Annotated in this window: 52 protein-coding genes, 1 tRNA gene and 1 other RNA gene; 13 read left to right on the top strand and 41 right to left on the bottom strand. The window is 55.6% G+C overall.

The window, feature by feature from the left end; translation table 11 throughout:
• The 16 genes from ssrA to rpoE form a co-directional block, all read right to left on the bottom strand.
• Positions 1–96: a transfer-messenger RNA gene (gene ssrA, locus AC2VLR_RS01495) on the bottom strand; the annotation flags it as partial.
• Positions 97–220: 124 nt separating this feature from the next.
• A complete protein-coding gene (gene hslO / locus AC2VLR_RS01490) occupies positions 221–1063 on the bottom strand; it encodes an Hsp33 family molecular chaperone HslO (RefSeq protein WP_486880547.1) in 843 nt (280 codons plus the stop codon).
• Positions 1056–1847 carry a PP-loop family protein gene (locus AC2VLR_RS01485; protein ID WP_486880546.1) on the bottom strand — a complete coding sequence of 264 codons (792 nt, stop codon included), beginning with the start codon at positions 1845–1847 and terminating at the stop codon, positions 1056–1058. The genes hslO and AC2VLR_RS01485 overlap by 8 nt, the downstream gene beginning before the upstream one ends.
• Positions 1844–2785, bottom strand: a complete 942-nt coding sequence (gene rfaE1 / locus AC2VLR_RS01480) for a D-glycero-beta-D-manno-heptose-7-phosphate kinase (protein WP_486880545.1) — start codon at positions 2783–2785, stop codon at positions 1844–1846. Before rfaE1 ends, AC2VLR_RS01485 begins: the two co-directional genes overlap by 4 nt.
• Positions 2785–4107, bottom strand: a complete 1323-nt coding sequence (locus tag AC2VLR_RS01475) for a UDP-glucose dehydrogenase family protein (protein ID WP_486880544.1) — start codon at positions 4105–4107, stop codon at positions 2785–2787. The genes rfaE1 and AC2VLR_RS01475 overlap by 1 nt, the downstream gene beginning before the upstream one ends.
• A gap of 3 nt (positions 4108–4110) precedes the next feature.
• A complete protein-coding gene (acpS, locus tag AC2VLR_RS01470) occupies positions 4111–4500 on the bottom strand; it encodes a holo-ACP synthase (protein ID WP_486880543.1) in 390 nt (129 codons plus the stop codon).
• Positions 4497–5222 carry a pyridoxine 5'-phosphate synthase gene (pdxJ, locus tag AC2VLR_RS01465; RefSeq protein WP_486880542.1) on the bottom strand — a complete coding sequence of 242 codons (726 nt, stop codon included), beginning with the start codon at positions 5220–5222 and terminating at the stop codon, positions 4497–4499. Before pdxJ ends, acpS begins: the two co-directional genes overlap by 4 nt.
• Before the next feature lie 17 nt (positions 5223–5239).
• Entirely contained in the window at positions 5240–5980 is a 741-nt protein-coding gene (gene recO, locus AC2VLR_RS01460; protein ID WP_486880541.1) for a DNA repair protein RecO, read from the bottom strand.
• Positions 5970–6884, bottom strand: a complete 915-nt coding sequence (era, locus tag AC2VLR_RS01455) for a GTPase Era (RefSeq protein ID WP_215842176.1) — start codon at positions 6882–6884, stop codon at positions 5970–5972. Before era ends, recO begins: the two co-directional genes overlap by 11 nt.
• Positions 6877–7557 carry a ribonuclease III gene (gene rnc, locus AC2VLR_RS01450; RefSeq protein ID WP_486880540.1) on the bottom strand — a complete coding sequence of 227 codons (681 nt, stop codon included), beginning with the start codon at positions 7555–7557 and terminating at the stop codon, positions 6877–6879. Before rnc ends, era begins: the two co-directional genes overlap by 8 nt.
• A gap of 158 nt (positions 7558–7715) precedes the next feature.
• Positions 7716–8144: a DUF4845 domain-containing protein gene (locus tag AC2VLR_RS01445; RefSeq protein ID WP_486880539.1), complete on the bottom strand. Its 429-nt coding sequence runs from the start codon at positions 8142–8144 to the stop codon at positions 7716–7718.
• Between the two features lie 81 nt (positions 8145–8225).
• A complete protein-coding gene (gene lepB / locus AC2VLR_RS01440) occupies positions 8226–9017 on the bottom strand; it encodes a signal peptidase I (RefSeq protein ID WP_486880538.1) in 792 nt (263 codons plus the stop codon).
• A gap of 19 nt (positions 9018–9036) precedes the next feature.
• On the bottom strand, positions 9037–10839 hold the full coding sequence (lepA, locus tag AC2VLR_RS01435) for a translation elongation factor 4 (RefSeq protein ID WP_486880537.1): 1803 nt from the start codon (positions 10837–10839) through the stop codon (positions 9037–9039).
• Positions 10840–10942: 103 nt separating this feature from the next.
• The gene (locus tag AC2VLR_RS01430; protein ID WP_486880548.1) at positions 10943–12355 is read right to left on the bottom strand and encodes a DegQ family serine endoprotease; all 1413 of its coding nucleotides are present in this window, start codon (positions 12353–12355) and stop codon (positions 10943–10945) included.
• A 162-nt stretch (positions 12356–12517) separates the two neighbouring features.
• Positions 12518–13183 carry a sigma-E factor negative regulatory protein gene (locus AC2VLR_RS01425; RefSeq protein ID WP_486880536.1) on the bottom strand — a complete coding sequence of 222 codons (666 nt, stop codon included), beginning with the start codon at positions 13181–13183 and terminating at the stop codon, positions 12518–12520.
• A complete protein-coding gene (gene rpoE, locus AC2VLR_RS01420) occupies positions 13180–13806 on the bottom strand; it encodes an RNA polymerase sigma factor RpoE (RefSeq protein ID WP_486880535.1) in 627 nt (208 codons plus the stop codon). Before rpoE ends, AC2VLR_RS01425 begins: the two co-directional genes overlap by 4 nt.
• Before the next feature lie 113 nt (positions 13807–13919).
• Here rpoE and nadB point away from each other — a divergent pair, with 113 nt between their 5' ends.
• A complete protein-coding gene (gene nadB, locus AC2VLR_RS01415) occupies positions 13920–15551 on the top strand; it encodes an L-aspartate oxidase (RefSeq protein ID WP_486880534.1) in 1632 nt (543 codons plus the stop codon).
• Here the strand turns inward: nadB and AC2VLR_RS01410 are convergent.
• Positions 15466–15930, bottom strand: a complete 465-nt coding sequence (locus tag AC2VLR_RS01410) for a hypothetical protein (RefSeq protein ID WP_486880533.1) — start codon at positions 15928–15930, stop codon at positions 15466–15468. The two genes, nadB and AC2VLR_RS01410, sit on opposite strands and share 86 nt — an antisense overlap.
• 47 nt (positions 15931–15977) lie before the next feature.
• Between AC2VLR_RS01410 and ygfZ the strand changes: the two genes are divergently transcribed.
• On the top strand, positions 15978–16946 hold the full coding sequence (gene ygfZ / locus AC2VLR_RS01405; RefSeq protein WP_486880532.1) for a CAF17-like 4Fe-4S cluster assembly/insertion protein YgfZ: 969 nt from the start codon (positions 15978–15980) through the stop codon (positions 16944–16946).
• A gap of 2 nt (positions 16947–16948) precedes the next feature.
• Positions 16949–17299 carry a hypothetical protein gene (locus AC2VLR_RS01400; protein ID WP_486880531.1) on the top strand — a complete coding sequence of 117 codons (351 nt, stop codon included), beginning with the start codon at positions 16949–16951 and terminating at the stop codon, positions 17297–17299.
• 110 nt (positions 17300–17409) lie between these two features.
• Here the strand turns inward: AC2VLR_RS01400 and cydC are convergent, their stop codons facing one another.
• The 12 genes from cydC to AC2VLR_RS01340 all read right to left on the bottom strand — a co-directional run bounded on the left by cydC (position 17410) and on the right by AC2VLR_RS01340 (position 27563).
• A complete protein-coding gene (cydC, locus tag AC2VLR_RS01395) occupies positions 17410–19173 on the bottom strand; it encodes a thiol reductant ABC exporter subunit CydC (protein ID WP_486880530.1) in 1764 nt (587 codons plus the stop codon).
• Complete coding sequence (gene cydD / locus AC2VLR_RS01390) at positions 19166–20920, bottom strand: thiol reductant ABC exporter subunit CydD (protein WP_486880529.1); 1755 nt, start codon at positions 20918–20920, stop codon at positions 19166–19168. The genes cydC and cydD overlap by 8 nt, the downstream gene beginning before the upstream one ends.
• Before the next feature lie 75 nt (positions 20921–20995).
• The gene (locus tag AC2VLR_RS01385) at positions 20996–22123 is read right to left on the bottom strand and encodes an FIST signal transduction protein (RefSeq protein WP_486880528.1); all 1128 of its coding nucleotides are present in this window, start codon (positions 22121–22123) and stop codon (positions 20996–20998) included.
• Between the two features lie 76 nt (positions 22124–22199).
• A tRNA-Ala gene (locus AC2VLR_RS01380) sits at positions 22200–22275 on the bottom strand.
• Between the two features lie 46 nt (positions 22276–22321).
• Complete coding sequence (locus AC2VLR_RS01375; RefSeq protein WP_486880527.1) at positions 22322–22942, bottom strand: MBL fold metallo-hydrolase; 621 nt, start codon at positions 22940–22942, stop codon at positions 22322–22324.
• Positions 22933–23079: a hypothetical protein gene (locus tag AC2VLR_RS01370; protein WP_486880526.1), complete on the bottom strand. Its 147-nt coding sequence runs from the start codon at positions 23077–23079 to the stop codon at positions 22933–22935. Before AC2VLR_RS01370 ends, AC2VLR_RS01375 begins: the two co-directional genes overlap by 10 nt.
• A complete protein-coding gene (locus tag AC2VLR_RS01365; RefSeq protein WP_215842162.1) occupies positions 23076–23849 on the bottom strand; it encodes a TatD family hydrolase in 774 nt (257 codons plus the stop codon). Before AC2VLR_RS01365 ends, AC2VLR_RS01370 begins: the two co-directional genes overlap by 4 nt.
• A 12-nt stretch (positions 23850–23861) precedes the next feature.
• Positions 23862–24638 (bottom strand): 23S rRNA (guanosine(2251)-2'-O)-methyltransferase RlmB, encoded by a 777-nt coding sequence (gene rlmB, locus AC2VLR_RS01360; protein WP_486880525.1) that lies wholly within the window; start codon positions 24636–24638, stop codon positions 23862–23864.
• The gene (locus tag AC2VLR_RS01355) at positions 24631–25101 is read right to left on the bottom strand and encodes a hypothetical protein (RefSeq protein ID WP_486880524.1); all 471 of its coding nucleotides are present in this window, start codon (positions 25099–25101) and stop codon (positions 24631–24633) included. The genes rlmB and AC2VLR_RS01355 overlap by 8 nt, the downstream gene beginning before the upstream one ends.
• Before the next feature lie 7 nt (positions 25102–25108).
• Entirely contained in the window at positions 25109–25540 is a 432-nt protein-coding gene (locus AC2VLR_RS01350) for a hypothetical protein (RefSeq protein ID WP_215842160.1), read from the bottom strand.
• A 91-nt stretch (positions 25541–25631) separates the two neighbouring features.
• On the bottom strand, positions 25632–26669 hold the full coding sequence (locus tag AC2VLR_RS01345) for an AI-2E family transporter (RefSeq protein ID WP_486880523.1): 1038 nt from the start codon (positions 26667–26669) through the stop codon (positions 25632–25634).
• A gap of 36 nt (positions 26670–26705) precedes the next feature.
• Positions 26706–27563 carry a PHP domain-containing protein gene (locus AC2VLR_RS01340; protein ID WP_486880522.1) on the bottom strand — a complete coding sequence of 286 codons (858 nt, stop codon included), beginning with the start codon at positions 27561–27563 and terminating at the stop codon, positions 26706–26708.
• A 103-nt stretch (positions 27564–27666) separates the two neighbouring features.
• On the opposite strand from AC2VLR_RS01340, the gene AC2VLR_RS01335 reads away from it, so the two are divergent.
• Positions 27667–28392, top strand: a complete 726-nt coding sequence (locus AC2VLR_RS01335; RefSeq protein ID WP_486880521.1) for a hypothetical protein — start codon at positions 27667–27669, stop codon at positions 28390–28392.
• Positions 28393–28459: 67 nt separating this feature from the next.
• Here the strand turns inward: AC2VLR_RS01335 and AC2VLR_RS01330 are convergent, their stop codons facing one another.
• Positions 28460–29062 carry a peroxiredoxin gene (locus AC2VLR_RS01330; protein WP_215842156.1) on the bottom strand — a complete coding sequence of 201 codons (603 nt, stop codon included), beginning with the start codon at positions 29060–29062 and terminating at the stop codon, positions 28460–28462.
• A 252-nt stretch (positions 29063–29314) separates the two neighbouring features.
• Here AC2VLR_RS01330 and fdxA point away from each other — a divergent pair, with 252 nt between their 5' ends.
• Together fdxA and AC2VLR_RS01320 are read left to right on the top strand one after the other, a co-directional pair.
• Entirely contained in the window at positions 29315–29638 is a 324-nt protein-coding gene (gene fdxA, locus AC2VLR_RS01325; protein WP_101538505.1) for a ferredoxin FdxA, read from the top strand.
• A complete protein-coding gene (locus AC2VLR_RS01320; RefSeq protein ID WP_486880520.1) occupies positions 29635–31302 on the top strand; it encodes an ABC transporter ATP-binding protein in 1668 nt (555 codons plus the stop codon). The genes fdxA and AC2VLR_RS01320 overlap by 4 nt, the downstream gene beginning before the upstream one ends.
• Before the next feature lie 28 nt (positions 31303–31330).
• Here the strand turns inward: AC2VLR_RS01320 and AC2VLR_RS01315 are convergent, their stop codons facing one another.
• Genes AC2VLR_RS01315 through AC2VLR_RS01270 form a run of 10 tightly spaced genes read right to left on the bottom strand, consistent with a single transcriptional unit; the run spans position 31331 to position 40993 of the window.
• A complete protein-coding gene (locus AC2VLR_RS01315; RefSeq protein ID WP_486880519.1) occupies positions 31331–33424 on the bottom strand; it encodes a transglutaminase TgpA family protein in 2094 nt (697 codons plus the stop codon).
• A complete protein-coding gene (locus AC2VLR_RS01310; protein WP_486880518.1) occupies positions 33382–34386 on the bottom strand; it encodes a hypothetical protein in 1005 nt (334 codons plus the stop codon). Before AC2VLR_RS01310 ends, AC2VLR_RS01315 begins: the two co-directional genes overlap by 43 nt.
• A 35-nt stretch (positions 34387–34421) precedes the next feature.
• On the bottom strand, positions 34422–35414 hold the full coding sequence (locus tag AC2VLR_RS01305; protein ID WP_486880517.1) for an AAA family ATPase: 993 nt from the start codon (positions 35412–35414) through the stop codon (positions 34422–34424).
• The gene (gene gcvPB, locus AC2VLR_RS01300) at positions 35411–36880 is read right to left on the bottom strand and encodes an aminomethyl-transferring glycine dehydrogenase subunit GcvPB (protein ID WP_486880516.1); all 1470 of its coding nucleotides are present in this window, start codon (positions 36878–36880) and stop codon (positions 35411–35413) included. The genes AC2VLR_RS01305 and gcvPB overlap by 4 nt, the downstream gene beginning before the upstream one ends.
• Positions 36877–38220 (bottom strand): aminomethyl-transferring glycine dehydrogenase subunit GcvPA, encoded by a 1344-nt coding sequence (gene gcvPA, locus AC2VLR_RS01295; protein WP_486880515.1) that lies wholly within the window; start codon positions 38218–38220, stop codon positions 36877–36879. The genes gcvPB and gcvPA overlap by 4 nt, the downstream gene beginning before the upstream one ends.
• 5 nt (positions 38221–38225) lie before the next feature.
• Entirely contained in the window at positions 38226–38609 is a 384-nt protein-coding gene (gcvH, locus tag AC2VLR_RS01290) for a glycine cleavage system protein GcvH (protein WP_215842150.1), read from the bottom strand.
• A 4-nt stretch (positions 38610–38613) separates the two neighbouring features.
• Positions 38614–39723: a glycine cleavage system aminomethyltransferase GcvT gene (gcvT, locus tag AC2VLR_RS01285; RefSeq protein ID WP_486880514.1), complete on the bottom strand. Its 1110-nt coding sequence runs from the start codon at positions 39721–39723 to the stop codon at positions 38614–38616.
• A gap of 12 nt (positions 39724–39735) precedes the next feature.
• On the bottom strand, positions 39736–40221 hold the full coding sequence (locus AC2VLR_RS01280; protein WP_486880513.1) for a YajQ family cyclic di-GMP-binding protein: 486 nt from the start codon (positions 40219–40221) through the stop codon (positions 39736–39738).
• Between the two features lie 38 nt (positions 40222–40259).
• Positions 40260–40748, bottom strand: coding sequence for a molybdenum cofactor biosynthesis protein MoaE (locus AC2VLR_RS01275; RefSeq protein ID WP_486880512.1), 489 nt, complete (start codon positions 40746–40748; stop codon positions 40260–40262).
• Between the two features lie 2 nt (positions 40749–40750).
• Positions 40751–40993, bottom strand: a complete 243-nt coding sequence (locus AC2VLR_RS01270) for a MoaD/ThiS family protein (RefSeq protein WP_486880511.1) — start codon at positions 40991–40993, stop codon at positions 40751–40753.
• Between the two features lie 72 nt (positions 40994–41065).
• Between AC2VLR_RS01270 and sohB the strand changes: the two genes are divergently transcribed.
• The 7 genes from sohB (at position 41066) to AC2VLR_RS01235 (ending at position 53288) form a co-directional block, all read left to right on the top strand.
• Positions 41066–42136, top strand: coding sequence for a protease SohB (gene sohB / locus AC2VLR_RS01265; protein WP_486880510.1), 1071 nt, complete (start codon positions 41066–41068; stop codon positions 42134–42136).
• A gap of 111 nt (positions 42137–42247) precedes the next feature.
• Entirely contained in the window at positions 42248–44359 is a 2112-nt protein-coding gene (locus AC2VLR_RS01260) for a putative bifunctional diguanylate cyclase/phosphodiesterase (protein ID WP_486880509.1), read from the top strand.
• Positions 44356–48075: a bifunctional diguanylate cyclase/phosphodiesterase gene (locus AC2VLR_RS01255; protein ID WP_486880508.1), complete on the top strand. Its 3720-nt coding sequence runs from the start codon at positions 44356–44358 to the stop codon at positions 48073–48075. Before AC2VLR_RS01260 ends, AC2VLR_RS01255 begins: the two co-directional genes overlap by 4 nt.
• Before the next feature lie 189 nt (positions 48076–48264).
• A complete protein-coding gene (locus tag AC2VLR_RS01250) occupies positions 48265–49533 on the top strand; it encodes a paraquat-inducible protein A (protein ID WP_486880507.1) in 1269 nt (422 codons plus the stop codon).
• Positions 49526–51187: a PqiB family protein gene (locus tag AC2VLR_RS01245; RefSeq protein WP_486880506.1), complete on the top strand. Its 1662-nt coding sequence runs from the start codon at positions 49526–49528 to the stop codon at positions 51185–51187. The genes AC2VLR_RS01250 and AC2VLR_RS01245 overlap by 8 nt, the downstream gene beginning before the upstream one ends.
• Complete coding sequence (locus AC2VLR_RS01240; RefSeq protein ID WP_486880505.1) at positions 51184–51762, top strand: PqiC family protein; 579 nt, start codon at positions 51184–51186, stop codon at positions 51760–51762. Before AC2VLR_RS01245 ends, AC2VLR_RS01240 begins: the two co-directional genes overlap by 4 nt.
• Positions 51759–53288, top strand: coding sequence for an MFS transporter (locus AC2VLR_RS01235; RefSeq protein WP_486880504.1), 1530 nt, complete (start codon positions 51759–51761; stop codon positions 53286–53288). The genes AC2VLR_RS01240 and AC2VLR_RS01235 overlap by 4 nt, the downstream gene beginning before the upstream one ends.
• A 100-nt stretch (positions 53289–53388) precedes the next feature.
• Here the strand turns inward: AC2VLR_RS01235 and rnr are convergent, their stop codons facing one another.
• Positions 53389–55632 carry a ribonuclease R gene (rnr, locus tag AC2VLR_RS01230; RefSeq protein WP_486880503.1) on the bottom strand — a complete coding sequence of 748 codons (2244 nt, stop codon included), beginning with the start codon at positions 55630–55632 and terminating at the stop codon, positions 53389–53391.
• Between the last annotated feature and the right edge of the window lie 74 nt (positions 55633–55706).

The raw sequence follows: 55706 nt of genomic DNA, 5'->3' as shown, positions 1-55706 counted from the left end.
CGTTGGCAATTATGAATCTGCGACCAGTTTTAAGAGCAAACCGCAGCTCTGCATGCACCGAAGGCTTCGCGACCTGCGTCGAAGCCGGTCGCCCCCTTTTACTGAAGGTTAGACTATGCAGCCTCAAAAAAGTTGCTGAAACTGACCAGTCGTCAACCTAAGCCGGTATCATAGCCTAGAAGCCGTATTCACGCCACAGTGCTTTTGATCCACATCAAAATCAATGCAAAGCATGTTCCGGGGCAAAGAGCAGCGCTATATCCGCTTCGTCAAAGCGATACACTTCCTGACAATACTCGCAGGTGACCACAATGGCTCCCTCACTGCGCAGAGTGTCCTCTGCTTCTGCTGACCCCAGGGAAATCAGCATGCGTTCTACCTTTTCACGGGAACAGGAACAGGCAAAACCCAGCGCCTGGGGCTCATGCAAACGTACTGCGGAATCGGGAAAAATTTCCGGCAGGAACTGCTGAGGATGCGCCTTGAGTAAAGATTGATCTGAACCAACGGCGATGAATTGCGTGGCCAATTCCCAATCTTCCTCCGCCAGCACGCCGGGCAGGCGTTGCAGAAAGTATCCTCCGGCTTGCTGTAGCGACGGGTCTGCTACTAACCGAAAATAAGCTGGCGACTGAACCGATTCCGCAAAATACGCATTCAGGGAAAGAGTCAGACTCTCACGGAGTTCCACCAACCCCTGATATCGTTCTCGATCCATGCCCATATCGATCGTAATAGCCAACAGGGCATCGGGTAATTGCGATAAATCGACCGATACGCCCTCTTCCCAGCTTCCATAAGCGCGCATCCCGCCTGCAGCAGTCATTTCCGCCACCAGCAGTTTCAATGGACCCTTACTCTGCGCCTGAATAATCAAGCGTTCATAATTTTTCTGGGTAGTGGCCAGTAAGGCCAGCCCAACCAGGACTTCACCCAGCAACTGGGCGACTTCGGCCTGACCCTGAAAATCCCGCAATACCCGCGCATAAATAGCATCCAGACGACAGCGCGCGCCCCGCAAGGGCAGGGTTTCCCAATAAAAGCTCTGCGAAAAATCAGTCATGGTCATGGTCATCCTCAAAATCCAAATCTTCCAGGCCCTTGCGCATTAACGGCAGCATGGCCCGCTGCAACTGCTTGAACAAACGCGGATCACGGGTTTCCTGTTGGGCCAGCAATTCTTTCATGTGCTGGCGTTCCGTGGGTTTACCAAAGCAGGCGGGGCAGTTTTCATAAATTACCGGGAGCTGCTGCTCTTCGGCATGTTGGCGCATCTGCCGTTCGCGACAATACACCAGGGGCCGAATCACCCGTAAGTCGCCTTCACGTACCCGATAATGAGCTTTCATGGTCCGCATTTCCCCATTGTAAAACATGGACATGAAGAAACTTTCGGCAAAGTCGTCGAGATGTTGGCCCAGCGCCAGCACATTGTAACCCTCACGCCGGGCACAACGATACAGCACTCCTCTGCGCATCCGCGCACAAAAACTGCAATAAGAGGGACGCAGCAGATGTTTCTTGGCCCGTTCATAAATATCCTGACGTTCCAGGAAATAGGGAATTTCCAAAGACGCCATGTAGGGCACCAGTACTTGTGGGTCGTAATCCGGACTCATGGGATCCACCGTCGCCACACCCAATTCAAAAGGTACCGAAAATTGACGCTGCATGGCCCGCAGCATATGCAATAAGGTGAGGGAATCCTTACCCCCGGATAAAGCCAGCAAGATACGATCACCGGGGTGGATCATGCGAAAATCTGCCACGGCCCGGCCAATGCGTCGCTGCAGGAGCTTGGGTACGGGCAGACGCGGCGCCACTGCAGGCTGCAAATCCGGACTCATCCCGCACTCGGGGTGACAAGTTCCTCAGGGCTGACCACTGCAGCGCCCAGCTTACCCACCACAATACCTGCCGCGCGGTTGGCCAGTTCTACGGCCTGATCCATCGGCCACCCCGCTGCCAGGGCAGTAGCCAGGGTAGCAATGACCGTATCTCCGGCACCGGTCACATCAAATACCTCACGGGCCCGGGCAGGGTGATGATGAATAGCGTTCTCGGTGAACAGGGTCATCCCCTCTTCGCCCCGGGTCACCAACAGGGCCTGCAGCTGCAATTTTTGCCGCCATTCCTTGCCCAGGTCGAGGAATGCTGTTTCACTGCTCCAGGTACCGGCCACCGCCTGAAATTCACCGAGGTTGGGGGTGATGATGGTAGCTCCGCTATAAGGACGGTAATCCCGCCCCTTGGGATCAATCAACACCGGCAAATCTGCTGCCCTCCCGGCGGCAATGAGGCTTTCCACCTCGCCCAAGGCACCCTTCCCGTAGTCAGAGAGTAACAGGGCGCCCGCACCATCCAGCACCGCATGCAGGTCGGCGCGCATGGCAGCCCCATGCTCAGGACTGGGCTGTGATTCAAAATCCATGCGCAGCAACTGCTGTTGATGGCCGATGACCCGCAGTTTGACAGTGGTAGGATAAGCGGCATCCGCAATCAACCGGGTCTGCACTCCGGCCTTTTCCAGCAGGACAGAAAGTTGAGTACCAGCCGCATCCTGACCGACTGGAGCCAGCAAATGGGCTTTCGCCCCTAAAGACACCACATTGAGTGCCACATTGGCCGCCCCACCCGGCCGTTCTTCTTCCCGCCGGACCTGGACCACTGGTACAGGCGCTTCAGGAGAAATCCGCTCTACTTTGCCGAACCAGTAACGGTCCAGCATCACGTCACCGATGATGGCGACATGGGCCTGATCGAGATTACGGAGAGAGTCTGGCATTACGGGCGTCCAATGGCGGAGTAACGGAATCCTTCCGCCCGCAAGGTGGCAGGTTCATAAATATTGCGGCCATCGACAATGATGGGCTGACGCAACAAGCGGCGCATTTTGGCAAAATCCGGGCTGCGGAACTCCTGCCATTCAGTGCAAATGACCAGGGCATCAGCCCCCTCACAGGCGGCATAAGGATCTTCACAGAGGACCAGCGCTGCCTGACCGCCATAAAGGCGCCTTAGCTCATCCATCGCCACCGGATCATAGGCCTGCACAGTGCCGCCTCTCTGCCAGATGCCCGCCATCAACGCCCGGCTGGGTGCTTCGCGCAGATCATCGGTATTGGGTTTGAACGCCAGTCCCCAGATGGCAATATGTTTGCCGGTGAGATTTTCACCCAGAGCCGCGACCAGTTTCTTCTCGAGAATCTGCTTCTGCCGATTATTGACGGCTTCTACGGCGGTCAGCAGCGGCGCCGCAAAATCATGCTGCCGGGCACTGTATTCGAGGGCACGAACGTCCTTGGGAAAACAGGACCCGCCATAACCACAACCGGGATAAATGAAGGAGTAACCAATGCGCGGATCCGCCCCAATACCGCGCCGCACCTGTTCAATATCTGCTCCCACGCACTCCGCCAGCCCGGCCAGTTCATTCATCAGGGAAATTTTGGTGGCCAGCATGACATTGGCGGCGTACTTGGTCAGTTCAGCGGAAGGCGGGTCCATGACGATGAGACGGTCATGATTGCGATTGAAAGGTGCATAGAGGGCGCGCATTTTCTCCGCTGCCACTGCATCGTTCGTTCCGATCACAATCCGGTCGGGTTTCATGAAGTCTGCAACGGCAGCACCTTCCTTGAGAAACTCGGGATTGGAAACCACGACAAAGGGAATCTCAACCTTACGCCTGAGCAGGGCAGCCGCGATATGGTCCTGAACCTTGCGGGCCGTACCCACTGGGACTGTGGATTTGTTGATGACGATGCCAGGCTTCTGGAGATGTGCGCCGATTTCATCGGCCACAGCCAGCACATGACGCAAATCGGCTGACCCATCTTCTTCGGGAGGTGTGCCTACGGCAATGAAAATAAAATCCCCGTGGGCCACCCCAGCAGAAATATCAGTGGTAAACTGTAGCCTTCCGCTTTTGACGCCCTCCTGAACAATACCCGGCAGGTCCGGTTCATAGATGGGTACCTCGGCCTCGCGCAGGCGCGCGACTTTTTCGGCATCGATATCGACGCAAAGCACCTGATTGCCGACCTGAGCGAGACAGGCACCGGTGACCAAACCCACATAACCGGTTCCGACGACCGTAATTTTCATGATTTATACTCCCAATTCCAGAATAACCACGGCCGTGGCGTAACGACGTTCATCACTGATGGACAACCAGGTACGCACTTCCCTTCCCCATTGCCCCAGCAACTCAGCGGATTTTCCAGCCATGAGCAACTGCGGACGACCGGCAGCATCGTGGGTTACCTGCACATCCGACCAGCGCATGCCCGCACCAAGGCCACTACCCAGGGCCTTGTAAGCCGCTTCTTTAGCGGCAAAACGTCGCGCCAGAAAGGCCGCAGCGGCGGTGCTTTCCGCAGGCAACTCGGCACACTCCAGGGAGCCCAACAGACGTTCGGCAAAACGGTGGCCATAGCGCGTATGCAGACGGGCCATGCGTTCGACCGCCACAATATCCGTTCCCATCCCCACAATCATCCCCGCGCCTCAAGCATCAAGCGTTTCATTTCCGTCACGGCAGCAGCCAATCCGGAAAATACGGCGTGGGACACTATGGCATGGCCAATATTCAACTCCCGAATACCGGGAATGGCGGCTATGGCCTGGACATTGTGGTAATCCAGCCCATGGCCGGCATTCACCTGCAAGCCCAGACTCTCGGCAAAGTTGACCGCACTGATGATCAGCTCCAGCTCTTCCTGACGTTTTGCCGGCTGCCGGGCGTTGGCATAACGACCCGTATGCAGTTCGATGACAGGCGCACCGCTTTCAGCGGCAGCCTCCAGTTGAAAGGGATCAGGATCAACAAACAGGGAAACACGCACACCTGCAGTAGCCAGCCGCTGGCAGGCTTCCTTGATGCGCGGCATTTGTCCGGCGACATCCAGCCCGCCTTCCGTAGTCAGTTCGGCGCGACGCTCGGGGACCAGGCAGCAATCGCTGGGCGCCAGGCGTTCGGCAATGCGCAGCACCCCCTCCTCCACCGCCATTTCCAGATTGAGTCGGGTTTGTAAGGTCTGGCTGAGGATTTCAATGTCCCGATCCTGGATATGCCGACGATCCTCGCGGAGATGGGCAGTAATGGCATCGGCTCCGGCGCGCTCGGCAATAAAGGCGGCTTCGATGGGATCGGGGTAACGGGTACCCCTGGCCTGACGCAGGGTGGCCACATGATCAATATTTACGCCCAAGGCAATCATGCCAATTGCTCCTTCTATCAGTGGGATGCTATCTGTTTGCCGCGCTGCAAGTATGCCGCAAGGAGGCGACGGCTCTCCAGTGCCCGGCTACCGAGATGCACTTGCAATTCCCGCTCCAGATACTGCCGGAGGTGGACATTATAACCGCAAGCCGGGGCAGAATTCATCGGACCGCTGAGCCATTCCAACGCTTCTGCAGGTATGGCCACAGAAGCATCTCGCGGAGCATGGCGGGGACAGAAAACCCCCGACTGCGCTGCATAAAACCAGGTAGTGCCAGGGGACAAGGGGATTCCACAATGCCCGCATTGCCCCAGATCTGCTGCCCAACCTAAGGCTTCCAGCAAATGGCGCTCATAGCGGCGAAGATTCCAGGCAATATTGGGTATATTGCTCAATGCCTTGATTGTGTTTTCATATTCCGCAAAAAACTCAGGAAAAGGATCCCCACGCCGGGTGAGTCGCAACAATAATTCGTTCATGTAAAACAAGCTCAGATTCTGCAGCGTGTTCAAAGGCAGGAGAGTACCCAGCTCCTCGGCTTGCACCAGCAGAGGAAGATCGCCTTTTCCCAGCCAGCGAATCCACAGGGGTCGCCCCGCCTCGATGCTGGCAAAAGCTGAGCGCGGGCGGCGCGCGCCTTTGGCCAGCACCCCCAGACGGCCATACTGCTGACTGAAAAACTCCACTATCAGGCTGGAATCCCCGTAAGCATAGCGATGCAGAACCCAGGCCCGGTCACCCGCGTCAGTCGTCATACCCCAGCTCGCGCAGGATGTGCGTATCCTCGGTCCACTGTTCTTTTTGCTTTACCCAGAGGCCGAGCCAGACCCGCTCTTCGGTCAACTGCTGCAGCGCTTCCCGGGCCCGGCTGCCAATCACCCGCAACCGACTGCCCCCTTCACCGAGAATAATGGCTTTCTGCCCCGGCTTGCGGCAGTAGATAGTGGCTTCAATACGCTGCTGCCCGTTTTCCACCTGATAACTGTCAATGGCGACGGCAGTGTCATAGGGTAACTCCGCCCCCAGTTGCCGGAAAATCTGCTCGCGAATGATCTCGGCAGCCATGAAGCGCAGGTTACGATCCGTGACCTGATCTTCGGGGAAAATGGCGGGCGCAGTCGGCAAGAGCGGAATCAGAATATCCGCCAACTTTTCCATATCGCTGGTTTTGCGCGCAGATACGGGAACTACTGCCACAAAATTGGCGCGCTCGGTCAGGTTTTGCAAATAAGGGAACAGACGCTCCTTGGCCTTGATTTTATCGATTTTGTTCACCACAGCCAGGAGTGGCAGGCCACTGCGTTGCAGCCAGCGCAAGGCTTCTGCATCGTCTTCCATCCACAGCATGGCTTCCAGCACCAAGACGCCCAGATCCGCAGACTCCAGAGCGCCACGGGTGGCTCTCAGCAGATGCCGGTTGAGACTACGGTAACCACTATGTACACCGGGGGTATCCAGAAACAGGGCCTGACCGTCCGGACGGGTTAAAATACCCAGAATCTGATCGCGGGTGGTTTGCGGACGGGGAGCAGTAATACTGATTTTCTGCCCCACCAGATGATTCAACAGGGTAGATTTACCTACATTGGGACGCCCCAGCAGGGCCACATAGCCACTCCGGTACGGATGTGCGGTTTCTAAAGCCTCGTTTTCAGCCACGCGACAGATTCTGTAGTTGTGCAAGCATCAGGGCTGCCGCTTGTTGTTCCGCTTTACGCCGACTGCCATCTTCTGCTTCCGTGGAAGCTACTTCGGGCACGCTGCAACGCGCCACAAAGCGTCTTTCATGGGCCTGCCCCTTTTCTTCGACCAGCGTATAAACCGGTAAGGGCCGCCCTTTGCCCTGCAAAAATTCCTGCAGCCGGGTTTTCGGATCGCGTAATTCTGCATCCCCCAACTGATCGGTAATGCGTGGTTCCATCAGCTTCAGGACTATCCCCTCGGCAGCTGCAAAACCGCCATCCAGAAAGGCAGCACCGATCACCGCTTCCAGAGCATCAGCGCGAATGGAATCCCGTCTGGCACCGCCACTGCGCACTTCGCCCGGCCCCAGGATAAGGTAATCAGCCAGGGCAATTTCACCGGCAATTTCTGCCAGGGTTTCTTCCCGTACCAAGCGCGCCCGCATCCGCGATAAATCACCTTCACTCACCTTGGGAAACCGCGCAAACAAGCGCGCAGCCACCACAAAGTTCAAGGCCGCATCACCCAAAAACTCCAGACGCTCATTGTGCGCTGCTCCCGCACTGCGGTGGGTGACTGCCTGCGTGAGCAGGTGCATCCTTTCAAAATGATACCCGACTGCTTTTTGCAGCATATCCAGCGAAGCCATAACCTCAGTCTCTATCTTTTTCAAACACCAAAAATGGCTTTAATCATACACGGAAATAGCTGCTTGCGGATACTCTCCTTGAGCGGGCCGGGTCTTGAATAGGGCCTTGAGTTGAATCCTGGAATGAGCTTTACCTTGCGCGCTGCAGCGCCTCTTCCTCAATGCCCGCCTTTGGCCTGAAAATGCAAGAGCAGGCTCATATTTCCGGCCAGGGGAACAATTTTGTCGTAAGTCACCGTAATCAGCACGGGCCCGTTACCGGCCTTTTCAATCACGATGTCCTTTTGCGGGATATGAATCATGGCCACGCCCAAACGGCCATTAAGATTATACAGAATTTGTCCTGCTGACTCCTCTGGACCAGCCTGCTGCGCCTGTTGCTTGACAATGTTTTGCAGGGACCAGTAATCGTAATAACTCGGCATGACCTTGACCACAAATGCAATGACCAGCACCAGTATCAAAATCCAGAAAATCACTCCGATCAGACCAATTCCAGCTTCTGGCGAGGGATTGGCAGAAAGATTGGCAGAAGGATTGACAGACAGTCTCTCTCTGTTGCGTAACCACTGAACTGGACCTGGCATGAGGCAATACTCCGTACACGGCAAATGAAATCAGTTTTTATTTAGTCGGCAAGCATCATTCATGCAAGGAGTAAGCCGGTATTAATGTTGGCCATCCAGGGAGCGACCAATCTGCTTCCAGCGGATGGACCAATCTTCTGCATCCCAGGAAAACCAGACAAACATGGCCTTACCGACAATATTGCGCTCCGGCACCACGCCCCAGAAGCGGCTGTCATTACTGTTATCACGGTCGTCTCCCATCATGAAGTAGGAATGGGGAGGGACCTTGTAGGGACCGAAATCCATCTGCGCTTCTGGGGTGTCAAACTCAATAATATGAAAATGATGACCACCCAGTTCCTGGGCATATTCTTTAGTCGGAATGACCATGCCTTCGGCACCCTGACCTTCCGGGCGATAGTTGAAATTGCCGATAAACTTCTGGGGAATCAGTTTGCCATTGATATAAAGATCATTACCTTTCACTTCAATGGTATCGCCGGGTAATCCAATAACCCGCTTGATGTAATCAATGCGGGGATTCTTCGGATAACGAAATACCATGATGTCCCCCGCTTCCACCGGGCTGCCCCGGGTAATCGGAGTATGGATCAAAGGCAGTCGCAATCCCCACTGGAATTTATTGACGAGGACAAAATCCCCGACCCGCAGGGTCGGAATCATGGAACCGGAAGGAATCTGAAAAGGTTCAAAAAGAAAGGAGCGAATCAAAAAAACCACCAGCAACACCGGAAAAAAACTGCGGGCATATTCGACAATAATGGATTCACGGGTTTCCTTGTCACGTCTGCGCCGGAGAAAAATGACATCCACCAGCCAGATCAGGCCAGATACAAGCACCGCCAGAAACAACCCCAAAGTAAAATCCATCGATGTATTTCCTTCCTGTTTAGCGTTTATCGCTCTTCAGTACAGCCAAAAATGCTTCCTGGGGAATTTCCACATGCCCCACCTGTTTCATGCGTTTTTTGCCCTCTTTCTGTTTCTCCAGCAATTTACGTTTGCGGGAAACATCTCCGCCATAACATTTAGCCAGCACATTTTTGCGCATGGCCTTGACGGATTCACGGGCAATGATGCGCGCTCCAATGGCCGCTTGTATGGCCACTTCGAACATTTGCCGGGGAATAAGTTCACGCAAACGGGTGACCAGCTCACGACCACGCCGTTCAGAAACATCCCGATGCACAATCCAGGACAGGGCATCGAGTTTTTCCCCATTGATGAGAATATCCATTTTCACCAGGGGCCCACTTTCGAAGCGGGCAAATTCATAGTCCATGGAGGCATAGCCCCGACTGACGGATTTCAGGCGATCAAAAAAGTCCAGAACCACTTCGTTATGGGGTAATTCATAGCGCAGCATGACTTGCCCGCCGGTAAACTGCATATTCTTCTGGCGACCCCGGCGTTCTTCGCACAAGGCAATGACCGGCCCCAGATAGGTTTCGGGCACCAGAATATTGGCACTGATGACCGGCTCCTGAAAGTCGGCAATTTTCTGCACCGGGGGTAATTCCGCAGGATTGGAAATTTTCAGGGTCTGACCATCAGTGGTAATCACCTGATACACCACCGTCGGTGCGGTGCTGATGAGTTCCAGTTGATATTCCCGCTCCAGCCGCTCCTGCACAATTTCCATGTGTAGCAAGCCCAGAAAACCACAGCGGAACCCGAAGCCCAGGGCCTGGGAAGTTTCCGGTTCAAATTGCAGGGCCGCATCATTCAGACGCAGTTTCTGCAGGGCTTCACGAAAATCTTCATAATCGGAGGAATCCACCGGGTACAAACCAGTAAACACCTGGGGCTGAACCTCCCGGAAACCCGGCAGGGCCTGACTTGCCGGACGATCCTGTTCGGTCAGGGTGTCACCTACCCGTGCCCCTTCAATGCTTTTAACTCCGGCGATGACAAAACCCACAGCACCTGTTTCCAGCGCCGGCACCGTCAGCGATTTGGGAGTAAAAACACCGACTTTTTCGACCACATAATTTTTCTGCCCGGCCATGGTGACTACCCGTTGTCCGGGTCGGATAGCGCCATTCATGACGCGCACCAGGACCACCGTGCCCAGGTAGTTGTCAAACCAGGAGTCAATGATGAGGGCCTGTAGAGGAGCATTACTGTCCCCTTGGGGGGCGGGAATCCGTTCGACCACTCTTTCGAGAATTTCCCGGATGCCAATGCCTTCCTTGGCGCTGGCTTCGATGGCGTCATCGGCTGGGAGGCCGACAATTTCTTCAATTTCCGTGCGTACCCGGGCGGGATCCGCCGCCGGCAGATCAATTTTATTGAGTACCGGGACGATTTCCAGATCATGTTCCAGGGCCGTGTAGCAGTTGGCGACACTCTGGGCTTCCACGCCCTGGGAAGCATCCACCACCAGCAAGGCGCCCTCACAGGCCGCCAGAGAGCGGCTGACCTCATAGGAAAAATCCACATGACCGGGGGTGTCAATCAGGTTGAACTGATATTCCTGACCGTCTTTGGCCTTGAATTGCAGGCGCACACTTTGCGCCTTGATGGTAATTCCCCGCTCTTTTTCAATATCCATCGTATCCAGTACCTGACTGGACATTTCCCGCTCGGTCAGTGCACCACACAAGCGGATGAACTGGTCTGCAAGCGTGGATTTACCGTGATCCACATGGGCAATAATGGAAAAATTACGAATATGTTGCTGCTCAGTCATAGACCCTTAGATCCCAGAGAACCCGACGGAATTACCGTCTTGCTCGACACCTTAACAAAAAGGGCCGGGAGTTACACCCAGCCCCTGCCCTCTGCCTTATGTTTTAGCGTGGTAGTGAGAGTACCAGATAGAAGCTGCCATCACCGCGTCGGACCAGCACAGGGATGGGCTGACCGGCGGGTAGTGATGCGACCAGTTTCTGCAACGCACTGACGTTGTTGATGGGCTGCTGGGCCACCTGGAGAATGACATCGCCGGGACGAATACCGGCTTCTGCGGCAATTCCCGGTGCGACTCCCAATACCAGCACCCCGGTATTGACGTTCAGTTGCTTCCGCGCTTCGGCGGTGAGCGGACCCACTTCAATATGCAGCCGTCGGATTTCACCCTTCTGGGTTTGTCCACCGGGCGTTCCGGCATTTTCGGCGCTTTTGTCCATATCACCGGGCAGGCTTTCCACCACAATATTCAAGCTCATGGGTTTGCCATCCCGAATAATACCCAGCTTGGCCTTGTATCCGGCCGGTAGAGCCCCGACCATGGGCGGTAACTGACCGGAGTTATAAATGGCATGCCCGTCAAAGGACACAATCACATCTCCCGGACGCAAGCCCGCCTTGGCTGCGGGACCATCGGGAACCACCTGGGATACCAGGGCGCCGATAGGCTCCTTCATGTGGAAGGATTTGGCCAGATCCATGCTGACATCCTGAATCATGACGCCGAGCCAGCCAAAATGCACTTTCTGATGCAATTTGAGCTGTTTGACCGCATCCATGGCCACATTGATGGGGATGGAAAAAGACAATCCCATGTAGCCGCCACTGTTGGTGTAGATCTGGTCATTGATACCGACTACCTGACCCCGCATATTGAACAATGGCCCCCCGGAATTGCCGGGGTTAATGGGCACATCGGTCTGAATAAAGGGAATATAGGGATCATCGGGTAGCGGTCGGGAGGTAGCACTGACTACCCCTTGGGTAACGCTGTTTTCGAAACCGAAGGGAGAACCCACGGCCAGCACCCACTGCCCTACTTCCAGCTTGCCTGAATCCCCGATTTGTACCGTCGGCAGATTGTTGGCATCGATCTTGAGCAAGGCCACATCAATACGTGAGGATAAGCCTACCAAATGGGCCGTATATTGATGATGATTGGTCAGGCTGACAATGATTTTCTGGGCACCCTTGACCACATGGGCCGCTGTGACGATGTAACCGTCCGGGCTGACAATGAAGCCGGAGCCCAGGGACTGCACTTCATACTTATGGCTGGGAGAGGCACCGTTTTCCTGATTACCTCCCGGCTGACCCGGAGCGCCGAAAAAAGGCGCAAAAAACTGATTCAGGGGAGAATCCGGCGGAAAAGGTGAACCGCCGCCACGCGCAGTTTTGGTTTCCGTGGTACTGATGTTGACCACAGCCGGCCCATATTGTTTGACAATGGGCGTAAAGTCCGGAAGTGCGACCATGGCCGGAGGAACCGGGCTTGCATCGGCCATGGCTGGAAGCATTCCAGCAAAACCCAAGGAAAAACTGACACAAAGCGCCACTAACGGGCGCTGTTTACGCCGCAGATATTTATTCAAAGCACACTCCCTCCCGACTACAATGGTTACTTTTTAAGTTGCCCTGCTTATCATCTCGGTATCCGGGCTTATTGGCAACAAGTTGCTTTAGGGATAACCGCCAGCAGAATGGTAAGTTGAGATATTACTGATTCCTGCTGTGGAATTATATACCGTGCTTTGCAGGCCTCCTCCGGAATCAGGGTAATAAGCAGATGCGGACACCGGTAGATAATTACTCTGCCCGGGAATCCAGAGTCGCTTGATATCCCGTTGAATCATCAGGTCGGGGCCGGCAGGCTGGACATTGAAATCGCCAACCGGGCGGAGATGGAACACTTCCCGTGTCCCTTGCGAGTGCTTCAACAGAGCAGTCTGGGTGTAATGACCGGCATGAAGTGCATCTATCTGCCCGCCGGAGAGGGTGTTTCGGGGTAGCAGGCCGACCAAAGTGACCGAAACTACCAGCACGGCGGCTACCGAACCTGCCTTCATCCACAATGAACCGGAAAGACGGCGTGATCCGAACTCACGAGGGGCAAGAATAGCAGGCTCATCGGCAATCTGTGCGGCTATGCGGTCGGCAAATCCGGACGATGCCCACTGAGTACCCTTACGATCATTCTGTAGTAAAAAAGAAATCCGGTACTGATTTTCCCAGGCATCCCGCAAACTTCGCTCGGTTTGCAAACGCGCGGCCATACGATTGGCTTGCAAAGGCCCCATTTCGCCTTCCATGAAGGCCATCAGCTCTTCTCTACTTTGATTATTCATGACTGTTCCTGATTTAACAAAGGTGCCAAAACCTTGGCAATGGCTTCCCGTGCCCTGAAAATCCGTGATCTCACCGTCCCCACTGGACATTCCATCACTTGCGCAATTTCGTCATAACTGAGCCCTTCAAACTCCCTGAGTGTTACCGCCGTTCGCAAATCTTCCGGCAAATCTGATAAGGCCCCGTCAATATGTTCCGCCAGTTCCTTGCTGAGCAGAACACCTTCCGGAGTATCATATTCTCTTAGTCCATCAGCACCGGCAAATTGTTCCGCATCTTCGGTTTCGGCATCAACAATAGAGACCTGCCGCCCCTGGGCGACCAGATGATTTTTGGCGGTATTGACGGCAATGCGATACAGCCAGGTATAAAAGGCGCTATCCCCGCGAAAATTTTTCAGGGCGCGATAGGCTTTGACAAAAGCTTCCTGGGCGACATCTTCGGCTTCTTCCGGGGTGCGCACAAAGCGACCGACCAGAGCGACTACCTTGTGCTGATATTTGCGCACCAGCAGATCGAAAGCCTTTTTTTCTCCTTTTTGTACCCGCTGAACGAGCAGCAAGTCCGTGGACGCGCCGCTTTCCGGCGCGCCGCTGGAGCCGCGTCCACTGGTTTTACTCATTCGGCCATCCTTTAGGGTTCTGGTGCCGTTCTTCACCTTGTTAGCGCGACATCGTATCATGACCCGCGCGTTTTCTTGCAACACCATCCCTACGACTATTTTCAGGACGCTGAATGCCCGCTTTTGACTTTTTGATTATCGGTTCCGGCGCTGCCGGCCTCAGTGCTGCCCTGGGGCTCGTCCGGCTGGGGAGTGTCGCCATCCTCAGCAAGGATCAGGCCGCCGTCTCGGCCAGCGACTGGGCGCAGGGGGGGATGGCGGCGGTCATGGATTTCACCCGGGACAGTATTGCCATGCACATTGAGGATACCCTGGGTGCCGGGGCGGGCTTGTGTCATCCCGCTGCGGTAACCCGGATTATTCAGGCAGGCCCTGCAGCCGCGCAACAATTGATCCACTGGGGAGTGCCTTTTGATCGTCAGCAGGATGGTGCCTGGCACCTGACCCGGGAGGGAGGCCATCGGGTGCGGCGCGTGCTGCACCGGGCCGACAGCACCGGAAACGCCATCGAAAGCACCTTGCTCGGGCAAGTGCGACAGCAAGAAAGCATCTGTCTTTACGAAAATCATGTGGCCTGCGAATTATGGCTTCATGAAGGACGCTGTCAGGGTGTCTGGGTCATGGATGCCGAACACGATACCCCGGAATTATGGACTGCCAGAGCCATCATTCTCGCGAGTGGCGGAGCCGGTCAACTGTATTTGCACAGCAGTAATCCCCTGGTCGCTACCGGGGATGGTATAGCCCTGGCTTACCGGGCCGGCGCGGAAATTGCCAATCTGGAGTTCATCCAGTTCCATCCAACAACTCTCTATGATCCGGGTCATGCCCCGTTTTTACTTACGGAAGCACTGCGCGGTGAAGGCGCCGTACTGCGCCTGCCCGATGGTCGCCACTTTCTGGACCATTATGATCCGCGTGCTGAACTGGCACCTCGCGACATTGTCGCCCGCGCCATTGATACCGAAATGAAAAAACATCAGCTGTCTCACGTCAGCCTGGATATCAGTGGTCAAGCAGCAGATGCCGTGCGCCGGCATTTTCCTGCTATTTATCGTCACTGTCAGGAACGTGGCTATGATCTCACCCGGGAGGCAATCCCGGTGGTGCCCGCTGCCCATTACACCTGTGGCGGGGTGGTGGTGGATGCTTGCGGGCGCAGCACCCTGCCCGGCCTGTATGCGGCAGGAGAAGTCAGTGCCACCGGTCTGCATGGGGCCAATCGCCTGGCCAGTAATTCCCTGCTGGAATGTGTGGTCGGAGCAGCCAGTATTGTTGAAGCCCTGGAAGGCGAAGCCCGGCTTCCGGAACAGCCGATCCATCGTGCTGTCGTTCCTGGCCTGGCGGCATCAAGACAGCAGGGAGTGCTCCCGGATCAACATAGCATTATGGAGATGCGCCTCACGATTCAGCACGTTATGTGGCAGTCCGGAGGCATTATTCGCAACGATCAGGACATGAGCAAGGCTGTGCAGCAACTGGCGGCCATGGCTGAACGAATCGGGGATAGTTCGGGCGTATCGCGGAGCTATCAGGAATTGCGCAACTTGCGGCAGAACGCCGAAATCCTGCTGCGTTCCGCCCTGTTTCGCCGTGAATCCCGGGGCTGTCATTTCAATGCGGATCATCCGGATTGCGCTGAAGAAGCTTTCGATGTCATTACCCAACGCGATCAGGAACACCCTTACGCGCGTCCCATAGCTGGCGCAGATACAGACGCCAGAGACGCCAGGCCTCGTCCTTGAGCGGAAAAATGCCAATCAGGATATGTTTTTTCCGGTGTCCACTGCGCAGCTGGAGAACACCCAGTCGCGGATGGAGGAAAGGTTGCGCCGGCAACTGAACCGCTACTTGCTCACCACTGCCGAGTTGCAGCAGCAGCTGATTTTCGGGTCCTGTCAGCAGGGTAACGGGCAGGCGCAACTGGCGCCGGGCTGACCAGGGACAGCGCCAGACCACCCAGGCAGCCACGCCCATAAACACCAGCAGGCCAAAGCGAAAATGGTCGAACATGGCCAGGAGTGCCGAGATCCCCGCCAACATACAGGGTACACTGTGCAGCAGCGCCTGGTGCCGCAGCGACCCGCAGAAAAGCGGCGGCAGCGCTTTGTCCCCGTCATTCATCGCGCTATGATGATCAACTATGTATCAGCACGACCGGGAGTATATTCATGACATCAGCCGCCATCCAGTTTTCCCTCCTCAACCGTGAACTGGGACTCATCCACGCCCATGGCGCAGACGCCGAAAAATTTCTGCAGGGTCAATTCTCCAATGATCTGCGCAGCTTGACCAGTGGCGGCCAGGGACAATGGAGCAGTTACAGCACCGCCAAAGGGCGGATGATTGCCAATTTTTATGTGCAGCGTAGTGAAGATCACTTCTGGTTGAGTCTTTCCTCCAACTTGGTCGAGCTGGTTGCAGAACGTCTGCGCAAATTCCGGATGATGGCCAAACTGGACATTGAAAATGCGGAACCCGCGCATGGACTACTGGCTGTTTACGGAACAGATGCCGGAAAAAACCTGGCGGAGGTTTTAGGCTGCGCCATGCCCGCGCATGAAAATAGCGGTGTCGTTCAGGATGATTGGATGCTGACCCGCCTGCCCTGGGCTGGACAGGAAATCTACCAGCTGATCGCTCCAGCCGGAAAACTGGCCATGTTGAGCGATGCCCTGAAGCAATCCGGTGCAGAAGAAGCCTCTGTGGAACAATGGCGCTTGACAGCCATCCATGCGGGGGTGGCTTACATCAGCCAGACTACCAGCGAGAAAGTTATCCCCCAGGAACTCAATCTGGAAGTATTGGGCGGCATCAATTTCAAAAAAGGCTGCTATCCCGGTCAGGAAATCGTTGCACGCTCCCACTACCTGGGCAAGCTCAAAAATCAGATGTATGCGGTCAGCGCCGGGGGTCCTTTAGCGGTGGGCGCTGAAGTATTTGCCGAAAGCATGGGTGAGCAAAGTATCGGCCTGATCATCAATAGTGCCGAATCCAGCCCAGGGCAGTATGCGGCCTTGGCGGTTCTACGTGCCGCCAATGTCGGCGAGCCTCTCCGGGTAGGGGCGGTGAACGGTGCAGAAATACAAATACGGCAACTACCTTATACCCTGCCCCTGGATATGCCCAAAGAGGCCTGAAAATGTGGGGGATTGTCGCAGGACTGGTCAGTTATCCGGTATTTTCCTGGTACAGCAAGCGTTTTCTGGATGATCAGGGGCTGGAATCGGGATTCACCCGGATGCTCCTGGTATTCCTGGTAGCCACCATACTCTCGTCGGCCTTGGGCTATGGCGTATCCTGGCTGACCACCCCGGCCCATACTCAAAGTACCCAGGCCGCCCTGGAAAAAAAGAGTACGGTCATTCTTGGCAAGGAACTCCACTGTCTGCAGAACCCTTCCAGTCCGGCCTGTCAGTCGGCCGCCCAGCAGGGCAAGGCGCTGGAAAACCAGTTGCTGGGGAGTCTTGGTGCGGGCAGCGGCCAACAGTAGCGTTATCTCACACACATTCCCAACGTAAATCTGCCAGATGTTATATCGTCATGGATAACATGTTTCTGATCTAACTGCTTACAAAGCACCCCTACCCGGCACCGGGTTTTTCAGGAAATTTTTTCTCCGGCAACACCGTTCCGGAAGGTCGCAAAATGGCTGAGATGTCCGCCTTTTTTCAGCAGCTCAGCATAGGTTCCTGATTCAACCACGCGGCCTTCATCCAGAATAAACACCTGATCCATCTGCTCCAGGCCCAGCAGGCGGTGAGTAATATACAACACTGTGCGCCCGGCCATGAGGGGCTGCAAATCCCGGAGAAATTCCATTTCCGTAATGGGATCGAGGCCTTCTGATGGTTCGTCGAGAACCAGCCAGGGCGCATTTTTGAGGATTGCTCTAGCAATAGCCACCCGCCGACTCTGACCGCCCGACAGCTTTACTCCGCCCTCACCGACAATGGTGTCCAGCCCATCGGGTTGACTGCGCACAAAGCTTTCCAGTTGTGCCGCCGCCAGAGCCTTCCAGAGTTCCTCTTCTTCCGCATCGCCCTTGGCTACCAGCAGATTATCGCGGATAGTGGTGTGAAACAGGTAAGAACGCTGAGAGACAACGGCAAAGTATTCCCGCAGTTGATCAGCCGGAAAACTTTTGAGTTCATGCCCGCCCAATTGCGCACTACCCGACTGATAGTCATAAAAACGCAATAACAAATTGGCCAGGCTGCTTTTACCAGCGCCTGTTGCCCCCAGTACCGCCACTTTACTCCCTGCCTTGATCTGGAGATTCACCCCGGCCAGGGCATCTTGCCGGCTACCGGGATAACGTAAATGCAGATTCTCCAGCAACAGGTCCGGTTGCTGTACTTCTGGAGCCGGGCCACTGGCATCGGGAAAGGGCAAGGCGCTATCAGCCACGGAGAATATGCGCCGGGCGGCCTGGCGGGTCTGGCCGAGAAACTGAAAAGCCAGCGGTAAGGCAACAATGGCTTCAAAAGATCCCATCACCCCCAAGGCAAACATGGGCAAATCCGAAGGTCCAAGATGCCCGCCATGAATCAGTGGAATAGCCAGAATCAAAATCACCCAGATAGCCAGATTCCCCATGAAGCTCATCCCGGCGGTGCCGAGACCGCTGATCTGGGCCATTTTGGCCTGCCGCTGCAAGATGGCATCATTGAGACGGTTACTGCGGCGCAGAATTTCCGGCCCCACTCCATAAGTGAGGAGTTCCCCCATGCCTTGCATGCCATCCACCAACTGCACCCGATATTCGGACTGCAAATTGGTCATTTCGGCGCCGCTGCGCGCACCCAGACGCTCTGCAAGCAGAGGCAAAGCCAGTCCGGAAACAGCCAGAAACAAAAACAGGGCGATGGCCAGGCGCCAGGCAAAAAATGCAAAAAAACCGGACATCAGCAGCGTAGCCAGACCCGCGACCAGAAAAGGGGTGAATACACGCAGATAAAAATTGTTGAGGGTGTCTATATCCGCTACCAGGCGGGATAAAATATCTCCCGAGCGATACCCCTGCAGTCCTGCCGGTGCCAGCGGTTCGAGCCGACTGTAAAACCAGCTGCGTAGTTGCGCCAGCAAACGAAAAGTGGCTTCGTGGGTGATTACCCGTTCCAGCCAGCGGGAAATCACCCGGGTCGTGGCAAAGGCTCTGACTCCGGCGGCCGGCAAGAAAAAATTATATAAATTGAGGGTGGCATACCCACCCAGCCCCGCCAGCGCAGCGCTGGCCAGAAACCAGCCGGACAGTGCCAGCAGACCAAAATTGGACAATATGGTCAGCAGCGCCAGGAGGGCACCACCCAGCATCCAGAATTTATAGGGAAAAAACAGTTTTAAAAGGCGCCAGTAATCAGACATGGATTTCTCCCCGATAAGCCGCCACCATGCGGGCATAAACACCACCTGCCGCCAACAATTCCCGGTGGCTTCCGCTTTCAGCCACCCGGCCCGCCTCCAGCACAATAATATGATCAGCGCGTTCTGCAGTAGCCAGTCGGTGGGCGATGACAATGGCTGTACGACCCTGAATTAAACGCTGCATGGCATCCAGCACCAAGGCCTCGTTTTCCATGTCGAGGTTGGCGGTTGCCTCATCGAGAATAAACAGCGGCGGATTTTTGAGAAATGCCCGGGCCAGGGCAATGCGCTGAATTTGCCCACCGGAAAGTCCCTGACCGAGATCCCCGATCATGCTGTCAAAACCTTGCGGCAGCGCTTCAATAAATTCCAGGGCATGGGCATTTTTGGCTGCTTCGCGGAGTGCTGCGAGATCTGCATCGGCTTGACCCATACGGATATTGTCGGCAATGCTGCCATGAAAAAGCCGGGGATTTTGTGGGACCCAGGCGAGTTGTCGCCACCACAATTGCGGATCGATGGCATTCAAGGGCATCTGCCCATTGACGAGAATCTCGCCCTTATCGGCATGGACAAACCCGAGAATGGCATTGGCCAGAGTACTTTTGCCGGCACCGCTGGAACCTACCAGGGCCGTTACCTTGCCCGCAGGAAATTCAGCCGTGACCCCATCCAGGGCCATACGACCGGGTTCATAGGAAAAACACAGATCGCGAATGACCAGACTGATTTCTTGGGAATGCACATAATCTGCGGCAGGTTGTGGTTTTTCCGGCAGGGGCATATCCAGAATTTCGAAAATGCGCTTGGCTGCAGCAATGGCGCTCATGCGGGCATGATAATGGGTGGAAAGGCCGCGCAGCGGATTAAAATACTCGGGAGCCAACAGCAAAACGAAAAATGCGGTATAAAAGGTGACTGCGGCGTGAACCTGCAACAGGCGGGCACCCAGTGAAACGGCCACCAGGGCAATGGAGAGGCTGGCAAAAAACTCCAATACAGCTGAGGTCAAAAAAGCCACCCGCAAACCTGCCATGGTACTGCGCCGGTAATCATCGGATATACGCGCCACAATTTCGATTTCATCCTTGGCACGACCGAAAATCTTCAGCGTGGTCAATCCCTGCACCACGTCCAGAAAGTGTGCGCTCATCAGCAGCATTTTGCGCCACTGGCGCTGATTGACCGATTCGGCCGCATAACCGACCAGCACCATGAAAAAAGGCACCAGCGGGCCGGTAATCAACAAGATCAGACCACTGATCCAGTCCTCGGGAAAGACTACCACCAGAATGGCCAGAGGAATCAGACTGACCAGGGCCATTTGCGGCAAATAGCGGGAAAAATAAGGCTCCAGTGCCTCGACACCCTCAATCATGGTGCTGGCAATATCCGCACTGCGCTCCCCGGCAATGGCCACTGGTCCCAGTTGCAGCAAATGGTTCAGTAGTTGTTCCCGCAGATAGCTTTTGATGCTGGCGCTGGCCCGAAACGCTACTAGTTCCCCGGCCCAGGACAGACCGGCCCGCAACACGAACAATGCCAGCATGGCCCAGAGCAAAGGCATAACGGCAGCCAGGCCCAGTCCTTCAAAAGAGACACCATTGACAATATGGGCGAGAATAAAAGCCTGGAGAATAATCAGCAGCCCGGCGGCCAGCCCCAAGCCAATCCCGAAGTACAAGGTACCCCGGGTCCGTCGCCCTTCCTGCATCAAGCGTTGATCTATGCGTACTGGTTTAGACATTATCAACCTCTAATATACTTATGCAACAGTAACACAGTCCGGCGTTTATCTCACCTGGTAAGACCTAATCCGTACTCAATCACCCAGAAAAAGGGTCAGCACTCCGGTATAACCATATATTTTGTCGTGGGATATTTCCCCATTGGCGAAAAATCCGACGAGGGGAAAATGGCCCAGCCGGGATTCAATCAAACGCAGTTCCGCAGAATCCGGCCCAAACAAACCCTCACCTCTGCCCAGACAGGAAAAATACAGGCCTCCGCGAATGGGCCTTCCATCCACCAGTTTTTCCAGCTCACCCAGCATTCTCAACAAATCTTCCCGGGCCGTGCCACCATCGCGCTTGCAAAACATCAGCGCCTGGCCCGATTCGATATATTCGCCAATCGCCAGTACCTTCTGCTTCATATCTACACCAATCAGATTGCGCACGGTGTAATCGCCCCGGTCATCGTTGGCGACCGGCAAAGCGGCAAATATATAGCCTGCTGCCCGCTGCAAATCCCGGGAGAGTACCTCACCGATTTCTTCGTAGAGCACATCGAGGGCGGGACGGCCGTCAAGCGTCCCTAGCAAGTTACTGCGGGCTTCACCAATAATATGCACTGGTCCGATGGGGCTGCAGCCCTGGGAAAGACGGGTAGCAATAGCCACCTGATCGCTAAAAAACACCCCACTCACCCCGCCATGCAGGGTTTTGTCAGCAATTTGTGCGCTTTTACCCCGACTACTGCTAAGACCGCCGGTGATAAACCCGCTTTGCGTCATGCCCGCACAATGCTGCACCAATTCAGGCAAGGCACTGGTGGCCGGGTCACCGTGAACTATCGCAAAATAAGGGGGAACTCCATTGAGCAGGGGTGGCTGGGTACTGAGCACCGTCGTCATTCCTGAAAAAACCGTAAAATCCGATTCCGGAAAATCCGTAACCATCAGCGCCAGAGCAGGTTGATCGAGATATTCCTGCGCGGTGGCACATATGCCAATGCCCACGCAACCGGTCCAGTGCGGAACATCCACCCTGAGTTTCAACTCCGCCAACAGATCCGGGAGATCATTCTCAAATTCATCAGACAGGTATAGAAATCCCAAGGTGCCGGTAAGCGCCTGGCTGCCAGCCATCGCCAGGGCGCCCGCCAAAGCTACGCGCCAATCGGGATCAGAAGCGTGTCCATAAGCAAACGGTGGCTTGAAGGCGTGCACTATTCTTCCTCCGGAAATGGTGAAGGGCTAAAACGCGAAAAGAGCCAGAGCTGAACTCTGACTCTTTTCGCGTATCTGGTGGAGCCAAGCGGGATCGAACCGCTGACCTCTTGAATGCCATTCAAGCGCTCTCCCAGCTGAGCTATGGCCCCGATGTCGCGTAATATAGGGATTTGCCCCGGCACTGTCAAACGATTTCTACTGCTGTATCACCATCCCGTCATAAGCGGGAGTGATGCCAGCCGGAAGTTCAGCGGCAAATTTTGCATAATCAATGTCATGCGTCATATGTGTAAAAATAGTTTGCCTGGCACCTATGCGGCGGGTCCAGTAAAGGGCTTCTTCCACATTCAGATGGGTGGGATGAGCTTCGTAGCGCAGACAATCGAGGATCAATAAATTCAAGTTTTGCAGTAGCAGCAAACTTTCATCGGGAATGCTTTTGAGATCCGTCAAATAGGCCACATCCCCAAAGCGGAAGCCGAGAATGGCTAATTTACCATGCATGATGGGGACGGGCGTAACCGGCAACGCGCCAAAAGTCAGGGAACTCGTAAAGCGATGCATGGACAGGGAAGGCTTTGCCCAGGCGGCATCGGGCGGCAGAAAACAATAGCGAAAACGGGTTTCCAGTTCCGTGGCCGTTTTTTCATCGGCATAACAGGGAATGACGATTTTCTGGGCGAAGTTGAAGGCGCGCAGGTCATCAATGCCGTTGATGTGATCTGCATGAAAATGGGTATAGAGCACGGCGCTGAGCTGTTGTACCCGGGCATCCAGCATTTGCTGGCGCAGGTCGGGCCCGGTATCTACCAGCAAAACTGGTCGCCCTGCTCTACCAGAATACTGGCGCGGCGGCGGTGATTGCGGGGGTCACTACTGTGACAGACAGGGCACTGGCAGGCAATGACTGGGGTGCCGGCGCTGGATCCTGTGCCCAGAAAAGTAATTTTCATGCCGGCACCATCGGGACAAAGAGGCGATGAAAGTTAGCGCTGGTTTGCCGGGCCAGTTCGGCCAAAGTTTCACCCCGTAATTCCGCAAGAAATTGCGCGACATGATGCACATAAGCCGGTTCATTGCGTTTACCGCGCATGGGCGTGGGAGCCAGATAGGGTGCATCGGTTTCCACCAGCAGGCGATCCAGAGGCAATTTGCGGGCCACGTCCTGCAGATCTACCGACTTCTTGAAGGTCACAATGCCTGATAGGGAAATATAAAAGCCCAGATCCAGGGCCGCGCGGGCAAAATCCCAGTCTTCCGTAAAGCAGTGAATGACGCCTCCGGATGCCCGGGCATCTTCGCTGCGCATGAGGGCCAGAGTATCGGCGGCGGCGGCGCGAGTGTGCACAATCACCGGTTTGCCCGTGGCCTTGGATGCGGCAATATGACGGGCAAAGCGTTCCTGTTGCCAGCGCAGATCGCCTTCACTGCGAAAATAATCCAGCCCGGTTTCTCCGACTGCCACCACCTTGTCAGCAGATAGAGCCGCAAGCAGGACATCCATACCGGGTGTTTCCGCTTCCGGCTCGTTGGGATGGACGCCGGCGGCGGCCCAGATGCCTTCATTTTCCGCCGCCAGTGCCTGCACCCGCGCCCAATGTTTCTGCACAACCGCAGCGATAAGCAGCTCCTGCACTCCGGCAGCGCGGGCACGTTCCAGAATCTGCGCGCGATCTTCGGCAAAATCTTCAAAATCCAGATGACAGTGGGAATCTACCAGCATGAGGAAACCTGTTTAGAGTGGATGACTGGATGTATTCTGAATGGTACCGGACTGTAACCCAAGCCCCTGGCGTTGGCGAGCAGCCTCAAAAAGACAGATGCCGGTGGCCACGGACACATTCAGGCTCTCCATGGCCCCGGCCATGGGGATGTGGGCGAGATAATCACAATGTTCCCGCGTCAGCCGCCGCAGCCCTTTACCTTCCCCACCCATGATCATCACCAGAGGCATGTTCAGATTCAGGGTATAAAGATTCTGCGAGCCCTCTCCGGCCATTCCCACCAGCCAGTAGCCCGCTTCCTGCAAGGAGGCCAGACTGCGGGCCAGATTGGTGACCGTACAGACCGGCAGGCGTGAAGCTGCACCGGCTGCAGCCTTGCGCGCCGTGGCATTGACTGGACAGGCATTATCCTTGGGCAGGATGACTGCATTTACCCCTGCTGCTTCGGCACTACGCAGGCAGGCCCCAAGATTATGGGGATCCAGCACCCCGTCTAGCACCAGCAAGAATCCGTGACCGCCCAGTTGCTCCAGAATATCCGTCAGATCCGCTTCCGGCTGCTGCTGCAATACCCCCGCGATCCCCTGGTGTTTATCCGTATTGAATTTACGCGCCAGAGCAGCATGCCGCAATTCATGGACTGTCAGATTCTGGTCACGGGCTTTTGCCAGCAACGGTTTCAGGCGTTCGTCATCGCGCCGCTCCGTCGCGAACCAGAGAGCCCCCAACTCGCCAGCATCCAGGGCTGCCTCGACGGCATGAATCCCATACAGCTGCTCTTCAGGCATGTGGCTCCTCGCCGGGTGTGATTATTTCATGCATATGTCGCGCTTCGGGTGGAAGAAATCCCAAGCCGATGCGGGCAAAAGCTGCCTGTTCGCTTTCGGCGGGAAGCTGATCCCAACCCCTCCGATTCCGGCAATAAGCCACCCATTCAGCTGGTCCCGTATGGGCCATCTGGGCAAATCCCCAGGCCGGTTTTTCGACCTGATAAAACTTGACCGGGATACCTTCGTGACTCAGGGCCTCGCGACGACCTGCGACAAAAGACTCGAAAAGCGGACAGACTGCCGAAAACTGGTCCCAGATTTCCGGCGTCAAAACCCCTTCGCGCAAAAACTCCAGGCGCGGCACTGGCCAGACACCCCGGCGCAGAGGACCGGTGCGTTCGAGACGCCAGCCCATACCCCCTGCCCATTGCAGTATGGCTTTTTCAAGAGCCAACCAGTCTTCGCGTGCTTGTTCAGGCACGCGCTACTCAGAAACTGTCGAAAATGTCATCGACAATATTTTCAGCCACCCCGAAACCGGCACCCAGTCCCAATCCGGTCATGACATTCCCCAGAAAGCCACTGCCCATACCCGGCTGACCTTGCATGGGGGCATTCCAGGGACGCTGCTGCATATTGGGGTTCATACCCTGTTGATTCATGCCTTGCATCTGGCCCTGCATCTGCATTTCCAGTTGCTGAATGCGCTGGGCCATCTGCTGCATCATCATCCCGATATTCTGCTGCTGTTGCTGCAGATTCATGGCCAGACCGCGCAGTTCCATGTTGATTTCCCGGGCGGTCATATTATCCGGGGCCAGACTGTTCACCCGACCGGCCACCTGCTGCAAGGCCTGCAGATTATTCTGGGTCTGTTGTTGCAATTGATTGTACTGTTGATCAAGCATTGTGTAGTCCATGATACGCTCCTGCTTCACAAGAAATTCTGACCGTTAGATCATTAAAAACGCCTTACGTTCCTGACGTTGGCCAGGACAAGATCTTAAGAAATCATTCCTGAAGACGGATACGGCGTTCCCAGGCCCGCCAGACGCCCCGCGCCAGCAAGACCAGAATAGGGCCGATAATCAGTCCGATCAAGCCAAAAGCTTCAGCACCTCCGAGGATACTGAAAAACACCAGAAAAAACGGTGCCTGGGTTTGCGATCCGGTGAGTAGCGGGCGGACGACCAGATCGGCCACAGTAATGACAAAAAGCCCCCAGCCCAGTACCGCCAAACCGGCAATCCAGTGCCCGGTAAAGGCCAGCCAGATGGTTGCGGCACCCACCACCGCCGTCGCGCCGAAAGGCAAGGGTGAAATAAGAGCCGTAGCCACCAGCCACAGCGGCCACAGGGCCAGGCCCGCCAAGGCATAGGCAATACCAATAAACATCCCTTCGATAACACCCACACCAATCAAACCAATCAATACCGAACGGGCAGCATCCCGGCAGGCAGCCAGAAAGCGGTCCCCCCGATCACGCCCCCAGAGTTGGGTGGTACCCAGGCGCAGGGCCTCGGTAATGCGCTCACCATGCAAAGCCAGGGCAAATACGGTGAGGGCGGCAAAAAAGGTATGCAGGGTAAAAATCCAGAGCTGGCTCAGGGAGTCGGTAATGATGCTGGCGTGGGTGCTGATAAAAGAGGACATATAGGCGCCATTCAGGGCACTCAGATGATAGCGTAACCAGTGGCCGATATACGGAATCTGCATGACCTCGGGAGGCACCATCAGCAGGGAGTTTCCCGACTGCCAGCGGGCAATCAGCAGGGCCACCTTGGGCAGAATGGTATCGACAATAATCACCGCCGGAATAATGATGATGGCAATCCAGGCGACGGCATGGACCAGGGAACCCAACCAGCGCGGCAGATGAAAGGTTCTTTCCATGCGCAGTTGCCAGGGCCAGCCGACCGTAGTCAACACTGCCCCCATCAACAATGGTCCGGCGAAGGGGCTCAGGGTGTAAGCTGCTCCGGCATAAATGAGCAGCAGCAAACCCAGACCCCAAAGGGCATAGCGCGAATTTTCCTGGTCTTTGGGCACCGGATCCCTCGGGGGTAGTAACCTGATCTCAGGTCATCAATGAAGCTGGATACCGGCCCGGGTCCAGACCGGCTCCACCCCGTCGGGCAGGGGCAACAGTTGGCCAATAGCCGCATGGCCGATATCGGGGCCATGAAAATCCGAACCTACTGAACCCAGCAAATCCAGCTCCCTGGCCAGACGCCCGAGATGCTCCCGATCGCCAGCGGCCTGACTCCCGGAGCAGACTTCGAGACCCGCACCACCGGCTTCACGAAAGGCGGTCAGCAGGGCGCGTAAGCGGCTGGCACTGAGTTTGTAACGCCCGGGATGAGCGAGAATGGCAGAACCGCCGGCGCTGTTAATCCAGCGCACAGCTTCGGACATGGGAATCCAGTCACTGGGGACATAGGCCGGACAGCCCCTCCCGAGATATTTGCCGAAAGCCTCGCTGGCATCCGCACAATGGCCCGCGCGCACCAGCCAGCGGCCAAAATGACTGCGTCCAACCATGCGACTACCTGCCATAGCGCGAGCACCCGCTTCGGCTCCGGGAATGCCGGCGACTTCCAGCAAGCGACTGATCTCCGTGGCACGCCAGTCACGAAAAGCCATGATTTTCGCCAGTCCTTCCTGCAGCACGCCATTCTCCGGGTCCACAAAAAGCCCGACAATATGAATGCCCTGGGTTTCCCACTCACTGGACACCTCTACCCCGGGAATCAGCTGTATGCCCAGTTCGGTGGCCTTCTCGCCTGCTTCCGCCAGGCCGGCCGTGTTGTCATGATCCGTCAGAGCCATGACCTGGACACCCGAATCATGAACCCGCTGGACCAGGTCCCGGGGGTGCATGGTGCCATCGGAAGCCAGCGAGTGCATGTGCAAGTCAATAGGTGAAAACATTTTCTGATGCATAAAATTCATTCCCGAGCTTGGTGGGTGCCTTCCACTGCAGCAACCCGACGATTACATGCTAGCATAACATGCAGTACTTCTTTGGGCATATCAGGAGAAAATCGTGGCTCTTATTCTCGACATCGCCGGGGCGCAGAAGCGCTTTGAACAATACACCCAGCCCGTTCTGGCAGCTTTTGCCAGCAGTGGCATTGCTACCGGGGAGCAAATCACCCCGCCCATGATTGTAGATGCCTTGCGGCAGTTGTTCACGGTATTAGGCACTGATGTCACCGAATGGGACCCCGGCTTGCCCGAAGACGAACCCGAACGTATTGCCGACCTGACTATCGGCTTGCTCATGGATCTCGCTACCTGGGCGGATCGGCTTGGTGAAAAGCAGGCCAAAATTGCCCTGGAAATGATCACCGTCAGCATTGCTGCCTGGCTCTGCGCCCAGCACGGCGCATTGCACACTCTGGAACCAGTGGTCAATGGCCTGGCGGTACTGGCCAACAGTAACAACGAAGCTGAGGCGCTCAAGCCCCTGGCACATTTGATGGGTGAAGTGGTGAGCGCCGCATCAGCGGACTATGCGGCCGACCTGGACAGCGCCGATCCCCAGCGCCCCTGGCGCATCTTGTTGTTGAACTGGGGCATTACCGCTACCCGCGCCCAGGATACTGCAGAAATGCGCAAGGCTTTTGCCGCCCTCACCCATCATCTCCCCGCCGACGCCAACACGTTTTTTCAGGAAGGCATGCAGCAGGTCAACCGGGGCGATTTCTCCGCAGAAGTCAAAGCGGTCATGGCTGAAGCAGCCCGTAATGCGGGGCATAGTTTGCATTGATCCGGATTTACGGAAAAGGCCCGGAGCACAATGCTACCGGGCCTTTTTTCGCTGCGGTGTAAAGGCGTTACAGATCTTTGCCGTGTTTGGCCAGGAATTCCGCCACGCCAGCGCCGGTGGGGGTCATGCCGGCTTTGCCTTTTTCCCATTGGGCCGGGCAGACTTCGCCATGCTCCTCGGAGAACTGCAGGGCATCGACCATGCGAATCATTTCGTCAATGTTGCGGCCCAGGGGCAGATCATTGACGACTTCATGGCGAACCACACCCTGACGGTCGATCAAGAAGGAACCGCGCAGCGCCACTTCATCATTGAGCAGCACGTCATAATTGCGGGCAATGCTCTTGGATAAGTCGGCAACCATGGGCAACTGGATCTGACCGATACCGCCTTTTTCTTCGGGGGTATTTTTCCAGGCCAGATGAGTGAAATGGGAATCGACGCTACAGGCGATCACTTCGGTGTTGCGGCTTTTGAATTCTTGCAGACGATGATTGAAGGCCAGGATTTCCGAAGGACAAACAAAGGTGAAGTCCAGGGGGTAAAAGAAAAGTACCGCATACTTGCCTTTGATATGCTGTGAAAACTGGAATTTCTCATTGATGCTGTTGTCAGGCATGACTGCCGGGGCCACAAAGTCAGGGGCGTTTTTACCAACCAATACTGCCATGGGAATTTCCTCCTTGTCCGTTGCTGGGATAAAGTCCAGATTTGAACTATAGCGAATTCTCCATGGCCTTGCCATCCGGGCTTGAGGAACTCAGCGCGTAATCTGCCATGTTTTGCAAACAGCATTTGTCAATAACGTCACTGTAAATAGTGGGCAGGCGTGCGACCTTGGGCTAGAATGGGCGCCCAGATTGCCGGGGCAGCCCGGCCACCCTTCAACCGAATTGAGATAAACCCAAGGAGCCCGGCCCCCATGACCTACGTGGTGACTGAATCTTGTATCAAATGCAAATATACGGACTGTGTGGATGTCTGTCCGGTGGACTGTTTTCGCGAAGGTCCAAATTTTCTGGTGATTGACCCCGACGAATGCATTGACTGCACCCTTTGCGAGCCGGAATGCCCTGCCGGGGCCATTTTCCGGGACGATGACATGCCTGAGGGCCAGGAAGCATTCGAGGAAATCAATGCCCGCCTGGCCAAGGTCTGGCCAGCCATCATCCAGAAAAAAGCCGCGCCGGAAGACGCCGACGCCTGGCTGGAAGTCAAGGATAAACGCGGCCTGCTCGAAGAGTGAGTACCCCTGGCGCCCCCGCCGCGCTAAGCTCCCGGAGTTTTCAGCGCCTCCTGGCTCTGGTGCGTCCCTATCGGGGGCGCATTGCCGTAGCGATGTTGTTCATGGTGATTTCCGCTGCGGCCATGGGCGCCATGGCCTACATCATCAAACCTGTGCTCGACCAGATATTCATCCAGCATCGCGCCAACATGCTGGTCTGGTTACCCTTGGGTGTCATTCTCATTTATGCGGTCAAAGGCGCTGCCGATTACCTCCAGGCCATCAATCTCGCCCGGGTCGAGGAAGAAGTCCTGCGCGGTTTGCGCGAAAAACTCTTTGCTCATACCCTGCGCCTGCCCCTGGAGGTGCTCATTGACCACAGTCATGGCAGCACCCTGTCGCGCATGAGCCTGGACCTGACCTTGCTGCAACAGGGACTGTCGGTGCTGGCACGTTTTTTTCTATCTACTTTTCAGATAGTTGGCCTGCTTTTTGTGGTGTTTTACATGAGCTGGCAATTGGCGCTGATCAGCCTCATCACCCTGCCCATAGCCTTTTATCCTCTGATCCGCTTTGGCCAGAAGCTCCGGCACAGAGGCAATACCCAGCAGGAGCAGATGGGAGAAATCATGGATCAGTTCTCCCAAAGTCTGCGCGGGGTGGAAGTCATCAAAAGCCAGGGCGGGGAACCCTTCGAAGCGAACCGCTTTGCCCGCCAGGCCCAGCATTACTTTATCTTGATGATGCAAATCGCCCGCATCCAGAAGGCTACGGTGCCGGTGATGGAAATGATCGCAGCGCTGGGTATCGCCGCCATTATTTACCTCGGCGGCAGTCAGGTGGTCAACGGCAACATGAGCACCGGCGCTTTTTTCAGTTTTTTTACGGCACTGGGCTTGATTTATGAACCCTTGCGCCAACTGTCCTCCGCCAACAATCAATTACAGCAGGGACTCTCGGCGGCTGATCGGTTGTTTGCCTGGCTCGACCAACCTGCAGAACACACCGAAACTTCACCCAGCCCCCAGCCCTGGGGAACCTGGCAATGCCATGATCTGCGCCTGCAACTGGGTGTGGAGCAAATTCTCCAGGGATTGGATATTTCTATCCCGCCTCAGAGCACCACGGCCATCGTCGGTCCCAGCGGCAGCGGAAAAACCAGCCTGGTGCGGGTCATTCTGGGTTTGCTCCCGGCCAGTGCAGGCAGCATCAGCGTCGCTGGCACCGATAAAGCGCGGATACCCGACGGCGACTATCGCCGCTATTTCAGTTTTGTGGCCCAGGAACCGGTGTTGTTTACGGGAAGCGTCCTCAGCAATATTGCCTATGGCGAAAGCCAGCCGGATCGCCAGCGCGCCGAAACAGCGGCGCGACAAGCCCATGCCTGGGACTTTCTGGCGCGGAGCGGCGGGCTGGACAGCATGATCCAGGGCAATGGCGCCAATTTTTCGGGGGGGCAACGCCAGCGTCTCGCTATTGCCCGCGCCCTCTATCTGGATCGCCCAGTGCTGGTCCTGGACGAGGCGACCAGCAATCTTGACAGCGAAAGCGAAGAACGCATTGCCGAAACCCTGGCGGAATTGCATGGCCAGAAAACCATCCTGATCGTCGCCCATCGCCCCCGCACCACCCGCCTTGCCGATCAGGTCATCCGTCTGGAGCGGGGAAAACGCCTTCAGGGTTGATCGTAAAAGGCCCGGCATGAAGCATGCGCTATTGCTCAGCGCGCAATTGTCCCATCAGTTCGCGCAATAGCGCATCACCCCGGGCATCAGGATGGGCACCATAACGCTGGATCTGATACTGCTGCAGGAGCTGCTGGCGAATCTGGGGTGTACCTGCCAAGGCCGCACAAAAAGCCTTTTCCTGCCCGGGTCGGGAATCTTTCAGACCCAGTTGCCGCAGTGCCTGAATGGCCCGTTCACGCCAATAAAGCGCCGGATCACTGCTGCGGTCACTGCGCTGCTGCCGGAACCGGATACCCAGCAGCAACAGCAGCAAGGCTGATATACCCAGTAGCACTTTCCAGGCCGGTTGGGCGAACTGGAAACGGGTGTGATGATGCGGCCCCGGTAGCGGTTTTTGTGCCGCCGCCCCATGCTGGAAAAAATGCAGGAACTGCAAGCCCGCCGCCGTCCACAGAGCCCTTTGTTTGGCGGGTGTCAGATCAATGACCGTATTCACCCATTCCCACTGCAACCAATCCCAGAAGCGCTGCGAGACGGGCACCTGGTCCATGGTCATGGCGCCATTATTTCCGGCATTTTGTCCCTCAGGACCAAGGCTTGCCGGGGTGGCATCCAGGCGCACCCAGCCCGCTCCCGGCAACCAGGCCTGCACCCAGGCATGGGCCATACGTTGACGAATCAACCAGTAATTACCGACGGGATTGTATTCTCCGCCGTGATAACCGGTCACCACCCGCGCCGGCACCCCGTCCAGGCGCAGCAGGAGAGCCAGGCCGCCGGCATAATATTCGCAAAATCCGGTATGGGAATGCAGGAGAAAATCCGCCATGCTTTGGCCGTGGGGATAAGCCGCCGGTGCTTTCAGACTGTAGTGAAAGGACGGGCCATGAAACCAGTGCATCAGGCGGCTGACAGTTTGCGCGGGGGAATCCCCGGCCAGACTTTTGGCAAGCTCCCGAACCGCAGGCGAGGTGCTCACCGGCACCTGCAGGGCAGCGTGGCGTTCTGCCTGACTCAGGAACAAAGAGGGCGGACTCCCCGACCAGACTGCGTAGCGCAACGGCAGGGACGGCGCTTTTTGCAGTTGCAGGACACCATCAAACTGTACCTGAAATGCCAGGGGAATTTGCCAGCGTCGGGGGTAGGACAAGGCAAACAGATAGCGGCTGTCTGCGGGACTGAGGACAATTTCCTGATGGGTGAGTGCGGCATTCAGCGGGATTCCCGGTACTGATTTTTGTGGCGCGGCCGGAGAGCTTCGTGGAGAGGGCGAGCCCGGTACCCAGGTGTTGCCCTGGTCCTGCCACAAAATGGCCCCTACCCAGTAGAGCTGTTGCGGATTGCGGGGCTGCGGCTGGATCTGGGCGCGAAATGCGACGGCCGGGTCCAGAGCCAGACGGGTGATCTGATCAGGCGACAGATCAGCGCTGAACCCTGAGCGAGCCGCCCCCTGCGGCGGCCCCCAGGCCCAGAGTGGAGTCGGAGTGCGCGGCAGGAGTAGAAAAAACAAGCCTGTCAAAGGCAGCAGCAGCCCCATGAACAGCACGCTGAAAAACAGCATATAGCGAAAATCACGTCCCTGCAGGACGTTACTCCCCCGTTCCCGGGCGGCATCTGCCAGGGGCTGCCAGAGCAAACCCAGCAGCGCCAGATATAAAGTCACCAGCAGATAAATGCCGAGCAGGACATCAACCCGCAACCAGGCAGCCAGACCCATACCCAGCAGTACCAGAGCGGCCACCTGATAAAAATCCCGCTGGGAGCGCATTTCCAGGGCTTTCACGGCCAGCAGAATCAATACCGACTGGCTGGCAATGGCCAGCCAGTTACCCCAGCCTGAAAGGACAAAAGCCAGCAGCAGAAACAACAGCCCCCCGGACAAGCGCAAGGGTGCCGTAAACCACACAGGCTGCCGCCGCCAGGCTCCGTACAAGCCCAGCAGGGTGGCCAGCAGCCAGAGTCCCAACGCCCAGAATGCCACCTCCCTGCCCAATGCCAGCACAACCAGCGCGCCCATCGTGGCCGCCAGTAATGGTCCGATCATGTGTACGGGAATGTGGGAGCTGTTTCGGGCCATCAAGGTACCTTCCGTGGTAACCCGGCGAAGCGCTGGCCCCATTGCCGGAACTTCTGGGTAATACTCCAGGCAGCGGCTTCCGTGTCAGGGTCAGTTTCCGGTGGAAAAGGCGTCAGTTGTGCGAGCAACAGCAAAGCCTTGTCGGACTGCATCCGTCCCTGTGCCCTTTGGGCGCCCGTGGGCATCTGCAACTGCCAGAACCAGCCCTGAGCCCAGGCCTTTTCCAGTGCGGCCCGAAAAATCTGCAAGCGTTGTTCCCGTCCATAATCCTGCCATTGCGGGGCCTCCCAATCCAGCAGCAACGCTGCTTGCCCGGATTTTTCCTGCTCCCGACCGGGAAAGATCATGGCAACCGGAAAATTTTGCGACCAATCCACCCGTCGCCAGACAATCTGATGCAAGCTTTCTCCGGGACGCCAGTCACGAATCCAGAGGAAATCACCCTGCCCGCCCGCTTTGTCCGTAGCCTCATGCTGCTCACCCGGATCGCCGAGAGCAGGCACCGCCAACCCCTCAGCCGGAGCCACCCAGGGCATATCGGCCCCGCTCACAGGAATCTGCTGCCCTCTCCAGACGAAAGAAAAGGGGAACGCCGAACCCATCTTTAATATCGGCAGAGGAGGTTGCCCGCGTCGGGGTGGACACCAGCGCAGGGTAAGCACGGCTTCCTGACGCGCGGCGATGCGCGTCACGGCCTGACGGGAAGCGCCGAGTTGCAGCTCCATTAACCATAAGGGCCAGGGCTTGTTATTATGGATCCGCAGCAACAGATCACCGGTTTCTTCCGCGCTCAAAATCTGACCCGGCTGCAGACGGACTTCGACCCGCCAGATATTGGCCAGGGCCACAAAACCCGATAGCACCATCAGAGACAGCATCATGGATACCAGCAGAAAAAGCACATTATTACCCGTATTCACGGCGGCAAAGCCCAGCGCCAGGGTTAACCCGACAAAGACCTTGCCGGGACGGGAAAGTCTCACCTCCCGTTTTTGACGTTTCATGATGGATGCTCCTGCTGGCAGAACATCCGCGCAACTCAGGGATGAATATCCAGGCCCCAGGACTCCTGACCCAGCAGCAGCGCCAGATTTTCGCCGGACAAACTGGCCGTGGACAACAGTCGATGCGCCAGTACCGGAACCGCCACGGCGCACAAATCATCGGGGATGACAAAATCCCGGCCCGCCAGAAATGCCCAGGCCTGGGCGGCAGATTTCAGTGCCAACAAAGCGCGAGGTGATAAGCCCATACGGATACGAGCATCCATTCGGGACCGCTGCACTATCTGCAAAAGCATGTCTTCCATTTCCGTGCCCAGAAATACCTCCGTGACCTGCTGCCGCCATTTTTGCAACAAGTTCTGATGCGCGAGAGCAGACAAATCGGCAGGATACTGGTTTTTACCCTGGATCAGCAGGCGTTCTGCTTCGCGACCGGGATAGCCGAGGGAAAAACGCAGAATAAAACGATCCAGTTGGCTTTCGGGCAGCGGGAAGACCCCGGCATGTTCCTGGGGATTCTGGGTGGCAATCACAAAAAAGGGATCCGGCAGGGGCATACTTTGGCCATCCGCAGAAACCTGACCTTCGGCCATGGCTTCCAGCAGAGCCGACTGACTGCGAGGCGAGGCCCGGTTGATTTCATCCATAAGGACAACCCCATGAAAAATCGGACCGGGATGAAATACAAAGCGTTGACTGCGAGGATCAAAAACACTGCTGCCGAGAATATCTCCCGGCAGGAGGTCGGCAGTCATCTGCACACGGGCAAAATCCAGTCCCAACAAACGGGCCAACCCCAGGGCCAGAGTGGTTTTACCCACTCCGGGCACATCTTCCACGAGGATATGGCCGCCGGCGAGAAAACCGGTCAGGGCCAGACGGATGGCCCTTTCCTTGCCGAGCAGGACTTCCGCCAGGGCTGCCAGCAACTGCTCGGGATGGGGATCAGGACGGTGCTGTGGATCAGACTGCGCCGGAACGTCCGGGGTTAAAGATGCGGCATGGGTTTCCGGCGCACCTAGCATCATGAAAGAGCAGCCGCCACGTCGAGCTTGCGGGCGGCCAGCGCTTCATCCAGTCGGCCTACGGGCAGATGGTGTGGAGCTTCCCGCAATAGTTCCGGGTGCGCCAGGGCCTCCTCACGAATTTGCGCCATGACCGCGATGAAACGATCGAGGGTCGCCTGGCTTTCGGTTTCCGTCGGCTCAATCAGGAGACACTCGGGCACCAGTTGCGGAAAGTAGATGGTCGGGGCATGAATACCAAAATCCAGCAGGCGTTTAGCCACGTCCAGGGCGCGAATACCCGTGGCCTGCTGGAGATCGCTGACCGAAAGAATGAATTCATGACTGGCCCGGCGTTCCGGAAAAGCGGCCTGGTAACCCAGTTTCTGCAATTCCTTGAGCAGATAATTGGCATTGAGCGCGGCGTAGGCCGAAACTCGACTGACACCCACCCGACCCAGACGACGGATATAGGCATGGGCGCGCAACAACACGCCGATATTTCCGCCGTGGGCGCTGAGCTGACCGATACTCCGGGGTGCATCTTCTGCCGTCATCCAGCGCAGGGCGCCACTCTCCCCTTTCGTGACGGTGGGCAGAGGTAAAAAGGGCTTGAGACGCTCCTGAACGGCCACGGCACCGGCACCGGGGCCGCCACCGCCATGGGGTGTCGCAAAGGTTTTATGCAAATTCAGGTGCATCACATCAAAACCCATCTGCCCGGGCTGGACGCGCCCGAGGATGGCATTGAGGTTGGCCCCATCATAGTAGAGCAGCCCCCCTGCCGCATGAACGTGCCGGGCGATTTCCGCGATACGTCTTTCAAAAACTCCCAGGGTCGAGGGATTGGTGAGCATGATGCCGGCCACATCCGGACCCAGGTGGGCATCCAGGGCTTCCATATCCAGATCGCCATCGGGCAGATTGGGAATTTCGATGACCTCAAATCCGGCCATTTGCGCGCTGGCCGGATTGGTACCGTGGGCCGCCGTGGGGATCAGCATTTTGTTGCGGGCCTTATCTCCCCGGGCGTGATGATAGGCGCGGATCATGGCCACCCCCGCCAGCTCGCCCTGGGCCCCCGCTGCCGGGGTCAGGCTGACGGCAGCCATGCCCGTCGCCGCAGCGAGCCATTCCTGGAGCTCCCAGAGCACCTGCAGTAGGCCTTGCATGGCCGGCGCCGGGGTATCCGGATGCAGTCGGGCAAAACCCGGCAGGGAGGCCATGGCATGGGCAATGCGCGGGTTATATTTCATGGTGCAGGATCCCAGTGGATAAAACTGGGTATCAATGGAAAAATTCTTTTGCGACAAGCGCGTATAATGCCGCAATACATCCAGTTCAGAGGCATTGGGGAGATTTAACGGGGTCTTGCGCAGCAATTCAGCGGGAATATCTCCGGGGCTTTCCGGCGCTGGTAAAGCATGATCGTGGTCAAAAATACTATCGGGCACGGCATTTTGCCTGTTGTTTTCCTGGGGATGATTCATTGGGCCTCCAAAACGCTGCGCAGGGCGTCGCGATAGGTCAGCAGGTCAGATTCTTCCAGCAGTTCCGTCGTACAGACCAGCAAGTCCCCGGCTTCTCCCATATGCCACTCCTGCAGAGGAATACCGGCAAGCAGGCCGTGCCCCAGCAAGGCATCGCGCACTTTGACCGCAGAAATGGGCAAGCGCAGCACCCATTCATGAAAAAATGGACCAGCGTGGGGGAAGCTGACTCCCGGCAGTTCTATCAGGCATTCCCGCAATTGCTGAGCGCGGGTATGACAGATATGGGCGGTTTCCTGGAGGCCATGACTGCCGAGGGTCGCCATATGAATGGTGGCAGCAGTCACCATCAAGCCCTGATTGGTACAGATATTGCTGGTAGCCTTGCCGCGCCGGATATGCTGTTCCCGGGCCTGCAGGGTCAGGCAGTAACCTTCCCGGCCCCGGGCATCAAGCGTTTTGGCTACCAGTCTTCCGGGCAGTTGCCGTACATAGGCTTTGCGACAGGCGAGAAAACCAAAATAAGGACCACCGCCGGTCAGGGGAATACCCATAGGCTGGCCCTCTCCCACGGCGATGTCCGCGCCCTGCTCGCCCCAATCACCGGGGGCTTTGAGCATGGCCAGCGCCAGAGGATTGACGACGGCAATACTCAGCAAGCCATGAGCATGGGCCCAGTCGGTGAGGCTGTCCACCGTTTCCAGCAGGCCGAAGGCATTGATCTGCGGGACAATCAGGGCGGCCGCATCACCGGCTTCAGCGGGTAACTGTAGCAAGCCGGTTCGGGCATCATAAGGTACCGGTATGAGGCGAATCTGCTGCATGCCCAATACCGTATCCAGCACCTTCCGCCAGCTGGGCAACAGATTTTCGGGGACGAGAATGCTTTTTTCGCTGCCCTGAATGCGCAAGGCCATCAGACAGGCTTCCGCCAGCCCCGAGGCGCCATCGTAGAGGGAGGCATTACTGACTTCCAGCCCCGTCAGGCGGGTGATGAAGCTCTGGTACTCATACAGTACCTGCAAAGTACCCTGACTGGCTTCGGGCTGATAAGGCGTGTACGCAGAATAAAATTCTCCCCGGGCGGCAATTTCCCAAACGATAGCGGGAATGTGGTGGGCATAGGCACCACCACCGGCAAAACACAGCAAAGGGGTGTTGCTCTGCGCCCGGCCTTCCAACTCCCGACGCAGGACCCGCTCGGACAGCCCTTCGGGCAATGCCATGTCATGCACTTGCAGGCTGGAGGGAATTTCATCAAAAAGCGCATCCAGACTGCTTACGCCGACGGCCGCAAGCATGGCCGCCGTCTCCTCCGCATCATGAGGTATATAGGGCATTTACCTTAAACTCCCTCGATAGCGCTGTAAGCCGCCGCATCCAGCAATTTGTCAAAAGCCGCCGCATCGGCACTGACTACCATGATCCAGCCCTGCCCATAGGGATTCTCATTGAGCCACTGGGGATTGTCACTGAGTCCTTCATTGCGTTCCAGCACGGTGCCGTCAATGGGTGCATACAAGTCGGCTGCGGCCTTGACCGATTCCAGCACGCCGCAAACCGTCCCGGCCTTGACGGTTTTACCGACTTCGGGCACCTCGGCATAGACCAGATCACCCAGCAACTCCTGGGCATGATCGGTAATGCCGATCCGGTAACGTCCCCCGCCCAGATCTTCCACCCACTCGTGGGTGTCGCTATAACGTAATGATTCCGGAATTTTGCTCATGCCCTCAACACTCCTCAGCAAAGGAAAAAGTAGCGGCGCCCTGACGCCAGAAAGGTGGTTTGACCACCAGGGCTGACTTGCGAGCGCCTCGAATGACTAATTGCAGGATACTTCCCGGTTCTATCGGCGCATTGACCCGCGCCAGGGCAATACCGCACTGCAAACTCGGCGAAAAGATGCCACTGGTGACTTCTCCGCAAGGCTGTCCGGACCCATCTTCCAGCCCGTAGCCATGGCGGGGAATACCGGCGGGCAAGGCAATGCCGATCAGACGTGGACCATCACCGCGTGCGATTTCAGCCTCCAGTGCGCTGCGGCCCAGAAAATTCCGTTCCGGATCCCGCAAATCCACTGTCCAGGCAAGATTGCTGGCATAGGGGGATACCCGGGTATCCATATCCTGACCATATAAATCCAGGCCCGCTTCCAGGCGCAGGCTGTCTCTGGCAGCGAGGCCCGCCGGGATTATTCCGGCTGCGAGCAGGCGATCCGCCAAGGCTGGCATCTGGGTATTGGCGGCAATGATCTCTACCCCGTCCTCACCGGTATAACCGGTACGACCAATGAAATAATCATTTTCTTCCAGCGCAGTAAAAGTCTTCATGTTCTGCAGACCTGGGAGCTGCAGCAGATCGGCCACAATTGCCCTTGCCTTGGGGCCTTGCACCGCTAGAATGCCCAGATCAGGGCGTTTTTGCAGGGTCACCTGCCAAGCATGCTGGTCTATCAGGCGCTGAAAATGTGCCGTATCCGCATCGGCTCCCGCCGCATTGAGGACAATCCGGTAGGTATCGATACCCCGATGGTAAACAATCAGATCATCGAGGATACCGCCATCTTCCTGTAACAGGGTGCTGTACAGAGCTTTTCCCGGATGCGCGTCGAGTTTGGCCACATCGTTGGCCAGGGCATAACGCAGCAGACGACGGGCATCTTCACCTTCAATATCCAATGGCCGCATGTGGGAAACATCAAAAAACCCGGCTGTCTCACGAACGGCTTTATGTTCTGCCACTTGGGAGGCGTATTGCAAAGGCATTTGCCATCCGGCGAAATCCACCATACGGGCACCGTGGGCCAGATGCCATGGGTAGAGCGCAGTCTGTTTGCTCATGGGTATCTGCCTTCAGTCGCGAAAGTTAGTGAATTGCACAGGAAGACCAAAATCCTCGGCGCGCAGGGCGGCAATAGCCGCCTGCAGTTCGTCGCGACTTTTTCCGGAAACCCGGAGCTGGTCACCCTGGATACTGCCCTGGGCCTTGAATTTGCCATCCTTGAGATGCTTGATCATGCGTTTGGAAACTTCTGTTTCCAGCCCTACTTTCAGGGTAAGCACCTGGCGTTCCATGCCACCGGCTGCGGCAGCGCATTTACCGATATCCAGGGCTTTCAGATCCACCCCGCGCTTGACCAGCCGGGCTGAAAACAGATCGATCATCTGCCCCAGTTTATATTCATCTTCGGCGATTAAAATGATTTCTTTGTCTTTTCGTTCAATAGACGCCTTGCTGCCCTTGAAATCATAACGGGTGGCAATTTCTTTCTGGGTAGTATGCAGGGCATTGTCCACTTCCTGCATATCCACTTCAGAAACCACATCAAAACTTGGCATAAATGAGTTCCTTTACTGATCTCTGCTACTGGATAAATTCAACGCGAATGGAGTAGATGCGGAGCGGCATGAGGCGCATGACTGTGCCCCTCGCGACTGCCCGCCCGACAGCCTGGACAATCCGTCACCCAGCGCGATCCCTGGGGCGTAATTTCTTTTTTCCAGAATGGTGCACTGCTTTTGAGCACATCAATCAAAAAACGACAGGCATCAAAGGCGGCAGCACGATGCCGGGACCAGACTGCCACCAGCACAATATTGTCCTCCGGCTGCAACGAGCCGTAACGATGAATAATCAGGCTATCGAGAATGTCATACTGTTGCGCAGCTTCGCGACTGACCCTCTCCAGTTCTTTTTCGGTCATCCCCGGATAGTGCTCAATAACCAGAGAGAGAATGTCGCTGGCATCGCTGTAATCCCGCACCGTACCGACAAAAGTCACCAGCGCCCCCGCCCCCTTTGATTCGGGCAGTCCGGCACATGCCGCCGAAACATCAAAATCCTCTTCCTGAACTTTGACAATCATTCTCAACCACCTGTTACCGGAGGGAAAAATGCCACTTCGTCTTCATCATGAACAGGCGCGGTAAAAGGCACATGCTGCTGATTGAGAGAAGCCAGCAAATGCACGTCATGCAACTCCGTTCCAGCCTGCCCCTCCACCATAGTCAACACCTCTTCCACCGAAAACCCCCCGGGCGGACAGGGCAACTGCATCTCCGTCATCCCGACCCGCTCGCGGACGCTGGCAAAAAATTTCACATGAATCATTCGTGAGTTCCATTAGCGCAGATTGCAAATGATAACGCCCGCAGGCCCTGGGCTTCAACCGAAAGCAACCGCATGCCAGTACCAGACAAATTATTTCATGCGGGACATCTCGCCGGCTTTTGGACCTGCATCCATCTGGTATATAGTCTGCCCATGGAAAATTTCTTGAGTCACTATCTGACCTTTTTGGCCGAAACTGCCACCATTGTGATCGCTATCCTGATCGTTGCCGGAGGCATTGCCGCCATTGCCCTCAGTAAGCGCAAACCTGCGGCAACCGGTCAGGTACAGGTGACGGATTTACGGCGCCAGATTGAACAATCGGCCGCACACATTGAAGCCCTGCGCCTGGACAAAAAAGCCCGCAAGGCGCATCAGAAGACACTCAAAAAAGCCCACAAAGCTCAGCGCAAAGATACTGAAAAATGCACCTATCTGCTGGACTTCAAGGGGGATATCCGGGCCTCGGCGGTGAGTGCTCTACGTGAGGAAATCACCGCCATCCTCCAGGTCGCCCAGCCTGGCGATGCGGTGCTGATCCGCCTTGAAAGTGGCGGGGGCATGGTCAACACCTACGGCCTGGCGGCAGCCCAACTGTTGCGCCTGCGTGCCGCCAAAATACATTGTACGGTGCTGGTGGATGCCGTGGCCGCCAGCGGTGGTTACATGATGGCGGTCACTGCAGACTGGATTGTGGCCAGTCCTTTCGCTCTGCTGGGCTCCATTGGGGTGGTAGCGCAAATTCCCAATTTCCATCGCTGGCTGCAAGACCGCCACATTGATTTTGAGCAGTTCACAGCAGGTAAATACAAGCGCACGGTCACCCTGTTCGGCGAAAACACCGAAACCGGCCGGGCCAAGTTGCGTGAGGAACTGGAAGAAACCCATGCCCTGTTCCGTGAATTTGTGGAACGATATCGGCCAAAGCTGGATCTGGAGAAGGTCGCCACCGGCGAGGCCTGGCTGGGCAGCAAGGCTCTGGAATTAGGTCTGGTCGATCAATTGGCCACCAGTGATGAGATCATTGTGGATGCAGCGCAAAACGGGAAACTGCTGCAGATCAGCTATCAGCGGCCAAAAAATTTATCGCAAAAATTGGGGCTTGCCGCTCAGCGGGGCTGGGATAATTTTTGGTTTAGATGAACACCAGAGCATAAGATTATACTTATATAACTATAAGTTACGAAGACCTTGTCATCCTAGCCAGTTATCCTATATATATTAAATCAATAATTCATCACGGCAGAAGCCATCGTGTCCAATCAGACGGAAAATAATTCGGCCATCGAGCGTGACCGCGCTGCACTTTTTTCTTCCATGCTGCATGCCTTGAGTACCGTGCCTGCCGATGCTGGCGCATATGGTTTTCTCAATGCTCTTTGTCAGAGCCTTATCGATACCAACCCCAATCTGCAATGGGCCTGGTATGCCTTCCAGATCAACGGCCGACCCCTACTCCCTTATCAGGAATTCGGGATACAACAACATCCCTATATTGCCGAAGCAGCTCAAGACCCTTGTTATCAGGCACTGAACAATAATAAACCCCTCACTTATGCCCTGGATAATCCGGATTGTCCCGAGTGGCTTCAAGCTCTGCGCCCGCAACTGGCTGAAATCATTATAGTGCCTTTTGGTATTGAAGAACAAAAGGCCCTGGGGGTTGTTGGCAGCAGTGAGCCCGGATATTTCACCCGTGTCGGCATAGAATTTTTTTCAGCATTCGCCTATATGGGCGATATGATCATGAGCTTGCAGCGCCAGTCCCGTCGTGACCCTCTGACCGGATTGTACAACCGTATGGAGCTGGATGAACGCCTGGAGCGGGCCCTGGATCATGCCGATCACCATCAACGACTACTGGCTGTTGCCATGCTGGATATCGACAACTTCAAAGACATCAATGCCCAGCTCGGCAGACTGGGTGGTGACCAGATTCTGGTGGAATTCAGCCAACGCCTGCAGAAAGATTTGCGCAAGGAGGATGTGCTGCTGCGCATGGGCAGTGATGAATTTGTTCTGCTCTTTGAAGATATGGAGCGCTGGGCTGATCTGGAAGTGATCATGGAACGGATTCGTCAGTCTTTGGATCACAGCTTTCTGATCAATCAACACCATATAGCCATTCAGGTCAGTATCGGGGTGACAGTCTATCCTCTGGATGACAACAAGCCCCGGGAAATCATTCATCATGCCGACCTGGCCCTGCACCAGGCCAAGCGCCAGAAAGACAAAAATGCGCAGTTTTATACCTTATATGACCCTTCTTCCATTTATGATCCCAACACACCGCAACTCATTGCCCGGCGCCAGCATTACCATGCACTGCTCGAACAGCATATCATTACCTTTTATCAGCCGATCATCCACACCCCCAGCGGTCGTATCCACAAAGTAGAGGCTTTGGCCCGCCTGGAAGAAAACGGCAAAATCCTCGAAACCGGCGAATTTCTTCCCTGGCTCAATCCCGATGATCGCCGCACCCTCAGTTGCAAGGTACTGGAGCAAGCCGTCCGACAATGGCGTTTATGGCAGGACAGTGGTCAGACCGTGTCTATTGCCGTCAATTTTGAGCCTCAGGACCTGTTGCTCGAAGAAGTGATCCAGTTGATTGAAAATACCTTGCTTCGCTACCAGATGGTCCCTGAACAACTGTTTATAGAAGTACTGGAAGGTGATGAATTTCTGGATTACGCGTCCGCCAAAGTCCAACTGGGTCGTCTCAAGGCGTTGGGGGTGCGCATTTCTCTGGACGATCTGGGCACAGCCTACGCCAGTCTCCTGCGCCTTAAAGACTATCCTTTTGATGCCGTCAAGCTGGATCAGGCATTCAGTCGTCATCTGGAAAGTCGACCACGGGATCTGCACTTTCTGGCCAGCATGCTGGAAATGGCCAATGGACTGGGTGTAGAACTCATTGTTGAAGGTATCGAAAATGAAGAAGTACTGGCTGCAGTCACCGCATTAGGCATTCGCCAAGTACAAGGCTATGTCATCAGTCGTCCCGTTTCCGCACAAACCATCAGCCAGCAGTTCCTCGGCCAGAAATTAGCCCTCCAGGCCGATGCGACCAGTCTGTTGGTCAGTTTTGCGCGTTTTCTGGTGCTCGCCAAAGGATTGCGTGCTGTCCTGCAAAGCATGCCCCAAAGCATTAATGTTCAGATGACTTGTGACAACCTGTCCTGCCCCCTTTATCCACTACTGGATACCATACCCAGCCTGCGTGACAAGCGCGAACAATTACAGCATGTCATTACCGACATGAGTGAAAGACAACTCTCCCGCGAATACAGTCTGGAACTATATGATCATCTGACCGCCGACATCCTCACCGAAATGGCAGCATACATCACGGCAAATCATTGAAATATTTTGCAATTATTCATCTCCCTCCACGAGACATCACTTTAAGCTTCCGGCAAGTCCTCTTACTCAATACAGGGCTTTTACTCGGACATGTTCTGCTCACGATTTTCGCTGATCTGCTTTTCAGCCATTCCCTGGCGGGCCGTTTCTGGCCGATCTGGCCCGCCGCAGGTGTCACCGCCTACGGGTTGCTGGTTTGGGGACCACGGGTCATACCGGGTCTTTGGATTGCGGCGTGGCTGGGCGGCTATTTTTTTACCCATCTGCATGCTGATGTAGCCACCTGGTTTGCCTGCAGCGAGGTTCTCGGCGCCTGGCTGGGCCGTTTGCTGTTCCGGCGTTTCAGCCCTGGCTGGGCCGGTTTGCAAACCATCCGGGATACTATCGCTTATCTTCTCCTTTTTGTGGCAATACCTTCCCTTCTGACTGCTGTCCTGACCGGAGCAGGCGGCTGGTTATTGACCAACACGGTCACCATCCGTCTTCCTTACCTCATCCTGTTCTGGACTATGGCCAAGGCCGGCGCCATTGTTAACGTGACCACTCTGCTCTTGTTATTTCTGCATGGGCATCGCTTATCAGGAACAGTATGGAACTTCCGTTACCTGGGCTTGGGGCTGGGCACGATAATTACTATTATCATATTGTTTTTTATCAGCTATCCATCAGGTAACCTGGCCATGGGAGCCGTTTTCCTGCTGATTCTGCCTTTCCTGTGGTTGCTGGCCCATTATCCGGCAAAACTGGTGTATCCACTGGCCAGCATGGGCTACCTGCTGGCGCTGCTGGGTACCAGCATGGGTTACGGGCCTTATGAACACAGCCATGCGCTTTATCCCGAAACCATGGCACAAATTGTCGGAATTCTGCTGGAAAGCATTGGCCTGATTGCGGGAGCCATGATGTATGAACGTAGTCATGCCACGCAGGCGCTGGAAATAGCCAATCGCGAACTGGAACAAAGGGTATTCAATCGCTCCCGGGACCTGCAGACGCGTAATCGCGAGTTACAGACCAGAGACGCTTTTCTGCAGTCGGTCACCGAGGTCAACCGTCTTTTTGCAGCCATTGAAAAGCAGGAGCTTCCCCGGGTACTGGATCGTTTTTGCCGCATATTGGTAGAAAGGATGCACTTGGCGGCCGCCTGGATTGGCGTGGTGGACGAACAAAGCGGACGCATTGAACTGGCTGCCAAAGCTGGAGAACTGGCCGGGCCACTCAGTCAACTGCAGCTCTATTGTTGGTCCAGCGATGGAAAACCCCAGTCGCCTTCGGGTCGCGCCATTATGGAAAACCGCACCCTGCTTTTTGGCGCGAATGATGTCCTTTTTGCCCCCTGGCAGGAGCTCATCAAAAAGCATCGGATGGGCGGAAGCATTTACACGCCCTTTTTATGGGCCGACGGCCGACGTGGGGTCATCACCTTATACCGTTATGATGATACGGTTTTCCCCAATGCCATTGTCGAACTCCTGGAACGCTTGAGCGAGGATCTGGCGGCTTTTTTGCGCCAGCGCCATGTCGCTCGCCAGCTGGAAGATGCCCGGATATTGCAGAAAACCATGCTGGTCAGCGGAGATATTGCCCTGCAGGCGCGGGATGCATCACAAATGCTGCAACAAATTTGTGATGCACTCATCCAAAGTGGACTTTTCAATGCCGCTTTCATCATTCGTCCCGACACTGAGGGGGTGTTTCAGGCCCTGGCAGTGGCTGGGCACCATGTCGACTGGATACTGAAAAGGCGTTGGACCATTCATCCGCAAGACATACCCGATGGTCAATCCCTGACATCCCAGGCATGGCGCATGCAGGAACATCGGGTTATTCAGGATTACCTCAAAGCTCTTGGCCCTCACGCCGACTGGTACCAAGAAGCCGAAGAGCATCAGTGGCGCTCAGCAGCCACCTTTCCCATTTATCATCTTCAGGAATGTTGGGCCATGCTCAACGTCATTGGTCCACGCCCCGATCTTTTCAATTCGGAAATCATCGAAGTGCTGCAACAAATCGCGCTGCTTGTCGGTCATGGTCTGGATGAAATTCATCTCAAAGGACAACTGCTGGAGGAACGACAGCGGCAAAGTCATCTCGCCCGTCATGATGCCCTGACCGGACTTGCCAACCGGCGGGGCTTCACCGAATTTTTACAGCCGGCCATGGCCAGGGCGCGTCGCAACGACCGGCTGCTGGCTGTGGCCATGGTGGATCTGGACGATTTCAAACCCGTCAACGACCAGTTTGGTCATGCTGCCGGGGATTTGCTACTGCAGGAGGTAGCCCAGCGTTTGCGGCAGGGTCTGAGACAAAGCGACTATCTGGCCAGACTCGGCGGCGATGAGTTTGTCCTGGTCTGGGATAATCTGCAGAAGCAGGAACAATTACCCCCCATACTCAAAAAGCTTGAGGAACTTCTAGCTGCCCCCTATTTTCTCAAGCAACTGCCAACCATTCATGTTGGGATCAGTGCCGGGATCACTTTTTATCCACATTCTGATCGTGACGAGAGCGATGCCGATCTTCTCCTCCGTGAGGCCGATCACGCGCTTTATCAAAGCAAGCAGAACAAATCCCGTCGTGGACAGTTCTGGTCGACATTCATCGAAGCCCAAAATACCGAATATCTACGCATTCAGACACTTCTTCACGATGAGAGCGTGGTACTTCAGTATCAACCGGTTCTGGATCTGCGACAAGAGCGCATTGTGGGCGTTGAAGCTCTGGCACGTCTAAATAACAAAAAAGAAGCTATTTCACCGGGAGATTTTCTGCCCTATCTTGAAACAGAGGACCAATGGCTACTGACGAAGCTCGTCATCCAACAGATTGCCAACGACTGGCAGACATGGAATGAGCAAGGGATTGATATTTGGATTTCCTTCAATATTTTACCCAGCTTTTTGAGTCACACAGTAGCATTGGAACGCTTACAGAGTCTTTTGCAAGAATGCGCAATACCTCCTCAGCGGTTAATTCTGGAAATTCTTGAAAGTGAGGAACTCTTTTCCCTGGAAGCCATTGCTAAATCCATTCGGACTCTTCAAGAGCAGGGTTATCGTATTGGTCTGGATGATGTCGGTGCCGGCTATGCCTCCTTGTTGTACCTCAAGGAACTCCCTGTTGATGAAATCAAGATAGATCAGGCATTTGTGCGCAATCTGGCGAATAATCCCAAAGACATCCATTTTCTTCGGGCCATGCTGGATATCGGCACTTCACAAGGAGTGGAAATCATTGTCGAAGGGGTCGAGAATCAGAGCATTCTCAATGTATTGAGGCTGATGCAAGCGCCCATGCTGCAAGGCTATGCCATAGCCCGGCCCATGTGGGCCAGTGATTTGCCGGACTGGTTGGCCAGTTGCCAGCATTTTTTACCGGAACCCATAGATAGAAAATTTGATTTGCTGCAACTGTATGCTCAAGTCATTGATCATCAGAAGACTATCAGCACCTTATTGATAAACAATCCACACTGGTTTGTGCGGCTCGCTCCCTGGGATAGTGCTCATTGTTCCATTGAGCAAAGCCTCAAGCAATTGCACCACATGGATCTCAGTGAGTTTGAGAAAGCCCACCATCACTATCACGAAATGCTCGAAGAACTGACACAATTACTGACCAGCAGGCCATTGATAGACCTTTATCCATTGCAATGTCAGGGCGAGATCGTCTTGCAGGCAATCACCACGGCCATACGTCGTTATCAGGACAACTGAAGAAAGTGTCCCGATCACCCGATTCGCTTCTGGACCACATCAACTTCGTCCATTAAAAACCCAGCTTACGAAGCCTGACGAAGCATTGCCAGCAATCCCTCATGCCCATTTTTCTGCTAGACTCACTAGATGACTTGCGTACGGAAGCCCATTTACCGGGTTTCCCGGATAAAAGAGAGATCCAATAACATGTCACTGGATACTACCCTGATAGGGGTCCCCGATGCCGCCCAGGATCCCCCTCACGGGATAGAAGTGTGTCCGGATTGCGGGCTCATCCAGCAGTTACCGCCGCTCCAGGGGCGCGGCAAACTCGCCTGTCCGCGCTGCGGTCATGTCCTCGAACGCACCTCCGGACGCAGCATCAATGCGGCTCTGGCCATGACTTTATCGGCGCTTTTTTTGCTGATACCCGCCAATTTTCTGCCCTTGCTTTCGGTCGATATTTTTGGCGTCCATCATCAGAGTGTGCTTGCCTCCGGTATCTGGGGAGTTGCTGAGCAGGGCTGGCCGCTGGTGGCCCTCATCCTCGCCCTGGAGTTACTCGTTCTGCCTTTTTTTCGCTTCAGTACCCTGGCCGTGGTATTACTTCAGCTCGATACCGGACATTATCCCCATTGGCTGGGCAGAATGTTTCGCTGGTCAGAATGGCTGGATCAATGGGCCATGCTCGATGTGTTTCTGATCGGTTTTGGCATTGGCTACGAGCGGGTCGCGCCCTTTTTACCCATCGAGGTCGGCACCGGAGGCTGGTGCGTCGTCGGGCTGGCCTTCCTGAGCATGTTGACCAGAGCCACGCTGGAAAGACGGGAAATATGGCGACGCATTGGTCCCAACATGGAATCCCTGGATCCTGACCAGGACTATATTGGATGTGGTCATTGCGGAATGCCCGTCCATGCGCAGCAGGAAGGGCAAAACTGTCCCCGTTGTGCCGCCAAAATCTGGCGCTTCAAGCCCCGGGCAACCATGCGCACCCTCGCTTTTGCTTTAGCCGGTTTTTTTTGTTATCCCTTCGCTTATCTTTTTCCAATGGAATACAACTATCAGATCGGTAAGATGGAGGGATATACCATCATGACGGGGGTGATGAAGCTCATTGATGCACATTTCCTGCTTTTCGCCGCCATCATTTTCATGGCCAGCATCGTGATCCCCTTTTTAAAGCTTTTTTCCCTGAGCTGGTTTTTTATCTCTGTACGCATTCATTCGGTGAAACGTCTGCGTCTCAAAACGGAAATCTACCGGCTCATCAAAACCATCGGACGCTGGTCCCATGTGGACGTGTTTACGGTGACCGTATTTCTACCCCTGATGCACCTGTCCGGACTGCTCGCCGTCTATGTGGGCGATGCTCTTCCGGCCTTTCTCGCGGTTGTCGTCCTGACCATGATTGCCACAGAATTATTTGACCCGCGTGCACTTTGGGCAGCTTATCTCCAGGAGTCCCATGAATAACCCTTTGCCGAAAGCCCAAATACGCCGCTCGCGTTGGCCTGGACTGATCTGGGCGGTACCCGTTGCCGCTCTTGCCATTGTCGCCTGGCTGGCGCTAAAAACCTATATGAACCAAGGTCCTTCGGTGACCGTACAATTTCCCACCATGGGGGGTATCAAGGCGGATCATACCGTGGTGAAATATCGCGGCGTCACCGTGGGTCATGTGACAGCGGTCAAACTTTCCCAATCCCTGGGGGAAATATCCGTGACCCTGCGCTTTGATAACTACATGGCCCATCATTTAGGCAAGGGTACCCGTTACTGGATTGCCGGTGAAAAAGTCAGTTTTTCTAACCTGAGTTCCCTGAAATCGATTATTGCCGGTCCCTATATTGGCATTGATCCTCATCCTGGCCGCACAGTACATCATGTCATGGGCTTGCATGAAGAACCCGTACTGAAAAGTGAATCCAAAGGTATCACCCTCATTTTACACGCCCCGGAGAAAGGCAATATTTCTCGTGGAGCACCGATTCTCTATAAAGGTGAACAGGTGGGCGAGGTACGCGGTGAAACTTTGCAAAAAAATGGGGAAGGCTTTGACATCTATGCTTTTCTCCCCGAGCAGTCACTGCATCTGGCTAATTCCCATAGCCGTTTCTGGAGCTCTGGCAATATTGCCATCAGCCTTTTCGGGGCTCATCCCGGGGTGCATGTCCCTGCCATTCCGGCCTTGCTGAGTGGAGCCATCAGCTTTTCGACCCCGAAAAATGGTGCCGCGCTGCGAGACAATGAGCGTTTTGCGCTATACCCCAATGCGACCGTCGCGAAAAATGCCCCTCTGGAAAATGCGGTTGCCTATCAGCTGCAAATGCCCGGCGGCCCGCAGGGACTAAAAACCGGAGCTGCTGTGATGCTCGAAGGTGCTCACGTCGGCAGCGTCAGCAAGGTTCATATGTTTTTTGATGCGGATCGGCAAGCACTATTCACGGACATCCAGATTCAGATCAATCCTGATGCCATCCCCCTCAGTCATGGCCAACAATGGGATATGGCCCATCCTGCCGCACAGATGAATGGCATTCTCCGGCATCTGATTGCCCAGGGTCTGCGCGCACAGCTGGGCACGACAGTGCCATTACTGGGTGACAAAGTCATTGATCTTGACCTCGTTCCCCGGGCCAAGCCTGCGCGCTTAATGCCGGGACACCCCTTGCAGATTCCCATGGTTCAGGCAGCGGGTATTAAGGACACCATGCATCAGGTAAATGCCATCCTTGATAAAATTCATGCCCTGCCTCTGCAGCAGATTGCCGAAAATCTGAATACGCTCACCCATAATTTGTCGGCCTTGAGCAGCTCTCCGGAAACCCGCAAAACCCTGCAGCATGTGCAGCAGACCATGGCGCATCTTGACCAGCTGAGCAAGACGGCCAGTAACGATCTGCCCGCCATTCTGAAATCCCTGCAAGGGGCCAGCAAGGAGGCAAATGCCGCCTTACAAGCCGGTAATGCCCTCTTGCATAATCAGGGCGCCGCCGCCAACAGTCCGGAATCCACCACCTTGCCCCGCGCCCTGTATGAATTATCACGTACCGCCCAGTCATTGCGGGAATTGACCGATTATTTGAACAGTCACCCCAATGCCCTGATTTTCGGGAAAAGACCATGACCTTGCAGAATAAACTCCTGTTGCTGGGATGCACACTTGCCCTCGCAGGCTGTGCTTCCACACCGACCCAGTATTTGACCCTGTCCGCACAAAAACCCATACCCGCCGCACAATCCTTGCAGGGGCGGGGCCTGCCGGTGCTGGTCGCCCATGTACAAATGCCCGCAGATATTGACCGGCTGTATCTTACCACCCTGCAGAGCCATCATCGCCTGCGCGTAGCCGACCATGTTCGCTGGGCCGCTCCCCTGGGCGGCATGGCGCAAAAAATACTGGCCCAGGATCTGGCTGGTGAATTACCCGAAAAAACCGTACTCATGCCCGGGGATCCTCTGCCACAAGGGGCTTATCTGTTGGTTACTGTCAATATCCAGTCCTTCCTGCCCAGCAGTGATGGCCGCGTGCTCCTGCGCACTGACTGGTTCATTCAGCAGATGCCCGGGAATCACCTCCAGGCCCAGGGACGCAATCAGTTTGAACAAAAGCATGTTGCTTCAAATCCCGAGGATCAGGCGGCAGCCATGAGTCAGCTACTGACACGACTCAGCCAGGTAGTGGCCCAGCATTTGTCATGAGGAGTGCCCCCAAAAGCGCGGATCCGGCTCCACATCATAACCATTTAAATCCTCTAAGACTCATTGAAACCCTGCTGCAACAGGAAAAACACTGGCTGAATGCCATTCCCAGACCCCGAGCCATCCTTCTACTGGCGCTTACCCAGGGGTTGGCCAGTCTCAATCTCGCTGCCCTCGGTACTGTAGCACCAGCATTGGAAAGCCATCTGCATATTGGCAATGTTGCCTACGGACTGCTTTCGACGGCATCCATTCTCACCGGAGCAGCGGCGGCACTCCCTGTGGGCATTCTCGGCGATCGCCAACAACGTGTGCCGCTACTGACGAAACTGATCCTGCTCTGGGCGCTGGCGATGCTGTTGAGCGGCATCAGCCCCGGCTATGACTGGTTTCTGATCACCCAGATGCTCGCCGGAGCAGCTGGTGTTTCCGTGGGTCCAGTCATCGCCTCACTGTCGGGAGATTTATTTCCTCCTTCCTGGCGTGGACGGGCTTTTGGCCTGATTGTCGGCGGAGAATTATTGGGCGCAGGCATCGGTATGATCCTGGCCGGCACCATCAACACCTTGAGCAACTGGCGGATGGTTTTTGTGGCTCTGGCCGCCATGGCCATTCTGTTGGCAGTGTTATTGTGGAAGGGTATGCGCGAACCAGAACGCGACAACATGAATAAGCTGGCTGCCCAGTTAACCCAGGAACCGGCAGAGCATGCACCCGAAACAACGGCCTCCGGTAAACAGCCAAAGCGCTATCTTATCGAAGACATTCGCAAAAAATCCATTCAACCAGTCCGCAAAAGAATCCTGGCAGAGGATCCGACCCAATGGCACTGGTTACGAGCGGCCCGCACCATTCTCAGCATTCCCAGCAATGTCATTTTGATAACCGCCTCATCTGCGGGTTATTTTTATTTTACCGGCCTGTTGGCTTTTGGCATTTTGTATCTGACCCAACGGTTTCATATCAATACCATGGCCGCCAGCACACTTTTTGTGGGTGCGGGATTAGGTGGCATCGGTGGCGTAGTTGCCAGCGGCTGGATAGCCGATTTTTTGTTACGCAGGGGGCTGATTACCGCAAGAGTATGGGTTACAGGCTTTGCTTTTCTGCTCACTATTCCTTTTTTTCTGCTGGCATTACACACCAATCAGCAGGTTCTGGAATTTATCTGGCTGTTTATGGGCTCAGCGGCATTAGGCGCAACCAACCCTACTCTGGATGCGGCACGTCTGGATATCATGCACTCCCGACTGTGGGGACGAGCCGAAGGCATCCGGATTTCCCTGCGCTATATTCTCGAGGCGGCGGCACCCTTTGCCTTTGGCTGGGTGTCTCTGCATTTTTCAGAAAGCTATTGTCATCTCCAACATTGTGGCGATGGCTATGGCCTGCGCATCAGCTTTGAAATATTTACCGTACTGCTCTTGGTAGCAACCCTGCTCATGCTGACGGCCATATTTACCTATCCCCGGGATGTGGCCACTGCCTTGTTTTCTCAGCAGGTCCAGAAGCCCCGAAAGCCATGATGAAAGGGCAGTTGACGGAGGTACTTCGCTGGCATCCCGATCAGGCCATCAGCGCAAAAACCTCAGCCTCAAACAAGCAGCTTCTGGATAAAGCCATCCGTCAGGAAGTCTCTTTTCTGGAACGGCGCGGACGCCGGGATTTTCCTCCGGAGGTCTGACCCTCGGGCTGCACCCGCTCAAAGTCGATTTTGCGGTCATCGAGATTGACATTCATCACCCGAATATCAATGGCATCCCCCAACTGAAAGGTTTCCTTGCTACGATCGCCGATAATGCGGTAATGCTGGGCATCAAAGTGGAAATAATCTTCTCCCAGGGTACTGATATGGATGAGGCCTTCCACATAAATATCCCGCAAGGCCACAAACAGACCAAAACCCGTTACGCCGGTGATAATTCCGGTATAACACTCGCCGATTTTATCCATCATGAATTCACATTTGAGCCAGTTGACGGCCTCACGGCTGGCTTCGTCAGCACGCCGCTCGGTCATGGAACAATGTTGTCCCAATTCCTGCAACTCTTTTTTGGCCAACCAGCGTGGCTCACGGGTACCGGCATCCAGCAGAGCCTGAATACCGCGATGCACCACCAGATCCGGATAACGGCGGATGGGCGAGGTGAAATGGGTATATGCCGGGAAAGCCAGACCAAAATGCATACCCGTATCGACGGTATAAAAAGCCTGGGACAGGCTGCGTAAAATCACCGTCTGAATCAGGCTGGCATCGCTGCGCTCACGGGTTTCTTCAATGACTTTGGCCAGGTCGGCACTGCGCGGATGCTCCGGCAAGCGCAAGGGAACGCCCAGTTCGCCGAGAAAACGTCGCAAGTCTTCCAGTTTGTCCGCATTGGGCTCCGGGTGTACCCGATACAACATGGGCAGTTCATGAATCCGGAAATACTGGGCGGCGCACACATTGGCCGCGAGCATGCATTCTTCAATGATGCGGTGGGCGACGTTACGGGTCACCGCGACAATTTTTTCAATGCGCAGCTGGTCATTGTAAATGATGCGGCTTTCCTGGGAATCAAATTCGATGGTGCCTCGCCTTTCCCGGGCACCGGCAAAACTCTGGTAGAGGCGATGTAACGCTTCCAGATGCGGAACCATGGCCGCATCCTGGACACGCAGGGTCTCATCCCCTTCGAGAATGGCGGCCACCTCATCATAGGTAAAGCGGCGCTGGGAACGCATGACTCCCCGGGCAAAACGGAAACGCTGGACTTCGCCAGCGCTGTTCATCTCCATTTCGCAAAGCATACACAGACGGTCCACATGGGGATTCAGGGAACAGAGGCCATTGGAAAGCACTTCCGGCAGCATGGGGATGACCCGCCGGGGGAAATACACCGAATTTCCCCGGGCAACCGCCTCTTTATCCAATGCTGATCCAGTCTGCACATAACTGGCCACATCGGCAATGGCGACAATCAGACGAAAGCCGCCGGGAATATCCTCGGCAAATACCGCATCATCAAAATCCTTGGCATCGGCACCGTCGATGGTGACCAGAGGCAGATCACGCAAATCCCGGCGATCAATTTTCATCTCTTCGGGCACGACTTCGGAAAAATTCGCGGCCTCCGCGAGCACGGCTTCGGGCCATTGGTAGGGAAGGCCATAATTTCGGACGGCAATTTCGACTTCCATACCCGGCGCCATGTGTTCGCCGAGAATCTCGACGACAGTGCCCTGGGGCATGTTCCGTCCATCAGGATACTGGGTAATTTCCAGGGTCACTATCTGACCATGGACCGGGGCCAGCTCGGCCCCTGCGACGACACCGAATTCATGGGAAATGCGGCGGTCTTCGGGCACCACATAATGACTGCCCCCATCTGCGAAATAGCGTCCGACAATCTGTTTCAGGGCGCGTTCGAGAATCCGCACGACGGTCCCCTCGATGCGCCCGCGCCGATCTTCGCCCACTGCCCGACCCAGGATGATATCGCCATGAAAAACCTTGCGCATTTCCCGGGGGGATAAAAACAGGTCTTTGCCCCCCGCTTCGGGGATCAAAAAACCGAAACCGTCGGGGTGGGCACTGACACTTCCCCGAATCAATTCCATGGCCTCGATAATGCCATAGGCACCCCGCCGGTTGCGCACCAGCTGACCATCTCTTTCCATGGCGCGCAGGCGCCGGCGCAGGGCTTCCTGATCTTCTTCGGCAATTTCCAGTTCGGCAAAAAAGTCTTCCAGAGTCAAGGGTTGGCCGGCTTCCTCCAGATACTGGAGAATATATTCCCGACTGACGATGGGACGTTCATATTTTTCTTTCTCCCGCTCGAACATGGGATCACGTTCACTCAGTGCGGCGGGCTCCTGGTTTTCAGGCATTGACAACTACTCCTTAATCAAAGATCATTCCGTCCACGCCGAGGTGGCGGAATTGGTAGACGCGCTAGGTTCAG

It is taken from the genome of Acidithiobacillus sp. TH-A117 (assembly GCF_057473465.1).
Note: the sequence above shows the minus strand (reverse complement) of the source record. Positions and strands in the feature narration are given on the sequence as shown.

Bases quoted from the DNA above. Each gene is read 5' to 3' on its own strand.
- hslO (WP_486880547.1), bottom strand. From the start codon at position 1,063: ATGACTGATTTTTCGCAGAGCTTTTATTGGGAAACCCTGCCCTTGCGG.
- AC2VLR_RS01485 (WP_486880546.1), bottom strand. From the start codon at position 1,847: ATGAGTCCGGATTTGCAGCCTGCAGTGGCGCCGCGTCTGCCCGTACCC.
- rfaE1 (WP_486880545.1), bottom strand. From the start codon at position 2,785: ATGCCAGACTCTCTCCGTAATCTCGATCAGGCCCATGTCGCCATCATC.
- AC2VLR_RS01475 (WP_486880544.1), bottom strand. From the start codon at position 4,107: ATGAAAATTACGGTCGTCGGAACCGGTTATGTGGGTTTGGTCACCGGT.
- acpS (WP_486880543.1), bottom strand. From the start codon at position 4,500: ATGATTGTGGGGATGGGAACGGATATTGTGGCGGTCGAACGCATGGCC.
- pdxJ (WP_486880542.1), bottom strand. From the start codon at position 5,222: ATGATTGCCTTGGGCGTAAATATTGATCATGTGGCCACCCTGCGTCAG.
- recO (WP_486880541.1), bottom strand. From the start codon at position 5,980: ATGACGACTGACGCGGGTGACCGGGCCTGGGTTCTGCATCGCTATGCT.
- rnc (WP_486880540.1), bottom strand. From the start codon at position 7,557: ATGGCTTCGCTGGATATGCTGCAAAAAGCAGTCGGGTATCATTTTGAA.
- AC2VLR_RS01445 (WP_486880539.1), bottom strand. From the start codon at position 8,144: ATGCCAGGTCCAGTTCAGTGGTTACGCAACAGAGAGAGACTGTCTGTC.
- lepB (WP_486880538.1), bottom strand. From the start codon at position 9,017: ATGGATTTTACTTTGGGGTTGTTTCTGGCGGTGCTTGTATCTGGCCTG.
- lepA (WP_486880537.1), bottom strand. From the start codon at position 10,839: ATGACTGAGCAGCAACATATTCGTAATTTTTCCATTATTGCCCATGTG.
- AC2VLR_RS01430 (WP_486880548.1), bottom strand. From the start codon at position 12,355: ATGCTTCCAGCCATGGCCGATGCAAGCCCGGTTCCTCCGGCCATGGTC.
- AC2VLR_RS01425 (WP_486880536.1), bottom strand. From the start codon at position 13,183: ATGAATAATCAAAGTAGAGAAGAGCTGATGGCCTTCATGGAAGGCGAA.
- rpoE (WP_486880535.1), bottom strand. From the start codon at position 13,806: ATGAGTAAAACCAGTGGACGCGGCTCCAGCGGCGCGCCGGAAAGCGGC.
- nadB (WP_486880534.1), top strand. From the start codon at position 13,920: ATGCCCGCTTTTGACTTTTTGATTATCGGTTCCGGCGCTGCCGGCCTC.
- AC2VLR_RS01410 (WP_486880533.1), bottom strand. From the start codon at position 15,930: ATGAATGACGGGGACAAAGCGCTGCCGCCGCTTTTCTGCGGGTCGCTG.
- ygfZ (WP_486880532.1), top strand. From the start codon at position 15,978: ATGACATCAGCCGCCATCCAGTTTTCCCTCCTCAACCGTGAACTGGGA.
- AC2VLR_RS01400 (WP_486880531.1), top strand. From the start codon at position 16,949: ATGTGGGGGATTGTCGCAGGACTGGTCAGTTATCCGGTATTTTCCTGG.
- cydC (WP_486880530.1), bottom strand. From the start codon at position 19,173: ATGTCTGATTACTGGCGCCTTTTAAAACTGTTTTTTCCCTATAAATTC.
- cydD (WP_486880529.1), bottom strand. From the start codon at position 20,920: ATGTCTAAACCAGTACGCATAGATCAACGCTTGATGCAGGAAGGGCGA.
- AC2VLR_RS01370 (WP_486880526.1), bottom strand. From the start codon at position 23,079: ATGAAAATTACTTTTCTGGGCACAGGATCCAGCGCCGGCACCCCAGTC.
- AC2VLR_RS01365 (WP_215842162.1), bottom strand. From the start codon at position 23,849: ATGCTGGTAGATTCCCACTGTCATCTGGATTTTGAAGATTTTGCCGAA.
- rlmB (WP_486880525.1), bottom strand. From the start codon at position 24,638: ATGCCTGAAGAGCAGCTGTATGGGATTCATGCCGTCGAGGCAGCCCTG.
- AC2VLR_RS01350 (WP_215842160.1), bottom strand. From the start codon at position 25,540: ATGGACTACACAATGCTTGATCAACAGTACAATCAATTGCAACAACAG.
- AC2VLR_RS01340 (WP_486880522.1), bottom strand. From the start codon at position 27,563: ATGCATCAGAAAATGTTTTCACCTATTGACTTGCACATGCACTCGCTG.
- AC2VLR_RS01330 (WP_215842156.1), bottom strand. From the start codon at position 29,062: ATGGCAGTATTGGTTGGTAAAAACGCCCCTGACTTTGTGGCCCCGGCA.
- fdxA (WP_101538505.1), top strand. From the start codon at position 29,315: ATGACCTACGTGGTGACTGAATCTTGTATCAAATGCAAATATACGGAC.
- AC2VLR_RS01315 (WP_486880519.1), bottom strand. From the start codon at position 33,424: ATGGGGCCAGCGCTTCGCCGGGTTACCACGGAAGGTACCTTGATGGCC.
- AC2VLR_RS01310 (WP_486880518.1), bottom strand. From the start codon at position 34,386: ATGAAACGTCAAAAACGGGAGGTGAGACTTTCCCGTCCCGGCAAGGTC.
- AC2VLR_RS01305 (WP_486880517.1), bottom strand. From the start codon at position 35,414: ATGATGCTAGGTGCGCCGGAAACCCATGCCGCATCTTTAACCCCGGAC.
- gcvPB (WP_486880516.1), bottom strand. From the start codon at position 36,880: ATGAATCATCCCCAGGAAAACAACAGGCAAAATGCCGTGCCCGATAGT.
- gcvPA (WP_486880515.1), bottom strand. From the start codon at position 38,220: ATGCCCTATATACCTCATGATGCGGAGGAGACGGCGGCCATGCTTGCG.
- gcvH (WP_215842150.1), bottom strand. From the start codon at position 38,609: ATGAGCAAAATTCCGGAATCATTACGTTATAGCGACACCCACGAGTGG.
- gcvT (WP_486880514.1), bottom strand. From the start codon at position 39,723: ATGAGCAAACAGACTGCGCTCTACCCATGGCATCTGGCCCACGGTGCC.
- AC2VLR_RS01280 (WP_486880513.1), bottom strand. From the start codon at position 40,221: ATGCCAAGTTTTGATGTGGTTTCTGAAGTGGATATGCAGGAAGTGGAC.
- AC2VLR_RS01275 (WP_486880512.1), bottom strand. From the start codon at position 40,748: ATGATTGTCAAAGTTCAGGAAGAGGATTTTGATGTTTCGGCGGCATGT.
- AC2VLR_RS01270 (WP_486880511.1), bottom strand. From the start codon at position 40,993: ATGATTCATGTGAAATTTTTTGCCAGCGTCCGCGAGCGGGTCGGGATG.
- sohB (WP_486880510.1), top strand. From the start codon at position 41,066: ATGCCAGTACCAGACAAATTATTTCATGCGGGACATCTCGCCGGCTTT.
- AC2VLR_RS01250 (WP_486880507.1), top strand. From the start codon at position 48,265: ATGTCACTGGATACTACCCTGATAGGGGTCCCCGATGCCGCCCAGGAT.
- AC2VLR_RS01245 (WP_486880506.1), top strand. From the start codon at position 49,526: ATGAATAACCCTTTGCCGAAAGCCCAAATACGCCGCTCGCGTTGGCCT.
- AC2VLR_RS01240 (WP_486880505.1), top strand. From the start codon at position 51,184: ATGACCTTGCAGAATAAACTCCTGTTGCTGGGATGCACACTTGCCCTC.
- AC2VLR_RS01235 (WP_486880504.1), top strand. From the start codon at position 51,759: ATGAGGAGTGCCCCCAAAAGCGCGGATCCGGCTCCACATCATAACCAT.
- rnr (WP_486880503.1), bottom strand. From the start codon at position 55,632: ATGCCTGAAAACCAGGAGCCCGCCGCACTGAGTGAACGTGATCCCATG.